The organism is Streptomyces sp. NPDC057939 (assembly GCF_042887545.1).
Taxonomy (GTDB): domain Bacteria; phylum Actinomycetota; class Actinomycetes; order Streptomycetales; family Streptomycetaceae; genus Streptomyces.
Genome location: NZ_JBHVPG010000006.1, coordinates 1 through 56,150, shown reverse-complemented (window position 1 = coordinate 56,150; position 56,150 = coordinate 1). Strand labels below are relative to the sequence as shown.

Here is a 56,150-nt window from a genome sequence, read left to right as displayed (position 1 = left end):
TGCGGGGCGTGCGAGGTGCGTGGGCGGTGTGCGTGGTGAGGGACGTGCGGGTCCTGCGGGTCGGGCCGGTAGCGGCCCCCGCCCGGGGTGGTGAGTGTCGTGCGGACCGCGCGGGTGCAGCGGGCCGGTCCGGGGGTCGGTCCGCGGGTCGTTCCGGCGGTCAGTGACCGTTGGACGACCGGCGGCGGCGCAGGGCGTACGCGGTGCCCGCCGAGGCGATCAGGAAGAGCCCCGCACCCGCGCCGAGTTCCAGCGGGTCCATCCCGGCGACGCTGCCGCCGAGCCCGCCCCGGACACCGAGGCTGGCACCGCCCGAGGCCGTGACGTTGCCCGAGACCGTGCCCGTCGTGGCGCGCGCGGCCGGTTCCGTGGTCGTGCGCGGCACGGGCGCGGTGGTGCGCGGAGGGACGGCGGCGGCCGTCGTGCGGGCCGGGGTCACCGCCGTGGTGCGCGGCGGGGACGCCGGCGTGGTGCGCGGCGGGGCCACCGCTGCCGCGGGGGAGGAGGCGGCCGGGGAGGAGGCCGCCGCGGAGGCCGAGGGGGAGGTGCTCGTACGGGAGCCCGTGGTCGAGCTGGTGGTGGGCGTGCTCGTCGCGCCCGCGATCGTCACGTCGGCGGAGCCGGTCTCACCGTTGCAGGTGAAGGAGACGGAGTACTGGGCTCCGCGGCGGGCGTCGCTGTCCACCGTGACGCGGACGGTCTGGCCGCGCGCGATGCTCACGGTGTCGAAGATCCCGGAGGACGCGGTGGCGAAGGCGGCGTCGCAGCCGGTGACGGAGAGCACCGTCCGTCCGCCGGGGGCGACCGTGGACGGGGTGATGGCGAAGCCGAACGAGGTGATGGGCGCCGCCTCCGCCGCGAGGGCGGCGGGCGCGGCGAGTGCGAGGACCGCGCCCGCGGCGCCGACGCTGAACAGGGTGGTGACGGAGCTGCGTATCGCACCCATGGCTGGTTCTCCGGATCCCCGAGGAGCAGCCGCGCAGCGTTTCCGCACGTGAGGGGTCATGCGCCTCGATGTCCGCCACGCTAGGTGCGGGCCCGGTGACCCGCGATCAGGAACGGGCGAATGGGGCATGGCGGTAGGCCGAACCGGGGACGGGCGGCCCGTCCCCGGTTTGCCGACGTCCGCCCCGGGCGCCCGTTCCTCCGGGCGCCCGGGGCGGCTTCAGTCCCCGAGTCCCAGATGTGGGAACTGTGCGAGGAACGGCTCGGCGGTCGCCGAGATGCCCCGCCCGAAGGGTGCGTCGAAGTCCCAGATCAGGAACAACAGGAAGGCGATCAGTGCGCTGAACAGGCCGGCGAGCAGCATTTCGCGGAACGACCGGCGGATCTGCAGGGTGAAGATCAACCCCACCGTCACGAGCGCCCCGGCGATCAGCCCGAACCACACCACCCCCGGCATGGTGGCGCCGGCGCTCTGCCCGCGTGAGTTGCGGGCGTCGTCCACCATGGCGGCCTGGTCGACCAGCGGCTGGTAGGCCTGTCCCTCGTGGTCGGTCTTCGGTTCGTAGTCCGTCACGTCCCGGCGGATGCGTTCCAGCAGTTCGTTGCCGCGGTCGGTCAGTTCGCCCTTCTCGGCCATCTCCTTCCACTCCGTGTCCACCACGTACGTCACGTACGCGTCGACGTCCGAGCGGATCTTCTTGCGCACCTCGGCCGGGTAGACCTCCGAGCGGACGCTGATCTCGTGCAGGGCCTGGGCCTCCTGGCGGACGTATTCCTGGGCGGCCCCTCTGCCTTCCCAGACGCCGGCGATGGCGAGACCGAGCACGATGGCGTAGATCACCCCGATCATCATCGTCATGTACTCGATGACGTCCGGGGTTTCGTTCGGATCGTCGTCCTCGCCGATCCTGCGGTGGTTGAAGAAGGCGATGGAAAGGACCACGGCGCACGCCGCGGCCATCGCGAGGGACAGGACGAGCCATTCCGACAAGATGACTCCCAATCGGTGATCACGGGGAAGGAAGAACCTGCGCACCGGTGGGCCCGGCGCGGTCGGCGCGGTCAGTGGGTTTCGCGCGGACGGTGGTTCCGAGCTGTCAGTGGGTTTCGGGCCGGCAGGGCCCGAACGGTCAGCGCGGGCGCAGCGCGACGATCGCGAGCACGGCCGGCGCCGCGGTCATGAGCGTGAAGGTGACCGGCGAAATATGACGTTCGGCCGGTTTGCGGGCCGGCGCGTGATAGCTGGGGCGCGCCACCGGCTTGGGGGCGGGTGACGGTGTCACCACCGGGGGCGGCGTCGGCTCCGGCGCGGGCTTCGGCGGCGGCGGAGCGGGAGCCTTGTACACCCGGGGTGGCGGCGGCGGGGCCGGCGCCGGCGGCTTCGGTACCGGTTCGGGGGCCGGCCTGGGCGGAGCGGGAGCAGGCGGGGGTGGTGGTGGCGGGGTGGGCTTCGGTGGCGGGGTCGGCTTGGGCTTCGGGGGAGGCGGGGTCGGGGTCGGGGTGGGCGTGGGCGTCGGGGTCGGGGTGGGGGTCGGCTTCGGTGGTGTCGGGGTCGGCTTGGGAGGGCACGGCGGGGGAGGCGGCGGGCAGTGGTGTCCACCGTGCCCTCCGTGATGTCCTCCGTGGTGCCCTCCGCCGTGATGGCCGCCGCGGTCCTTGCCGTGCCCCTTGCCGTGATGTCCGCCACCTCGACCGGCCGCGCTCCCGCCGCTGCCGGCGGCCGCGAACACCGTGAGGGACGCTCCGCCGTCGCCGGCGTCGATCGTCGCGTATGCGCTGCTATCGGCCACGGCCGGCGTGACGGCCAACGCCGCCCACAGCAGGACCGGGACCGCCAGCATGCGCCTGGCACAGGCTCTGTTCACCCGGGGAGCATGGGCCCGCGCGCGCCCGCGCACGTGGGGGACGGGCTTGGTTCGCCTGAACGGGCGGAGTTGGGACCAGAGAGGTTTGAGCCAGCCGGCGACCGTGTCTGATCGAGTGACGTTCAATTCCCAAAAGGTATTTGTCGGATTCCGAGCTGCCGCTGTCCGGACCCGTTCGAGCCTTTGGTGTGTGACCAAGAACGGACCGCCAATTTCCGCTTTTACTCGCTCCGTTGGGCAATGATCAGTACATTCGGCTCGGACAGGAGTCCGACCCCCGTCCCGCCCCCCGGACGGACACGACACGACTACGGCTTGGAGACCCCGATGGAGCGCCCCGCCTGGGCCCCGGCAGGCATCGACATATCGGTGCCGAGCGTGTCCCGCATCTACGATTACTACCTGGGCGGCTCCCACAATTTCGAGGTCGACCGCCAGGCGGCCCGCCGCGCCATGGAATTCATGCCGGGACTCCCCAAGGTCATGCAGGCCAACCGGGCATTCATGCGCCGTGCCGTCCGGCACGCCGTCGCCGAGGGCGTCACGCAGTTCCTGGACATCGGCTCCGGCATCCCGACCTTCGGCAACGTCCACGAGGTCGCCCACGCGGCGAGCACCGAGGCGAGCGTCGTCTACGTCGACCACGACCCGGTGGCCGTCGCGCACAGCCGGGCCGTCCTCGACGGCGACGAGCGCACCGGCGTCGTCGCCGCCGACCTGCGCAAGCCGCAGGAGATCCTCGCCGCGCCCGAGGTCGGCCGGCTGCTCGACCTGAACCGCCCCGTCGCGCTGCTGCTCGTCGCCGTCCTGCACTTCATCGAGGACGCGGACGAGCCGTACGCCGCCGTCGCCGAACTGCGCGACGCGCTGGCCCCGGGCAGCCTGCTCGTCCTCACGCACGCCTCGTACGAGGGGATCCCGCTCACCCAGGAGGTGGCGGGCGGCGTCGTCAACGTCTACCGGGACATCCGCAACCCCCTCGTCATGCGCACCAGGGAGCAGGTCGGCGGCTTCTTCGACGGTTTCGACCTGCTCGAACCCGGTCTCGTGTCCATGCCGGACTGGCGCCCGGATCGCACCGAGGCGCTCGCCGAGGGCGACGAGTCGGAGGACCCGTACGCCTTCTCGGGCTTCGGCGGCGTGGGACGCAAGGCGTGAGACTCCCCGCTCCCACACCGCCGCCCGCCTCCCCGGGCCGGGCCTTCCCGGAGGCCGTCGCCTTCGGGACGACCCCGGACCCGGCCGGCACCTCCGCGAAGCCCACCGGCCCCGGCCCGGGGCGGGAGCAGCTGCGTGAGCTGCGCAGCGGGCTGGAGGACCGGATCGCGCGCTTCGCGACCATCTGGGGGCGGGCGATCTTCCCCGTCACGGCCACTTCCCTGACCCGGCCTGAGTTCGAACAGCACCTCGTCCCGCTCACCCGCACCCTCACCGAGGCCCTGCACGCCCGGCCCTTCGACGCCGCCGTCGCCCAGCGGGTGGGCTCCGAACTCGTCGCCGTGCACTGCACGGACCCCGAAGCCCTGGCCGGCACCCTCGGGGTGGTCGAGTCGTACCTCGTGCTCTACTGCGGGCCCGACGGCTCCGGGACGGAAGGCACCGAGGAGTACCGCTCCCGTTGCGCCCGCCTCCAGCACGGCATCGCTGCCGGGTTCGCCCGCGCGCTGCGCGAACGGACCCTCAAGGAGCAGGAGGCCATCGCCCGCTCCGCGCTCACGGCCCGCAGCGACGCCCAGCAGGCCCTCCACGCCAGCGAGGAACGGTTCCGGGCGGTCTTCGAGGGGGCCGCCATCGGAATCGGCATCGCCGACCTGGAGGGCAACGTCCTTGAGGTCAACGACACCCTGCTGCAGATGTTCGGCGGCCTGGAGGGGCACGTCCGGGGCCGCAACGTCAGCGAATGGGGGCACCCCGACGACACCCCGCACGTGTGGCGCATGTACGGGGAGCTGGTGCGGGGGGAGCGGGAGCACTACCGGGTGGAGAAGCCGTACTACCGGCACGACGGCACCGTCCTGTGGACCAACCTGACGGTGTCCCTGCTGCGGGACACCGACGGCACCCCGCAGTACCAGCTGGCCCTGATGGAGGACACCACCGAACGCCGGCTGCTGAACCTGCGGCTGCGCTACGAGGCCACCCATGACGCGTTGACCGGACTGCCCAACCGGACCCTGTTCTTCGAACGGCTGGAGAAGGCCCTGAGCGGGGGCGGAGGAAACCGCTTCGGCCTGTGCTACCTCGACCTCGACGGATTCAAGGCGGTCAACGACAGCTTGGGCCACTCGGCGGGCGACCGGCTCCTGGTGGAGGTCGCCGACCGGCTGCAGAGCTGTGCGACGGGACCGGGCGAGGTGGTGGCCCGCCTGGGCGGCGACGAGTTCGTGGCCCTCACCACCGGCCCCGCCGCCGACAGCGAGGAGAAGGTGACGGACCTGGCGGTCCGGATCCTGTCCGCCCTGTCGACGCCGATCCGGCTGGAGGGCCGGGAGCTGACCGTGCGGGGCAGCATCGGCATCGTCGAGGGTCGGGCCGGGCAGCGGACCGCCGCAGAGGTGCTGCGCAGCGCCGACATCACCATGTACCGGGCCAAGGCGGCGGGCGGGAACCGCTTCGAGTTCGCCGACGCGGCGGCCGACGCGCGCGCCATCACCCGGCACGGCCTGACCAACGCGCTCCCCGCCGCACTGGAACGCGGTGAGTTCTTCATCGAGTACCAGCCACTGGTGCACATGCACGACAGCAGCGTGCGCGGTGCGGAGGCGCTGGTGCGCTGGTCGCACCCGCAGTACGGGGTCCTCGGCCCCGACCGGTTCATCCCGCTCGCGGAACGGACCGGCCTGATCGTGCCGCTCGGCCGTTGGGTCCTGGAGGAGTCCGTCCGCCAGGCCCGCAGCTGGCAGCTTCAGAACGGCGGCTCCGGTCTGCGCGTCAACGTCAACCTCTCCCCGACCCAGCTCCACCACCCCGGCCTGGTCGCCGACACGGTCCGGGTGCTTGAGGCCTCGGGCCTGGCTCCGGGCGCCCTGTGCCTGGAGGTCACCGAGTCGGCGTTGATAGGGGCCGACGACGAGCTCCTCGAACCGTTGCGGCGGCTCGCCGAGCTGGGCGTGGACATCGCCCTCGACGACTTCGGCACCGGCTACTCGAACCTCGCGAACCTGCGCCGCCTGCCCGTCAGCGTCCTGAAGCTCGACCGCTCCTTCACGCAGGGGATGCAGCAGCAGCCGGCCAACCCCGTCGACGTCAAGATCGTGGAGGGCATCGTCGCGCTGGCCCACAGCCTCGAACTCGCCGTGACGGTCGAGGGAGTGGAGACCGGGGTCCAGGCCGCCCAGCTCCGCGACCTCGGCTGCGACACGGCCCAGGGCTGGTACTACGCCCGCCCCGGCTCCCCGGACCGCATCCACACCCTGTCCCTCTCCGACGCGGTACCCACCCCCGGCTGATCGGCCCCGACTCCGGGCGGGGCGGCTCCTTTGGACGGACCTTGCCCCGAGGAGCCGAGGAGCCGAGGAGCCGAGGAGCCGAAGGTCCGAGGAGTCGAGGAGCCGAGCGGGAGCCGAGTGCGGCCGCCGGATGGGCGGCGAGGACGGCTGTCGCCGTGGTCGATCAGCTCAGACCCGCCTCCGTTCCCCGGCCCGGCTCGCGCACGGCCGTGAGCACCCGCTCCAGTCGTTCCGTCGTGTCGGCCAGCAGTTCGGCGGCCGCGGGCAGCCGTTCCGCCTCGTACCGGTCGAGGGCCTCCTCCCGGCCGGGTCCGGGAGGAGTGTCCAAGGCCGAGGTCAGCGCCCGGCCCAGGGCGGCCGCGTCCTGGATCCCGGTGTTCATGCCCAGCCCGCCGGCGATGGGATGGACGTGGCCCGCGTCCCCGGCGAGGAAGGCCCGCCCCTCCCGCAGCCGGGCGGCCATGCGGACGTTGACGGTCCATGCCGACATCCAGGTGGGGTCGGCCAGTTCGATGCCCGGCATCCCGGTGTGACGGTCGAACAGTCGCTGGAAGCTTTCGAGGGACGGCGGTATCGGCTCCCCGTGGGCGTCCCGCTCGCGCGAGGCCTGGAGCTGGAAGGAGTCGGTGCCCGGTATCGGGCAGAGCAGCATGGCACCGCCGTCCGAGGTGAACCACTGGTGCCAGTGGTCGCGGCTGAGACCCGGTGCGCTCACGTCCCCGAGGACCATCAACGCCTCCTCCTCGGTACTTCCCTCGAAGGGGATGCCGAGCAGTTTGCGCGTCGTGCTCCGGCCGCCGTCGCAGCTGGCGAGGTACCGGCTGCGGATGGCCGGGCCGACCTCCGGCCGCGCCGTCACCTCGTCCGCGTCCTGATGGATCTCGGTGATCCGGGTCCCGTACTCGACCTGCACGCCGAGCTCCGCGAGCCGCTCGCGCAACACCTCCTCGATCTGCCACTGGCCCATGAACAGGGCGTCGGTGAAGGGGGTGTCGCTGATGTGGGTTCCGTCGAAGTACTTGCGGAACACCAGGTTCGCGTTGCCGATGGCCGTCATCCGCGCGGCCACCCCCAGCGGTTGCAGGACGTCCAGGCTGTTCGTGTTCAGCGTCTTGCCCCGGGACTCGCGGTGCGGGCCGGGGCGCTGGTCCACGACGCGCACCTCAACGCCGTTGAGGGCCAGCCCGCAGGCCAGGGTGAGCCCGGTGGGGCCGGAGCCCACGATCAGTACGTCGGTCATCGGTGGTCCTCTCGTTGTCGCCGGGTTCCAGGAAAGCGCGTCGACGAAGAAAAAGCAACCCGGTAACGAAAGTGACTTGGTAATCATCCGGTGGTACCGTGTGGGCATGGAAAACACGACGGGTCTGCGCGAGAGCAAGAAGCTGCGCACGCGCCGCCAGCTGGCGGCCACGGCGCTGGAACTCTTCCTGGAACGGGGCTTCGATGCCGTGTCGGTGGCCGATGTCGCCGCCGCGGCGGAGGTCTCCAAGCCCACCCTCTTCCGGTACTTCCCCAGCAAGGAGGACCTCGTCCTCGACCGGTTCGCCGACCATCAGGACGAGGCGGCGCGGGTCGTGCGCGAACGGCCCGCCGGCCGGAGCCCGGTCGGGGCGATCCGCGACCACTTCGTGGCCGCGCTCGCCGAGCGGGACCCGATCACCGGGCTCTGCGACCACCCGAACGTCCTCGCCTTCCAGGGGCTCCTCTACTCCACCGCCGGCCTGAAGTCCCGGCTCACCCAATACACGGCCCGGGAGGTGGAGCTCCTCGCCGAGGCTCTGGAGGCGGAGTCCGTGGCGCCGCTCACGGCACGGCTGGCGGCCATGAACCTGGTGGCGGTGCGCCAGGAACTGGGCCGGGAGAACTGGAGCCGGATCGCCGCCGGCCGGAGCGCCGACGAGCTGTACCCGGACGCGGTGGCCGACGCCGAGCGGGCCTTCACCATGTTGGCCGACGGCCTCGACACCGCCTTGCCGATACGGCCGGCCTAGGGCGTGTTTTAGAAGTCCCGCCTGGCCCGCGGCGTCTGGCACCGCACCTCGCCGCGTTGTCGGGATCGCCCGAGTACGTCCAGTACGCGGGCGACCCTCCGCCTTGCGGGGCACGGCACCGGACGCCGCGGGCCACGCCCTCCGGGCGCCCGGCGCTACTTCCAAAACACCCCCTAGGTCGTCTCCTTCGGGCCTCGAACCGGCTTCGGTCTTCGGTGCGGTGGCAGCGTGCGATTCGCGCCCACCGGGCGTCACTCGGCGACACGCCCCGTCCGCGGACCGGGTGATCCGAAGGAAACGGTCCGGCAGCCCCGCCGTCGGGAAGTCGAAGGGTGGTGGCGCGGGGTCGGGTCAGGGGAGGAGGAGGCGTTTCAGTTCGCGGGCCGCGCGTGGGGGTGCTACGTCCGTGCGGTGGGCCAGTGCGATCGTGCGGCGCAAGGGGGAGCCGGCGAGGCGGGTGGCGCGCAGGCCCGGGCCGCCGTGTTCGACGACCATGGCCGGGACCACCGCGACACCGAGCCCGGCACGGACGAAGCCGAGGATCGCGTCCATCTCGCCGCCCTCCACGGTGAACGTCGGTTCGAAGCCCGCCGCCCGGCAGGCCCCCACGGTGAGGTCCCGCAGGTCGTAGCCGTGGCGGAACATCACCATCGGCTCGTCGCGCAGGTCGGCGATGGTCAGCTCGCCCCCGCCCGCCGGGGGAGGGAGCTCCGCCGAGGAGACCACCAGCAGGTCCTCGGTGAGCAGCTCCACGGTGGTCAGGGCGGGCGCCGACGGCGGCAGGGGCAGGGTGATCAGGGCCAGGTCCAGCAGCCCGCGCGCGAGTTCTCGTACGAGGTCCAGGGAGCCGCTCTCCTCGATCAGCAGCTCGATGCCGGGGTGCGCGGTGTGGAAGGCGCGCAACACGGCCGGCAGCATGCCCGTGCACACGCTCGGGGTGGCCCCCAGGCGGACCCGTCCGCGTCGCAGCTGCGCGAGCTCCTGCACCTCCAGCCGTGCCGTGTCCGCGTCGGCCAGGATCCGGCGCGCCAGTGGGAGCAGCGCCTCACCCGCGTCGGTGAGGGCGATGTTGCCCCGTACCCGGCTGAAGAGCTCGGCCCCCAGCTCTCGTTCCAAGGCCTTGATCTGCTGCGACAGGGAGGGCTGGGCGACGTGCTCCCGTTCGGCGGCCCGGGTGAAGTGCCGGGTCTCGGCGACGGCCACGAAGTACACGAGCTGCTGGAACTGCATGCCGCCAGACTAGCCCCGTCCATAGGCATTGCCTATCGCGATCAGCTCCACCATGTCTTGGACCTTTCAGGACTTAAGTCCTTACCGTCGACGTCATGGCTCTGGCAACGCGGACGGATCGACGGCCGTCCATCACGCGCACGCTCTGGGACTCCACCGTCGGCAAGAAGTCCGTGATGGCGGCATCGGGCCTGATCATGCTCGGCTACCTCGTCGTGCACATGCTCGGCAACCTCAAGATCTTCTTCGGGGCGGACGAGTTCAACGGGTACGCCCACTGGCTGCGCACCCTCGGGTCCCCCTTCCTGCACCACGAGTGGGCCCTGTGGATCGTCCGCGTCGTGCTCGTCGCCGCGGTCGTCGCCCACGCCGTCTGCGCCTACCAGCTCAGCCGACGCGACATCAAGGCGCGCCCGGTGAAGTACGCCCACAAGCGGCGCAGGGCGAGCTACGCCACCCGCACCATGCGCTGGGGCGGCGTGATCCTGGCCCTCTTCATCGTCTGGCACCTCCTCGACCTGACCACGCTCACGGTCAACGAGCGTGCCTGGGCCGGCCACCCGTACGAGAACGTGCTCGCCACCTTCTCCACCTGGTACGGCAACACGATCTACCTCGTCGCGATGGCCGCGCTCGGACTGCACGTCCGCCACGGCTTCTGGAGCGCCGCCCAGACCCTCGGCGCCGGCAACGCCCGGCGCGACCGGACCCTGAAGTTCCTGGCCAACGGCCTGGCCCTCGTCCTCTTCGCGGGCTTCGTGTCCGTCCCCGTCGCCGTCATGACCGGAGTGGTGAGCTGACCATGAGCGCACACGAGACCCCCGCGCAGACCGGGCCCCACGACCCCCACGCCCACCACGACCACCACGGCTCCGACGACCCCCACACGTCGTACGCGGACTACACCACCGGTGAGCCGATCGCCGACGCCAAGGCCCCCGAGGGTCCCATCGCCGAGCGCTGGGACCGGCGCCGCTTCGAGGCCAAGCTGGTCAACCCGGCGAACCGGCGCAAGCACCGGATCATCGTCGTCGGCACCGGACTGGCCGGCGGCGCGGCCGGCGCGACCCTCGCCGAGCAGGGTTACCACGTCGTCCAGTTCTGCTTCTCCGACTCCCCGCGCCGCGCGCACTCCATCGCCGCGCAGGGCGGGATCAACGCCGCGAAGAACTACCGCAACGACGGCGACTCCGTACACCGCCTCTTCTACGACACCGTCAAGGGCGGCGACTTCCGGGCCCGCGAGTCCAACGTGCACCGCCTCGCGCAGATCTCCGTCGAGATCATCGACCAGTGCGTGGCGCAGGGCGTTCCCTTCGCCCGCGAGTACGGTGGCCTCCTCGACACCCGCTCCTTCGGCGGCGTCCAGGTGTCCCGCACCTTCTACGCCCGCGGCCAGACCGGCCAGCAACTGCTGCTCGGCGCCTACCAGGCCCTGTCCCGGCAGATCGCCGCGGGCAACGTGGAGATGCACGCCCGCACCGAGATGCTGGACCTGATCACCGTGGACGGCGTCGCCCGCGGCATCGTGGCCCGCGACCTGATCACCGGGAAGGTCTCCACGCACTACGCGGACGCGGTGGTCCTGGCGAGCGGCGGCTACGGCAACGTCTTCTACCTGTCCACCAACGCCATGAACTCCAATGCGACGGCCATCTGGCGGGCGCACCGGCGCGGCGCCCACTTCGCCAACCCCTGCTTCACCCAGATCCACCCCACCTGCATCCCGCGCACCGGCGATCACCAGTCGAAGCTCACGCTGATGAGCGAGTCCCTGCGCAACGACGGCCGGATCTGGGTCCCCAAGGCCCACGGCGACACCCGTCCGGCCGCCGAGATCCCCGAGGCGGAGCGCGACTACTACCTGGAGCGGATCTACCCCTCCTTCGGCAACCTCGTCCCCCGCGACATCGCCTCCCGCGCCGCGAAGAACGTCTGCGACGAGGGCCGTGGCGTCGGACCGGGCGGCCAGGGCGTCTACCTGGACTTCGCCGACGCCATCCGCCGCATGGGCAAGGACAAGGTGGCGGAGAAGTACGGCAACCTCTTCGAGATGTACGAGCGGATCACGGCGGAGGACCCGTACGAGGTCCCCATGCGGATCTACCCGGCGGTCCACTACACGATGGGAGGCCTGTGGGTCGACTACGACCTCCAGACGACCGTCCCGGGCCTGTTCGCGATCGGCGAGGCCAACTTCTCCGACCACGGCGCCAACCGCCTCGGCGCCTCCGCCCTCATGCAGGGCCTCGGTGACGGCTACTTCGTGCTGCCGTCCACCATCAACGACTACCTGGCCCGTCACCCCCACCACGACGAGGTCGACGACGCCCATCCGGAGGCCGCCGCCGCGGTCCGCGAGACCCGTGACTGCCTCGCCAAGCTGCTCGCCGTCGACGGGGACCGCACTCCCGACTCCTTCCACCGCGAGATCGGTGAACTCATGTGGGAGTACTGCGGGATGGCGCGCACCGAGGAGGGACTGCGCAAGGCCCTCGCCCGGATCCCCGAGATCCGGGAGGAGTTCTGGCGACGCATCAAGGTCCCCGGCAGCGGCGAGGAGTTCAACCAGTCGCTGGAGAAGGCCAACCGGGTCGTCGACTACCTGGAGCTCGCCGAGCTGATGTGCCTCGACGCCCTCCACCGCGCCGAGTCCTGCGGCGGTCACTTCCGCGTCGAGTCCCAGACCCCGGACGGTGAAGCGGCGCGCCGCGACGAGGAGTTCGGCTACGCGGCCGCCTGGGAGTACCGGGGCACCGGAGCCGCACCCGTCCTGCACAAGGAAGACCTCGTCTTCGAGTACGTCCACCCCACACAGCGGAGCTACGCATGAAGCTCACCTTGCGCGTCTGGCGCCAGCGCAACGCCGGCGCCCCCGGCGCCATGGCCTCCTACGAGGTCGACGGCATCTCGAAGGACATGTCCTTCCTGGAGATGCTCGACACCCTCAACGAGGAACTCATCCTGCGCGGCGAGGACCCGGTCGCCTTCGACCACGACTGCCGCGAGGGCATCTGCGGCGCGTGCAGCCTCGTCATCAACGGCGACGCCCACGGCCCGGAGCGCACCACCACCTGCCAGCTCCACATGCGGTCCTTCGCCGACGGCGACACCATCGACGTCGAGCCGTGGCGGGCCTCCGCCTTCCCCGTGGTCAAGGACCTCGTCGTCGACCGCAGCGCCTTCGACCGGATCATCCAGGCCGGCGGGTACGTCACCGCGCCGACGGGTTCGGCCCCCGAGGCGCACGCCACCGCCGTGCCCAAGCCCGACGCCGACTTCGCCTTCGAGCACGCCGAGTGCATCGGCTGCGGAGCCTGCGTGGCGGCCTGCCCCAACGGGTCGGCGATGCTGTTCACCTCCGCCAAGGTCAACCACCTCAACGTGCTCCCGCAGGGCTCGCCCGAGCGCGAGACCCGGGTGCTGGACATGGTGGCCCGGATGGACGACGAGGGGTTCGGCGGGTGCACCCTGACCGGCGAGTGCGCCACGGCCTGCCCCAAGGGCATCCCGCTGCCGTCGATCGCCGCGATGAACAAGGAGTGGCTCCGCGCGGTCCGCAAGACCTGACCGCGCCTCCTGCCACCGGTCCGGGCCGAGTCGGTCCGGGCCGAGCCGAGCCAGGCCGGTCCGGGCCCCGCCGGGCCCCGCCGCCTCCCTCCCGCCCCCGTACGAGCGTCCGGACCCCCGTTCTGGGCCGATCGGCCGAGTCGATCGCCCGACCGGGCGCTCGTACGGGCCGTACGTCGCGCCGCGCCGCGGCCGGGCCGGGCAGGTCGGCGACAGTGGCCCCATGCCAGAAGCCCCCGCCGGGTCCGGCCCGCGCCGCCGCACCGTACTGGCCGCCGCCCTGGCCCCCCTCGCGGTGGCCGGTTGCTCAGGGCGGGAGGAACCGGTCCCGCCGGCTCCCGGCCCGCCCACCTCCGCGAAGGACGCCCTCGTGATGGTGATCCGGCACGCGGAGAAGCCGTACGCCGGGGACACCGGTGAGGACGACGAGGGCAACGAGGACCCCGGCTTCCTCGCGGTCCGCGGCCGGCGCCGCGCCGAGGAACTGCCCCGCCTCTTCGCACCTGCCCGCAGGGCCTCCCTGCCCCGCCCCGCCGCCCTGTTCGCGACGGGCGGTCCGGCGACCGCGCCCGCCCGCTGCCGGCAGACCCTGGAACCGCTGGCCGCCGCCCTGAGGACACCCGTACGTTCCCCGTTCGCGCTCGGCGCGGAAGAGCAACTGGCGCGGGCGGCGCTGGCCGCCCCGATGCCGGTGCTCATCTGCTGGGAGCACACCGGACTGCCCGCCCTGATCCGCGCCCTCGGCGCGCAGCACGTCATCGGTGTCCCCGCGACCTGGCCCGACCGCTACGACCTGGTCTGGGCGTTCACCCGCAGCCGCGGCGCCTGGTCCTTCCGCGAGCACCCGCAGCACCTGCTGCCGGGCGACGTGTAGGGCGCGCCCCGGGTCGTCCCCTTCGGATCCCGGGCGGCGCGAGCCGACAGGATCCGAGAGGGACGGCCTATCGGCCCAGGGCGCGGGCCAGGTAGGGGGCCGTCCGACCGGCGGGGCAGTCGGCCACCTCCGACGGGGTGCCCGCGGCGACGATCCGGCCGCCCTCCGTACCACCGCCGGGTCCCAGGTCGACGACCCAGTCGGAGCCCGCCACCACCTCCATGTCGTGTTCCACGACCACGACCGAGTGCCCGGCGTCCACGAGCCCGTGCAACTGCCGCAACAGCACCCGCACATCGGCCGGATGCAGTCCCGTCGTCGGCTCGTCCAACAGGTAGAGCGTGTGGTCGCGGCGCAGCCGCTGGAGTTCCGTGGCCAGTTTGATGCGCTGCGCCTCCCCGCCCGACAGTTCCGTCGCGGGCTGTCCCAGCCGCAGGTATCCCAGCCCGATGTCCTCCAGGGCGCGCAGGGCGCGCGCCGCGGCCGGCACCTCCGCGAAGAAGACGCCCGCCGACTCCACCGTCAGGCCCAGCACCTCGGCGATGTTCAGACCGTCGTGACGGACTTCCAGGGTCTCGGAGTTGTAGCGCGCGCCGGCGCACTCCGGGCACGGGGCGTACGTGCTGGGAAGGAACAGCAGCTCCACCGATACGAAGCCCTCGCCCTGGCAGTTCTCGCAACGACCGCCCGCCACGTTGAAGGAGAACCGCCCCGCCTTCCAGCCCCGCGCCCGCGCCACGGGAGCGGCGGTGAACAGCTTGCGCACCACGTCGAACAGGCCGGTGTACGTGGCCAGGTTGGACCGCGGCGTGCGTCCGATCGGCTTCTGGTCCACCTCCACCAGCCGCCGGACCGGGAAGTCCGGATCCGTCAGCCGCCCGGCCACGTGCTCGGCCAGCGCCCGGCCGACCAGCGTGGACTTCCCCGAACCGGACACCCCCGTCACCGCGGTGAGGACGCCGAGCGGGAACTCCGCGTCCACACCGCGGAGGTTGTGCCGGTCGACACCCGTCAGCCGCACGGTCCCGGTCGCCGCGCGCACCGGCCGGGCCCCGGCGGCCTCCCGGTCCGCGAACAGGTGCCGTGCCGTCGCCGATCCGGCCACGCCGGCCAGTTCCCGCGGCGGGCCGCTGTACAGCACCTGCCCGCCGTGTTCACCGGCGAGCGGGCCGACGTCCACCAGCCAGTCCGCGTGCCGCACCACGTCGAGGCTGTGCTCCACGACGAAGACGGTGTTCCCGGCGGCCTTGAGCCGGTCCAGCACGGTGAGCAGCGCCTCGGTGTCGGCCGGGTGCAGCCCCGCCGACGGCTCGTCCAGCACGTACACCACCCCGAACAGTCCCGACCGCAGTTGGGTCGCGAGCCGCAGTCGTTGGAGCTCGCCCGCCGACATCGAGGGCGCCGTCCGGTCCAGGCTCAGGTAACCGAGGCCGAGTTCGGTGATGGGCCCGATGCGGGAGCGCAGGTCCTCGGCGAGCACCCGGGCCGCCTCGTCCCGCAGGTCGGCGCCGGCCAGTACGCCGTCCAGCTCGGTCAGCGCCAGCGCGGCCAGTTCCGCGATCGTACGGCCCGCGAAGGTCACCGCCAGGGCCTCGGGCCGCAGTCGCCGGCCCGCGCACACCGGGCACGGCGCATCGGTGAGGAACTTCTCGGCGCGGGCCCGCAGGGTGGCGCTCTTCGTGTCGGAGAAGGTCCGCATCACATAGCGGTGCGCGCTCATGTACGTTCCCTGGTACGGGCGTTGGATCCGATCGGCGTCCCGCACCGGGTGCACCGTGACCACCGGCTGTTCCTCGGTGAACAGGATCCACTCGCGGTCCTCCGCCGACAGCTCCCGCCAGGGCGCGTCCACGTCGTACCCGAGCGCGTCCAGGATGTCCCGCAGGTTCTTGCCCTGCCACGCCCCGGGCCACGCGGCGACGGCCCCCTGACGGATCGACAGGCGGTCATCGGGTACGAGGAGTTCCGCGCTGGTGCGGTGGATCCGGCCGAGCCCGTGGCAGGAAGGACAGGCCCCGGCGGCGGTGTTGGGGGAGAAGGAGTCGGAGTCGAGTCGCTCCGCGCCCGGCGGATAGGTGCCGGCCCGCGAGTACAGCATCCGCAGGGAGTTCGACAGCAGGGTCACCGTCCCCACCGAGGAACGCGAGCCGGGAGAGGAACGCCGCTGCTCCAGCGAGACGGCGGGCGGCAGCCCGGTCACGGAGTCCACCTTCGGGGCGCCGATCTGGTGGATCAGCCGTCTCGCGTACGGGGCCACGGACTCGAAGTACCGGCGCTGCGCCTCCGCGTACAGGGTGCCGAAGGCCAGTGAGCTCTTCCCGGAGCCCGAGACGCCGGTGAAGACGGTCAGGGTGTCGCGCGGGATGTCCACGTCGACCCCGCGCAGGTTGTGCTCGCGGGCGCCCCGCACCCGCACGCAGGGGTCGGGGGCGTCCGGCGTCGTACGGGTGTCGGGATCGGGGGAGTGGTGCATTCGCCCCAGTTTAGAGGCCCGCGATCCGGGCCAGCCTCCCGAAGGAGTCCAGCAGGGCGGTCCGGTCGTGGGTGGAGGTCGTGACCAGCAGCTCGTCGGCGCCGGTGGTCTCGGCGACCCGGGCCAGCTCGGCGGCGACCTGCTCCTCCGTCCCGGCGATGTGCCCGGCCAGGGCGCCCTCGTACAGCTCCCGCTCCTTCGGGGTCATCTCCAGCGCCTCCACCTCCTCGGCGGGCCGCAGCGGAGGGAAGCTGCCGCGGGTGCGCGAGTGGGCCACGGCCCACGCCTCCGGGAGCAGGATCCGCCGCGCGGCCTCCTCGGTGGCCGCGACCGCGACCGTCCCGGAGACCACGACGTACGGCTCGTCGGCGAGGGCGGACGGCCGGAACTCCGCGCGGTAGCGCTCGACGGTCTCCACGAGCCGGTCACGGCCGCGCAGGTCGCCCGCCACCATCGGCAGCCCGGCCCGGGCCGCGATGCCGGCGCCCTCACCGGTGGCCAGCACGAAGGGCGGGATCCGCAGCCCCTCGGCCGGCCGGGCGTGCACCTCGGGGTGGGCCCGCTGGGTGCCGTCGATCCAGCCCAGCAGCTCGGCCAGCTGCTCCTCGAAGCGGTCGGCGTCGGCGGTGTCGCGGCCCAGGGCCCGACGGATCCCGTTGGTGAAGCCGACGGAACGGCCGAGGCCCATGTCGATCCGGCCCGGGAAGAGGGCCTCCAGGACCCCGAACTGCTCGGCGACCACCATCGGCTGGTGGTTGGGCAGCATGACCCCGCCGGTGCCGACCCGGATGCGACGGGTCGAGGCGGCCACGGCGGCCGCCAGGACGGTCGGCGCGGAGCCGGCCACCCCGGGCACGCTGTGGTGCTCGGACACCCAGAACCGGTGGTAGCCGAGCCGCTCCGCCGCGCGGGCCAGCTCCACGGTGTCGCGCAGGGCCTCGGGGGCGGGGTGCCCCTCGCGGGTGCGGGACCGGTCGAGTATCGAGATTCTTCGGATCACACAGGTCTCAACACCGTGCGACGGCCAGGATTCCCCGGCCCCGGGATCGCCCGGCCGCCGCCACCGACGAGGGCGTCCGTCGTGTCGGAGGGGCGGCTTAGGCTGCGGCCATGACCGAGAACGCGTCCCACCGCCCGCTTGCCGTCTTCGACCTCGACAACACCCTTGCCGACACCGCGCACCGGCAGCACTTCCTGGAGGGCCGGCCCCGGAACTGGAACGGGTTCTTCGGCGCGGCCCAGGCCGATCCGCCGCTCGCGCGGGGGGTTTCGCTGGCCGTGGAGAGCGCGACCGACTGCGAGGTGGTGTACCTGACCGGCCGCCCGGAGCGCTGCCGGGCCGACACCGTCGCCTGGCTCGCCCGGCACGGGCTGCCCGAGGGCCGGTTGTGGATGCGCGGGAACCAGGACCGTCGCCCGGCCCGGGTGACCAAGCTGGAGGTGCTCAAGCGGATCGCGCGCGGCCGTGAGGTGCGCATGCTGGTCGACGACGACGAGCTGGTCTGTCAGGCGGCGCGCGCGGCGGGCTTCCGGGTCGTCCTCGCGAACTGGGCGGCGGACGCGCCGGAGCTGAAGGCCGCGCAGGAGGGCGAGGGCCGTACCTGAACGGGTCCGCGCGTCCGCCGTGACCGGTGCGCGGGGCTCACTCCTCCTCGTCGAGGCGGAAGCCGACCTTCAGGCCGACCTGGTAGTGCGCCACCTCGCCGTTCTCGATGTGTCCGCGCATCTGCGTGACCTCGAACCAGTCGAGGTTGCGCAGGGTGCGGCCCGCGCGCGAAACGCCGTTCCGGATGGCCTGATCGATGCCCTCGGTGGAGGTGCCGACGATCTCGGTCACCCGGTACGTGTGGTTGGACATGGGTTCTCCCACCAGTCGTCGTGTTGCCTTGTTCCAAGGTGCCCCAGTAAGTGCTGGTCCGCGAACTTTGCGTGAACAATCCCGGGCGAAAGGCTCTTGACCCACCCATTGGTCTATGCCAATTTCAAGCCATCTGAGATCAATCTCCAGAAGGTGACCCCTTGAAGATGCGCTTCCTTGCCGTGTGCACCGCCCTCGCGGCCGCGACCGCCCTGACCGGATGCAGCCTGGTGGGCGGATCGGCCGAAGGGTCCGAGAAGGTGACCCTCTGGCTGATGAAGGGCAGCGCCTCGGAGGACTTCATCGCCAACTTCACCGCCGACTTCGAGAAGGGCCATCCGGGCATCGACCTGGAGGTGAAGATCCAGGAATGGACCGGGATCGGCGACAAGGTGAACGCCGTGCTCGCCGGCAAGGGCAAGGAGAGCGCCGACGTCATCGAGGTCGGCAACACCCAGGTCGCCCAGTACGTCGAGACCGGCGGCCTCTCCGAGCTGACCCTGGAAGGCCTGCGCGAATGGGGCAGCAAGGACTGGCTCAAGGGCCTCTCCGACCCGGGCAGCGTCAACGGCGCCCAGTACGGGGTCCCCTGGTACGCCGCGAACCGGGTGGTGATCTACAACAAGGACCTCTTCGCGAACGCCGGGGTCAAGGCCACCCCCAAGAACCGTCAGGAGTGGATCTCGGCCACCCAGAAGCTCGACAAGGGCGACCAGCAGGGCATCTACCTCGCCGGTCAGAACTGGTACGTCCTCGCCGGGTTCATCTGGGACGAGGGCGGCGAGCTCGCCGTCGAGACCAGCGGCCAGTGGGTCGGCGCCCTCGACGACGACAAGGCCCTCGCCGGGATGGACTTCTACAAGCAGCTCCAAGCGCTCGGCGACGGCCCCAAGGACGCGGACGAGGAGACGCCCCCCCAGGCCGACGTCTTCGCCCGCGGTCAGGTCGCCCAGATCATCGGGCCGCCCGGCCAGGCCGCCCAGATCGAAGCCGCCAACCCGGCGCTCAAGGGCAAGCTCGGCTTCTTCCCGATACCCGGCAAGACCTCCGAGAAGGCCGGCGCGGTCTTCACCGGCGGCTCCGACCTGATCATCCCCGAGCGGACGGGGAACCGCGCCCGCGCCGTGGACCTGATCACCGCCCTGGTCAGCGAGAAGTGGCAGACCGAACTCGCCCGCAGCATGAGCTACGTACCGAACAAGACCACCCTCGCGCACGTCGTCGAGGGCAACGACGGCGCCGCCAACATGGCTCCGGGCGCCGCCCAGGGCAGGGCCACCCCCAAGTCGGCCCGGTGGGCCGAGATCGAGGCCAAGAACCCGATCAAGCCGTACATGACGGCCGTGCTGGGCGGCCAGGACCCCAAGGAGGCGGCCAAGGTCGCCTCCGACACGATCAGTCAGGTGCTCAGCTCCGACCGCTGAGCACGCCGGGCGCGCCGGGCGCTGGGCGCCCGGCTGAGCACCGCCGGGCGTCGCAGCTGAGCGCCGGGTGCGCCGAGTGCGCCGAGTGCGCCGAGTTCAGCGTCCGCACATCCGGGGGCCGCTGAGCGGTCATGTCGAATCCAGCCGGTCACGGAAGAAGTAGAGGAGCCGGGTCCGCCCCCTGCGGCCCGGCACCCCGTGCCCGGATCAGGAGCAGCCATGACCATCGCCCCCCTGTCCCCGTCCCCCCTCGCACCCACCGTCGGCGCCCCCCGCTACACCGTTCGCCTCGCCCGCGACGAGGACGAGGTCCGCGCCGCCCAGCGGCTGCGCCACCTCGTCTTCGCGGGGGAGCTCGGTGCCCGCCTGGACGGGCCCGAGCCGGGCCTGGACTCCGACGCCTTCGACGCCTACTGCGACCACCTCCTCGTCCTCGACGAGGAGACCGAGGAGGTCGTCGGCACCTACCGGATGCTGCCCCCCGAACGCGCCGCCGTAGCGGGTCGCCTCTACTCCGAAGGCGAGTTCGACCTCTCGGCCCTCGCCCCGATCCGCCCCGACCTGGTCGAGGTCGGCCGCTCCTGCGTCCACCCCGACCACCGCAACGGCGCCGTCATCGCCCTCGTCTGGGCCGGCCTCGCCCGCTACATGGACCGCGCCGGCCACAACTGGCTCGCCGGCTGCTGCTCGGTCCCGCTCGCCGACGGCGGGGTGCTGGCCGCCGCGACCCGGGAGACCGTCCTCGCACGCAACCTCGCCCCCGAGGAGTACCGCGTCACCCCGCACCTGCCGTGGACCCCCGACGGCATCACCGCCCCCGGCCGGATGGAACTGCCGCCGCTGCTCCGCGGCTACCTCCGCCTCGGCGCCTGGGTCTGCGGCGAGCCGGCCCTCGACACCAACTTCGGCTGCGCCGACCTGTACGTCCTGCTCTCCCTGCGCCGGACCAACCCGCGCTACCTGAACCACTTCCTCTCGCTCGCCCCGGGCGCATGAGCGCCTGGCTGCCCACCGGGCCCTGCACCCCCGCCGCCTGCGCCGCCCACACCGGGCCGGTCGCGGGCGTGCCGCGCGCGGTCCTGCGGCTGGCCGCCGCCCTCGCCCTGATGCTGCTCGCCGTCCTGACCGCCCCGCCGGTACGACTGCTGCCCGCCGCCTCCCGACACGCCCTGGTCCGGGCCTGGGCGACGCTCCTGCTCCGGTCCCTGGGCGTACGGATCACCGTGCACGGGGCCCCCGGGCCGGACGGGGGCCGTCTGATCGTCGCCAACCACATCTCCTGGCTCGACATCCCGCTCGTCGCCGCCGTCCTGCCCTGCCGGATGCTCGCCAAGAGCGACATCCGCGGCTGGCCGGTGATCGGCGGGCTCGCCGCCCGGGGCGGCACCCTGTTCATCGAACGCGACCGGATCCGGGCCCTGCCCGCCACCGTCGACACCCTCACCCGGGTCCTGCTGGGCGGGGCCCGGGTCACCGTCTTCCCCGAGGGGTCCACCTGGTGCGGCCGCGCCCAGGGCCCGTTCCGGCGGGCCGCCTTCCAGTCGGCGCTGGACGCGCGGGTTCCCGTACAGCCCGTACGGATCGGGTACCGGCTGCCGGACGGGGCGCTCGCCGGGGCTCCCGCGTTCGTCGGGGACGACCCGCTGACCGCCTCCCTGTGGCGGATCGTTCGGGCCCGCGGGGTGCGGGCCGAGGTGTGGCTGCTGCCGCGGATCCCGCCGGGCCGGTACGCCGACCGCCGGGACCTCGCGGCCGCCGCCCGTCGGGCCGTGCTCGCGGAGGCGGAACGGCCGACGCGCGAGCCCGTCCTCCGCCACGCACCGGCCCTGCGGGGCGCGGAGGCGCGGCGGCCGGCCCCGGTGCCGCTCCCGCAGGGCCCAACCGCGTCGGCGGGCGCCGGGCCGGTGCGGCCGCGGCTGCCCGGGATCCCCGTACAGCCGCGGCCGTCCCACCGCTCACCCGGCCGCCCGCCCCACGGGACGGATCAGCCCGCGATGCCGTCCGCCACCGACAGGGACAGTGCGAACCGTCCCTCCGCGTCCGTCCACCACTGTGTCAACTCAAGCCCGGCCGCGGAGAGTTCCTTGCGCAGCCCCTCCTGACGGAACTTCGCCGACACCTCCGTCAGGATCTCCTCGCCCTCCTCGAACGGCACCACCAGGTCCAGGGCCCGGATCTTCACCGTCACCGCCGACCGGGCGCGCAGCCGCATCTCGATCCACTCCTGCTCCCGGTTCCACACCGCCACGTGCGCGAAGTCGGCGGTGTGGAAGTCCGCGCCCAGCTCCCGGTCGATCACGGCCAGGACGTTCTTGTTGAACTCCGCGGTCACCCCCCGGGCGTCGTCGTAGGCCGCGACCAGCGTGGCCTCGTCCTTCACCAGGTCCGTCCCCATCAGCAGCGCGTCCCCGGGCGACAGCATCGCCCGTACGGACGCCAGGAAACCGGCGCGCTCCGCAGGCCGCAGGTTCCCGATCGTCCCCCCGAGGAACACCACCAGCCGCGGGCCCTGCGCCCGCGGCAGCCGCAGGGGCCGCGTGAAGTCCGCCAGCAGCGCGTGCACCCGCAGCCCAGGGTGTTCCGCCATCAGGGAATCGGCCGCCCCGATCAGCGCGCTCTCGCTCACGTCCACCGGTACGTACGTCTCCAGCGCGGGCATCGCCTCGATCAGGTGCCGGGTCTTCTCGGAGGAACCGGAACCCAGCTCCACCAGCGTGCGCGCCCCGCTGGCCGAGGCGATCTCCTGGGCCCGCTCCAGCAGGATCTCCCGCTCCGCGCGCGTCGGGTAGTACTCGGGCAGGCGGGTGATCTCCTCGAACAGCTCACTGCCCCGGGCGTCGTAGAACCACTTGGGCGGCAGTTCCTTGGGGGAGGCGGTCAGCCCCCGCTGGACGTCGGTGCGCAGCGCCGACTCGGCGGCGTGCTCGTCGAGGGTCCGGGTCAACTGGAAGTCGCTCACGGGGTGGTCTCCTTGAGTGGGGTCAGGGCGACCCTCGTGCGGGTGGCGGTCAGCAGGGTCCGGTCGGGCACTTCGCACCACCGGGGATCGTCGTCGTACGGCTCGGACGCCACGACGGTGCGGCCGCCCGGCGGATCGGACAGGTACCAGAGGGAGTCGCCCCAGGCCGTCGCCGCGATGGTCGTACCGTCGGTCAGCAGCAGGTTCAGTCGGGAGCCCGGCGCCGCGCAGGACACCTCACGGACCGCCTCTGCGAGGGCCGTGCCCGGGTCGTCGCCCTGCCGCAGCCGGTGCAGGACCAGCGCCCACAGCAGCGCCGAGTCGGTGCGCGCGGCCAGCTGGAGCAGTTCCCGGGGCGGCAGCCCCGCGGCCAACGCGGCCACGGAGTCCGGATGGTCCCGGACGGCGCCGTTGTGACTGAACAGCCAGGGACCCGAGGCGAACGGGGCCGCCGCGGCCTCCCCGTCCGCACCCGCGAGCGTCGCGTCGCGGACGGCGGCCAGCACCGCGCCGCTGCGCACGACGCGGGTCAGGTCGGCGAAGGTCAGGTCGCCCCAGACGGGCCCGGCCCGTCGGTAGCGCGCCGGCACGGGATCGCCCGGCGCGTACCAGCCGACGCCGAACCCGTCGGCGTTGACCGTGCCGTACCGCTGCCGACGCGGCTCCCACGACTGCCGTACGAGGGAGTGCTCCGGCTCGTCGAGTATCCGCCCCAGGGGCACCTCCGGCCCCAGATAGGCGAGATGGCGGCACATCAGACGTCCCTCGCGGTCCGGAAGCCGGAGAAGATCTGTCGGCGCACCGGCAGGTCCCAGTTGCGGAAGGTGCCCCGGCAGGCGACCGCGTCGACGGCGAAGGATCCTCCGCGCAGCACCTTGTGCTCGGGGCCGAAGAACACCTCCGAGTACTCCCGGTAGGGGAAGGCGCTGAAGCCCGGGTACGGCAGGAAGTCCGAGGAGGTCCACTCCCACACGTCGCCGATCAACTGGCGCACCCCGAGCGGGGATTCACCGGCCGGGTAGGAGCCGGCCGGGGCCGGGCGGAGGTGGCGCTGGCCCAGGTTGGCGTGTGCGGGCGTCGGATCCGCGTCCCCCCACGGATAGCGGCGGGACCGCCCGGTGGCCGGGTCGTGCCGGGCGGCCTTCTCCCACTCGGCCTCGGTGGGCAGTCGGCGCCCCGCCCAGCGGGCGTAGGCGTCCGCCTCGTACCAGCTGACGTGCAGAACCGGTTCGTCGCCGGGAACGGGCTCGGTCACCCCGAACCGGCGGCGCAGCCACTGCTCCCCCTCCCGCCGCCAGAACAGCGGGGCCCCGATGTCGTGCGAGCGGATCTGCTCCCAGCCCTCGGGGGCCCACCAGCGGGACTCCCGGTAGCCGCCGTCCGCGATGAAGGCCTGGTACGCGGCGTTGGTCACCGGCGCCGTGTCGATCAGGAAGGCCGACGCGTCGCGGACGTGCGCGGGGCGTTCGTTGTCCAGCGACCAGGGCTCGGTGGAGGTCCCCATGGTGAACGGGCCCGCCGGTACGAGGACTTCGGCCGCGACCGGGGGCGGGCCGTGCGGGGCGTCCGGCTCCGGGGCGGTCAGCACCGGGGCGCCCGCTCTGAGTTGATGGGTGATCAACATGGTCTCGTCGTGCTGCTGTTCGTGCTGGGCGATCATCCCGAAGACGTATCCGTCGGCCAGCAGCCCGGTGCCCTCGAAGGGGACGTGCTCCAGCAGGTCGAAGACGCGCCCGCGCACCTCGGCCGCGTACCGGCGGGCCTCGTCCGGACCGAGCAGCGGCAGTTTCGGTCGTTCGGAGCGGGGGTGCTCGAAGGCGTCGTACAGCGGGTCGATCTCCGGACGCAGGGACTCGCGCCCGGCCGCGTTGCGCAGCAGCCAGAGTTCCTCCATGTTCCCGATGTGCGCCAGGTCCCACACGAGCGGCGACATCAGGGGCGAGTGCTGGGCGGTCAGGTCCCGGTCGTCCACGGGGTCGGTCAGCGCGGCGGTACGCGACCGCGCGGCGGTCAGGGCGGCCACGGCGCGCTCGCGCAGGGCCTCGGGGTCGGCGCTCCGGTGCGGGCTGTCGATGCTCATGTGCGGTGTCCCTTCCCGGCGGGCTGCCACAGGTCGTCCTCCTCGGCCTCGTCGGCCGGGCAGCGGCCGCGCAGGACGTAGCGTTCGGTGAAGGCCCCGACCGTGTCGCGCACGTGGGTGCTCGCGCCGAGGCGCGGCAGCGCCTCGCGGGCCGCCAGGAAGCACGCGGAGGCGGCCCACCGCAGGTCGGGGTCGGCGAGCCCCTCACGGGCGGCGGTCCGCCACAGGGGGTTGCGCGGGGCGGCCCGGCCGCCGTAGGCGTCGGCCAGCGACTTGGCCACCCGGTACGCCGTCTCGGCCGCCTCCGGGTCGTCGAAGAGCGCGTGCACGACGGCCGCCGGCACCAACCAGCCGTCGTCGCCGGGCTGCGCGTCGATCATCCTCAGCTCCAGGTGGCCGCGCGGCCGGACCGGCGGGAAGAGGGTGCTGAGGTGGTACTCCAGGTCCTGCGCGGTCGGCGGTCGCAACCCGCCGGGACCACTGCCGCGGCGTGCGTCGGTGGGGACGTCGCCGCGCAGCCAGTCCCGGAAGGTCAGCGCGCCGGGCACCTGCCACGGCCCGTCGTCCGCGGACCGTACGCACATCACCCCGGTGTCCAGGGCGTGCCGGGTCCAACCGGCCCGGGGCTCGGCGTCCAGGGGCGGGGCCAGGGAGCGCCGGGTGTCGATGTCGTGCCAGATGCCCTGCCGGGCGCACCGCCAGCCCCGGTACGGGCCCTCGCGCGCGGGAGAGTTGGCGAAGGCGGCGACCAGTACCGCGCCCAGCAGGTGGGCCAGCCGCCAGCGGCGGCCGTACCCGAGAGGTCCGGGCTCCTCGTGGCCGGCGTCCACGCAGACCTGGACGGAGGCGGAGGAGCACATCATGGCGCGGCCGGCCGGGCCGGTGCGGTCGAAGTAGGTTTCCATCGCGTCGTAGCGCGGGCTGTGCAGCAGCCGCCGCAGGGGGCGGCGCGGGTCCTGACCGAGGCCCCGCAGGACCAGCCCCGAGGCGTCCAGGGCGGCGCGTACGGCGGTGAGGTCTTCCTGGAGGTCGTCCACGCAGTCGGTGAGGGAGGCGGCGGGCTCCGAGCTGAGTTCCAGCTGCCCGCCGGGCTCGACCGTGACCCGCGAGTGGAGGGACAGGGCGTGTGCGGCCTCGTGGGCGGCGGCCAGTCGGTCGGGCGGCACCGGCAGCCACGGCCGTTCGGCGTCCAGCACGAGCCATTCCAGCTCGGCGCCGATGAGGCGGGGCGGGCCGGTCTTGAAACATATGCCGTGCACCAGCTCCTCGGCGGTGGCCTCGGTGAGGGGGGCGTGGTCGAAGTCCTGGGCGAACGGATCGGGCGGGATTTCCGGCATCACCGTTTCCTCGTCTCCTGTCGTCGGCCTTGATGTCACCCGTGCCTACCCGTCCTCGGGACACAAATTCCTTTGCTTTGCCCCGGGCGGCGCCCGAAGCTTGCGGCGTGAGCAGTAGATTGCGCGAGATCGCGCGGGAGAACGCGCTGATCGTGGCGGCCGGTGCGTACCGGACGCGGTCCGGGCGGCAGGTTTCCCTCGCCGCCGCCGTGGCGGAAGCCAAAGCAGGAACCACGATATACGGCCCAAACCGGGTCATTCCAGACGAAGGACCCGTCGGTGGGGGAGCCCGCACCGTCATCGAGGTCACGGGGGAGAGCAGTACGGTCGCCGCCCGCCGCCTCGCCACCGGGGGCGCGCGAGTCGCCCCGGTGGCGGTCCTGAACTTCGCCTCGGCCCGCAATCCCGGGGGCGGCTACGTACGCGGGGCCAAGGCGCAGGAGGAAGCACTGTGCCGCGCCTCGGCGCTCCACGAGACCCTGTTGGAGGCGCCGGAGTACTACGAGGTCCACCGCGCGGCCGAGAGCACCTTCTACACCGACCGGGTGATTCACTCGCCCGGTGTCCCCGTGTTCCGCGACGACCGGGGCGGCCTGCTGGAGACGCCCTTCCGGGCGGGCTTCCTCACCTCCCCGGCCCCCAACGCCGGCACGATCCGCCGACAGGAACCGGAACGCGCCGCCGAGATCCCGGCCGCGCTCGCCCGGCGGGCGGAGCTGGTCCTGGAGGTCGCCGCGCTGCACGGATACCGGGGCCTGGTCCTCGGCGCCTGGGGCTGCGGGGTCTTCCGGAACGACCCGGCCCAGGTCGCGGAGGCCTTCCGGGCCCTGCTCGCCGGACGCTTCGCCGGGACGTTCGAGCACGTCGTGTTCGGAGTGCTCGACCGGGACCCCGCGCCCCGCGAAGCCTTCGCCCGCGCCTTCGCGACGCCGCCGACGCACTGACCCGGGAGGCGCGGGCCCGGGGGACGCGCGTCTCCCGGGCCCGCCACGGCCCCGAGCGCCCCGCGTCCCCCGGGCCCGCCACCGACCCCCGTGCGCGAGGGGTGCCGTCACTGCCAGCCGTAGCGCTCCCGCAGCCGCTCCACGACCAGCTCGAACCGGCCCCGGTCCAGCGCGCACGCCTCGCGCCGCATCCCCGACTCGTGCACCCGCAGCACCCGGTCCAGGTCCACCCAGGAATCGCGCCCCGCGGAGTCCCAGGGCCCCGAGCCGATCGGCACCCACTCCCGGTCGGCGTCGTGCCGCTTGCTGGACAGCTGGACGGCGAGCAGGGTCCGCCCGCCCGCCTCCCGGGCGACGACCAGGACGGGGCGGTCCTTGCCCCGGCCGTCGTTCTCCTCGTAGGGAACCCAGGTCCACACGATCTCCCCCGGGTCCGGATCCCCGTCCCGGTCGGGCGCGTACTCGGTGCGCACCGGCCCCGTTGCGCGCGGATCCGCCTCCGTGGTGGCGGTGACCCCGTCCCGCCCGGGCTGCTCGACGTGACTGTTGCCGTGATGCGAAAGTGCCGTCATTCGGGCGAGATTACTGGCCCCGGCGGCCCGCCCGGGCGCGCGCCCCGCACCGTACCCGGTCCGTGCCCGACCGGATCCGCCCGGTCACCGGGACGCGGGGCGGGGCCCCACCGCACCCGGGCGAGGCGGAGTCGCCCTCCCCGTCCCCCCAACGGGCGACGGCCCGACCCGGGGAGGGCGCCCGGGTCCCGGACCCGGCTCAGAGGGTCGGCCAGTGCGCCGACCAGTCCTCCGCCGCCTCCAACTGCGCGGCCAGGGAGAGCAACCGCGGTTCCGCGTCCGCCGGACCCAGCAACTGGGCCCCGATCGGCAGCCCGTCCGGGGTGAAGCCCGCCGGGACGCTCACCCCGGGCCAGCCCAGCACGTTCCACGTCCAGGCGTACGGGCAGGCGGCGATCATCGCCCGGTCCGTGGCCATGGCCCCCATGCCGGCCAGGGCGCCGATCCGCAGCGGGGGAGCGGCGGTGGTCGGCGTCAGCACCACGTCGAAGCGGCCGAAGATCTCCCCGACCCGGCGGCGCAGCGCCACCTCGGCCCACCGGGAGAACCGCAGCACGGGCCCGCCCAGCAGCCGCCCCGTGCGCACCGCCTCGTGCGTACGCGGATCCAGCAGCGCGGGATCGGGCACCCGGGCCGCCAGCTCCCGTACGCCCACCGTCGCGCGGGGCACGAACGTCAACCCGATGAGGCCGTAGCGGGGGTCCTCGGGGACCACCTCGTGGCCCAGCTCCTCCAGCCGTCCGGCCAGCCGCTCCACCGCCGAACGCACCACCGGGTCAAGTGACTTGGGCGTCGCGGTGAAGGCCGTCCCGTAGGACAGGGCGATCCGCAGCCGCCCCGGCGCCCGCAGTGCGGCCTGCGCCGCGGGGATGCGCGCGGGCCGGTGCAGATCGCCCGGATCGGAGCCGCTCGCCGCGTCCAACAGCAGCGCGGCGTCCGCGACCGTACGGGCCAGCACGCCGTTGACGGTGAGCCCGTGGAAGGACTCGGGCGCGGGCCAGGTGGAGATCCGCCCGCGCTGGGGCTTCACCCCCACCAAATGGGTCCAGGCCGCCGGGATCCGTACCGAACCCGCCCCGTCCGAACCGAGCGCGGCGGGCACCAGGCCCGCGGCCACGGCCGCCGCGGAGCCGCCCGAGGAGCCGCCGGGCGTGTGGAGCGGGTTCCACGGGTTGCGCGTCGCGCCGAAGGCGTGGCCCTCGGTGAACGGCCACTGGCCCAGCTCCGGCGTCTGCGTCTTGCCGACGATCACCGCCCCCGCCGCGCGCAGCCGCCGGACGGCCTCGCTGTCGGCGCGCTGCGCGGGGAAGTCCCCGGCGCAGCCGAAGGCGGTCGGTTCGCCCGCCACGTCCATGTCGTCCTTGACCGCCACCGGAACGCCCAGCAGCGGCAGCCGCTCCCCCCGGGCGAGGCGCCGGTCCGCGGCCTCCGCCTCGGCGAGCGCCGCTTCGGCGCGCACGATCCGGAAGGCGTTGAGCGAGGGCTGCGCGGCGGCGATCCGGGCCAGACACCCCTCGGTCAACTCCCTTGACGTGACGGTGCCTTCGATGAGCGCCACCGTCATGTCCCGCAGTCCCGGGGCGAGCCCGGTCCCGGGCGGCCGCGACGTTCCGGGCGACCCCACCACATCCAACGAACCTGCCACCGGACCTCCCCCTACCCGTCAGTAGCAAGACGGTAGCGGGCCGGACGCCCGGCCGGACAGCCCCGGGCGCGCCTATATCCAGCCCTCCAGCGAGGCCATGAACCCCTCGAAGTCGTCGCGGTGGATGGTGTGTCCGGCCCCGGCGACCGAACGGACCTCGAAGCCGCGTTCCGCCAGCAGCGCGGCCCGCTCCGGCGGGATCAGGAAACTGGGGTCGGCGAGCTGCACGAGGGAGGGCACCGCCGGGGCGGCCGGCAGCAGGTCCCGGCCGAGGAGCGGGGCGAGGCCCAGTGCGGTGGCCTCGTCCCACACGGCCAGGGTCGCCGCCTCGACGTCCACGTCCGCCTCCTCCCAGCGCGGGTTCATCGCCCGGATCCGCTCCCTGGGCGCCGACTTGAATCCGGCGAGCACCTCGGGGCCGAAGCCCGGTTCGGGGCTCGCCAGGTGCCACGCCGGGTCCGAGTACACCGCGCGGCGCGGCTCCAGGCGGTCCACGGCGAGCGCCAGGGTCAGGCCGCCGAGCGAGTGGCCGATGGCCAGTTCCGCGCCGCGGGGGAGCGTCTCGACGACGTCGTCCGCGAAGAGTTCGGGGCCGTACGGACCGCGTCCGCTGGCGCCGTGGCCGCGCAGGTCGACGGCGATGACGCGGTATCCCCGGTCGGCGAGGGCGGGTCCGACCCGGCGCCAGGTGCGGTGGTCGGCCATGATGCCGTGGATGAGGACGGCGAGGCGGTCGCCCTCGCCCCAGGTGTGGGTGTGCAGTCGCACGGTGGTGCCCTTCGACGTGGTGACGGGAAGTCGGTGACGGGGTGACGGGTGGCGCGGGAGGCCGGGGGAGCGGTCGGGGTCAGCGGACGCCGCGGATCGGCCGTACGGCCAGGGCCCCCGCGACGGCCAGCACCGCCGCGACGACGAACAGCGCCGTGTACCCGCCGGTCAGCGAGACGACGACCGAGGCGACGAAGGGCGCCACGATCTGCGGCCCCGCGTTGGCGATGTTGAGCACGCCCATGTCACGGGCGGCGTCCTCCGCCTTGGGCAGGACCATCGTGACGAGCGCCGTGTCCACCGCCATGTAGCAGCCGAACGCGAGCCCGTTGACCACGGCGAACACCAACATCGCCGACCAGCTCGCCGACACGGCCGGGATCACCAGGGCGACCGCCGACAGCGCCGCGGAGGCCCCGACGAACAGCTTGCGCCGGTCGAAGCGGTCCGACAGGTAGCCGCCCAGGACGGTGGAGACGACCATCGCGACGCTCGTCACGGGCATGAGCACCGCCACCGCCGCCCCCGGCTCCAGCCCGTCCGGCAGCACGGTGTGGTCCTGGAGGATGTACAGCTGGTACCCGCTCACCGCGAAGTAGCCGAGCACCAGCAGGGCCCGCCCGATGAACGCCCACCGGAAGTCGTGGTCGCGCAACGCACCGGCGAACGCGGCCAGTTGGCTCCGGACGGGCATCGGGGCACGCGCGGGGAGCCGCTGCTCGCGGCCGCACGCGGTGAACAGGACGGCGGCCGCCGCCACCATCGCGCCGAACACCAGGTAGCCGGTGCGGTGGTCGTCGGAGTAGGCCGCGCCCACCAGCGCGCCGAGGGTGGATCCGAAGGGCAGCCCGAGGCCGACGGCCGCCGAGGCCTTGCCGCGGGCGGTCGTCGGCACCCGGTCGGGCACGACCGAGGTGATCGCCGCCTGGTAGACGTTCATGACGGCCTGGCCGAGGCACCAGGCGATGGTGATGAGCAGGATCGTGTCGGCGAGACCGAGCAGGTACATCGCGGGCACGGCGGCGAGCCCGCCTCCCAGGATCCACGGATCGCGCCGCCCGCTGCGGTCCGAGAGGGCGCCCGCGACCGGGTTGAAGACCGTCGCGAAGATGGCGGAGACCCCCGCGATCAGGCCGAAGTTGGCGACCTTGTTCGCCGGATCGACCTGTTCGACCTGGAGCGCGAGCAGGATGCCGGCTACGCCGATGTAGAGCGCGTACATCGCGGTGTTGCCGAGGAGCAGCAGCGGGAGCAGACCGCGGCCGGGCGGCGGCGCGGTCCCGGGGCGGGGTGGCGCGTCGGAGGCGGAGGCGGCGGCTCCGGGAGCGGTGGGGGCGGCGCCGGAGTCGGGGGAGGAAAGGGCCACGGTGCCCTCCTGGGCAGGGGATCCGATACGAGGTGAGGGGTGCGCGCCGCCCCGTCGCGACGGCGGGGGTGCGACGGAGCACGACGGGACGGCGGCACGGTCGGACACGTGCGACGCCGTGCTCCCGGGGGGAGCGCGACGGGTGGGTTACACGTGTCAATGAATCGTGTAACCACTGTGTAGCATCCGTTTCAGGCCATCCGCCAGCCCCCGGGCACAACAGGTCTGGAAAGATGCGACGGCAATGTCCCAGTCATCGAAATCGCCGAACGTGCCGACCAGCGCGGACGTCGCCCGCCTCGCGGGCGTCTCGCGCGCGACGGTCTCGTACGTGCTCAACAACGCGGCGGCCGTGCGCATCAGCGAGCCGACCCGTCGCAAGGTCCGCGAGGCCGCCGAGGAACTCGGCTACGTACCCCACGCCGCCGCGCGCAGCCTGCGGGCCGGCCACACCCGGATCGTGCTGCTGCCCACCTCCCACGTGCCGGTCGGCCCGCTCTACAGTGCCTTCCTCAACGAGCTCCAGTGGGCGCTGCGCCGACTGGACTACACCGTGGTCCAGTACGGCAGCCTCGGCCTGAACGGGGACGAGGCCGCCCGCGCCTGGGCCGAGCTGCGCCCCGTCGCCGTGATCTCCCTCGGGGAGATCGCCCTGTCCCCGCACAACGTCGCCACCCTCAAGCGGGCCGGTGCCCGCGCGGTCATCACCCTGGGGCCCGCCGGCGTGCCCGGCGCGCACGCGCTCGTCATGGACCAGGCGGAGATCGGGGCCCGCGCCGCCGCTCACCTCGTGGAGCGCGGCCGTCGCCGCATCGGGGTGGTCGTCCCACGGGAGGCGGGGCTGGAGCTGTTCTCCGGACCCCGACTGGCCGGTGCCCGCTCCGTCGCGGGAGCGGAGGTCGAGGAGGTGCCGCTGGCCCACACCGAGGAGTCGGCGGCGGAACTCGCCGCCCGCTGGAGCTCGCTCGGGCTCGACGCGGTCTTCGCCTACAACGACGAGTACGCGATGCTGCTGATGCGCGCGCTCCAGGACGCGGGCCTGCGGATCCCCGAGGACGTGGCGGTCATGGGCGCCGACGACCTCCTCATCGGCCGACTCCTGCGACCCCGGCTGAGCACCGTACGGCTGGAGATGCCGACCGGGGACCACCTGGCCTCCCTGGTGGACCGGGCGGTGCGTGAACCGTCGGAGATCACCGAACGGCACGACCTGATGGCGGCCCTGGTGGTGTCCCGCGAGTCGACCTGAGGCCCGGGCGGGCCCGCCCGGCGCGCGGCGGGCCCCGGGTGGAAGGGCCCGCCCGGTGCCCCGCGGCTTCCGGGTGGCCGTTGACAGGCGGTGACGGCCGGGCGGAGACTGCGGGCGCGCCCCACCGGGCGTGCCCGGCGGTGTGCCCGGTGCCGAAACCGGCTCCGACGCGCCGCCGCCCGTACGGATCCGCCCAGGAGAGACCCCATGAGCATCCGCACCGTCCGCGACGTGTACGTCGTCGACGCCGTCCGCACCCCGATCGGCAAGTTCGGCGGGGCACTCGCCGGAGTCCGGCCGGACGACCTGGCCGCCCATGTGGTCCGCGCGCTGGTGGACCGTACGCCGGAACTCGACCCGGCCCGCATCGACGACGTGGTCTTCGGCGACGCCAACGGTGCCGGTGAGGACAACCGGGACGTGGCCCGCATGGCGGTGCTGCTCGCCGGACTGCCCGTCACCGTCCCGGGGGTCACCGTCAACCGGCTCTGCGGGTCCGGTCTGGAGGCCGTCGTCCAGGCGGCCCGCGCCATCGCGCTCGGTGACGCCTCCGTCGCCATCGCGGGCGGCGTCGAGTCGATGAGCCGCGCCCCCTGGGTGGTGCAGAAGCCCGAGCGGGCCTTCCCCGCGGGGCACCAGCAGATGTGGTCCACCACCCTCGGCTGGCGGATGACCAACCCCCGCATGCCGGCCGAGTGGACGGGCTCGCTCGGCGAGGGCGCCGAACTCGTCGCCGAGAAGCACGGCATCACCCGCGAGGAGCAGGACGCCTTCGCGCTGCGGAGCCACCACAAGGCGGCCGCCGCCTGGGCCGCCGGACTGTACGACGACGAGGTCGTCCCGTACGCCGGTGTGGACCTCGCGCGCGACGAGTGCATCCGCGAGGGCTCCACCCCGCAGGCCCTCGCCCGCCTGAAGCCCGCGTTCCGGACGGACGGCTCCGGTACGGTCACGGCCGCGAACGCCTCCCCGCTCAACGACGGCGCCGCCGCGCTGCTGCTGACCGACGAGGCCGGACTGGCCGCCACCGGCCGCGAGCCGCTGGCCCGGATCAGCGCGAGCGCCGTCACCGGGATCGAGCCCCAGCTCTTCGGCCTCGGCCCGGTCGATGCCGTGGCACGGGCCCTCGGCAAGGCGGGCCGTTCGCTCACCGACCTGACGGCCTTCGAGCTCAACGAGGCCTTCGCCGCCCAGGCGTTGGGCTGCCTCGCGGCCTGGCCCGAGCTGGACCCGGAGGTGGTCAACCCGCGCGGCGGGGCCATCGCCATCGGCCACCCGCTCGGCGCCTCCGGAGCCCGGCTGGCCGGCTCGGTGGCCCACCAACTGGCGGCCGCGGGCTCGGGTACGGGCATGGCGGCGCTGTGCATCGGCGTCGGGCAGGGCATCGCGCTCGTCCTGGAGAGGTGAGCCCCGCCCCACCGCGTGACGGTCGATCATTTCCAGACATGACAGCCGGTCAACTGCCCAATAACTGAACAGAAGTGGTGTCTCCGGTCTGGCACGATGGCGCGTGCTGCCGCCCCTCGCCCCGCACCATCCCCTTCCGGAGGCCCCGCGTGACGCCGCTCCTCGACCCGACGCTCTGGCAGGACGGACCCACCCTCACCGGCGGCACGGCCCCGGTCGTCGAACCAGCGACCGGGCGCACCCTCGCCACGCTCGACCTCGCGGCCCCCGCCGACGTGGCCGAGGCCGCGGTACGGGCCGGGGCCGCGCAGCGGGACTGGGGGCGGGCCACCCACCCGGAGCGGGCCGCCGTGCTGCGCCGCGCCGGTGACCTGTTCGCGGCGCACGCCGACGAACTGCGGGAATGGCTGGTCCGGGAGTCGGGATCCATCCCCGGGAAGGCCGACTTCGAACTGCACGTCGCCGCCCAGGAGTGCTACGAGGCCGCCGCCCTCGCCTCCCGGCCGACGGGGCAGGTGCTGGCCGGTGAAGCACCCCGACTCTCCTTCACCCGCCGGGTTCCGGCAGGCGTCGTCGGGGTCATAGCGCCCTTCAACGCCCCGCTGATCCTGTCGATCCGCTCCGTGGCGCCGGCCCTCGCGCTCGGCAACGCGGTCCTGCTCAAGCCGGACCGCCGCACCGCCGTCTGCGGCGGCCTCGCCCTGGCCGCCGTCCTGACCGCCGCCGGACTGCCGGCCGGGCTGCTCCAGGTGCTGCCCGGTGGGGCGGAGACGGGGGCGGCGGTGGTGGCCGACCCGCGCGTGCGCGTGGTGTCCTTCACCGGCTCCACCGCGGCGGGCCGCACGGTCGGCGAGCTGGCCGGGCGCCACCTCAAGCGCGCACACCTGGAACTGGGCGGGAACTCGGCGCTCGTGGTCCTCGCCGACGCGGACGTCGAGGCCGCCGTCGCGCAGGCCTCCTGGGGTTCCTTCTTCCACCAGGGGCAGGTCTGCATGACCACGGGCCGGCACCTCGTCCACGCCTCCCTCTACGACGAGTACGTCGAGCGGCTCGCCGCGCGGGCCGAGGCGCTGGCCGTGGGGGACCCGTACCGCGAGCCGGTCCACCTCGGCCCGCTGCTCGACCGGGCGCAGTTGGAGCGGGTCCACGGGTTGGTCGAGGCCAGCATCGGACAGGGCGCCAAGCTCGTCGCCGGAGGCACCCACCGGGACCTCTTCTACCGGCCCACGGTGCTGGCCGGGGTGGCCGACGACACGCCCGCCTACGCGCAGGAGGTCTTCGGGCCGGTGGCGCCCGTACGGTCCTTCGTGACCGAGGACGAGGCAGTCGAGCTGGCCTCGGCCGGCCCCTACGGGCTCTCGCTGGGCATCGTCACCCGCGACGCGGCGCACGGCCTGGAGCTGGCCGAACGGATCCCGACCGGCATCGCGCACATCAACGACCAGACCGTGAACGACGAGGCCGTGGCCCCCTTCGGCGGTGTCGGGGCCTCGGGTACGGGCGCCCGGTTCGGCGGCGAGGCGAACCTCGACGCCTTCACCGAACTCCGCTGGACGACGCTCCGCACCAGCCCGCCCGGCCACCCGTTCTAGGGATCCGGTCACTCGTTCCAGGGATACGGGGCCGACGCGGAATTCGACGGGTGGGCCGGTCGTTCACACAGGACACGCACCAAACAGGAGGTCTGGACCCGTGGCTACAGTCGAGCTCACCAAGGAGAACTTCGACCGGACGGTCAGCGAGAACCCGTTCGTGCTGATCGACTTCTGGGCGGGCTGGTGCCGGCCCTGCCTCCAGTTCGCCCCGGTGTACGAGAAGGCCGCGGAGGCCCATCCCGACCTGGTCTTCGCCAAGGTGGACACCGAGGCCCAGCAGGAGCTGGCCGCGGCCTTCCAGATCACCTCCATCCCCACCCTGATGATCGTGCGGGACCAGGTGGCGATCTTCGCGCAGCCCGGCGCCCTGCCGGAAGCGGCGCTGACCGACCTCATCGCACAGGCCCGCGCCCTCGACATGGACGAGGTCAAGGCGAAGATCGCCGAGTCCGGGCAGGGCGACGGGCCGGCGCCCGAGCGGCCCCGGTCCGACGAAGGCCCCGGCACGCCGCAGTCCTGACCTTGCCGCCCGGGGCCCGGGCGCTGCGGAGACACTGGTCCCCATGACTGAAGCGATGGAATACGACGTCGTGGTGCTCGGCGGGGGACCGGCCGGGGAGAACATCGTCGACCGGGCCCGGGCCGCCGGGTTGAGTACGGCGCTCGTGGAGGGCGAGCTCGTCGGCGGGGAGTGTTCGTACTGGGCCTGCGTGCCCAGCAAGGCCCTGCTCCGGCCGGCGCTGGCGCGCGCCGAGGCCCGTCGCGTGCCGGGGCTGGCGGGCTCGGTGGCGGGTCCGCTCGACGCGGAGGCGGTGTTCGCGCACCGCGACCACTGGACCGGCAACTGGAACGATGACGGCCAGGTCGACTGGATCGACTCCACCGGCGCCGACCTCTACCGGGGACACGGCCGGCTCTACGGCATCCGTAAGGTGGCCGTGAGCAGCCCGGAGGGGGAGCACCACATCCTGTCCGCCCGGCACGCGGTGGTCGTGGCCACCGGGACCCGGGCCGTGATCCCGGACGTTCCCGGACTGGCCGAGGCCCGGCCGTGGACCAGTCGCGAGGCCACCTCCGCACGGCGGGTGCCGGGCCGGCTGCTGATCATGGGCGGCTCGGTCGTGGCCACCGAGATGGCCACCGCCCATCAGGCCCTCGGCTCGCGCGTGACACTGCTGGTGAGGGGGTCCGGACTGCTGCCGCGGATGGAACCCTTCGCGGGGGAGTTGGTCGCCGAGTCGCTGCGGGAGGCCGGCGCGGTGGTCCGTACCGGCGTGTCGGTCGAGGCGGTGGAGCGTGAAAGCTCGACCGGACCGGTCACGGTGGTGTTGGCGGGCGGGGAGCGGTTGGAGGGCGACGAACTGCTCGTGGCGACGGGCCGGGCCCCGCAGACCGAGGACATCGGACTGGACACCGTGGGCCTGACCCCCGGCGACTGGATCGGGGTGGACGAGAGCTGCCGGGTGCCCGGCAGCGACTGGCTCTACGCCGTCGGCGACGTGAACCACCGGGCGCTCCTCACCCACCAGGGCAAGTACCAGGCCCGGATCGCGGGCGCGGCCATCGCCGCCCGCGCGGCCGGGACCGACGCCGTCGACACCTCCCGCTGGGGTGCCCACGCCGCCACGGCCGATGTGGAGGCCGTGCCGCAGGCCGTGTTCACCGACCCGGAGGCGGCCGCCGTCGGGTTGACCCTGGCCGAGGCGGAGCGGGCGGGCCACCGCGTGCGGGCCGTCGACTACGACCTGGGGAAGGTCTCCGGCGCGGGCCTCTACGCCGAGGGGTACCGCGGGCGGGCCCGGATGGTGGTCGACCTCGACCGGGAGGTGCTCCTCGGGGTCACCTTCGTGGGTGCGGGCGCCGCCGAACTCGTCCACGCGGCCACCATCGCCGTGGTGGGTGAGGTGCCCATCGACCGGCTGTGGCACGCGGTTCCGGCGTTCCCCACCATCAGCGAGGTCTGGCTGCGGCTGCTGGAGGCCCATCGGGGATAGCGGGGTCGGCGGCCGTCGGCGGCCGTCGGCGGGCGGGGCGCGCGGGCGGGAGGGAGCGGGATCGGCCATGGGAACGGGAATCGGCCAGAGCAGGGCCAACGGGTTCAGGCTCGATCGGTCTTAGGTTAGCCTTACCTAAGTCGATCAAGTCCGTCCCTGGAAAGGCGTTCTGCCATGCGCGTTGCCCACCTGCCCCGCAAGACCGTCCGGCTCGCCGCCCGCGCCGCGTTCGCCGCGACCGCCGCCGTGGCGCTCGCCCTCGGCACGGCCGGCGCCGCCAACGCCGCGACCTCGACCCGTACGGTGACGGACGGCGGGGCGACCTACGACCTGAGCGTCACCGCCCCCGCCGCGGCCGCCACCGGCGGCCAGAACGTCACCGTCACCGGCAGCGGGTTCAATACCGCCAAGGGCATCTACGTGGGCCTCTGCGCGGTGGACGGCGCACCCGGCCAGTACAAGCCCACCCCCTGCCTCGGCGGTTCGGACCAGGCGGGCACCACCGGCGCCTCCCACTGGATCAACAACACCTTCGGCGGCACCCTGCCGAACACCTCCAAGTTCGGCCCCGGCGGCACCTTCAGCGTCACCATCCACGTCAAGGCCGACCTCGGCAACGGGAACATCTGCGGCGAGACCGTCGAGTGCGCCGTCGTCACCCGCGCGGACCACTTCAACTCCACCAACCGCAAGTACGACGTCCACGTCCCGGTGACCTTCAACTAGCCGGTCGATCGGCCCAGCCCCGGACCAGCGGTCACGTCGACGAGGAAGCCATGACACCCCAGCACCCCACCACCCCCGCCCGGGCGGGCGCGGCCTCCGCCGCCCTCGCGCTCGTCCTCGTCTCGGCCGCCCCGGCGGCCACCGCGGGTCCGGCCGCCGACGGACCCGGCCGGACCGTACTGGTCTCGGGCGGACAGCGGTTGACCGTTTCCGCCGCGTCCGGTCTGGATCCGCTCGGCCGGACCGTACGCGTCACCGGAGCGGGCTACGACGGCGCGAAGGGCATCTACGTCGCCTTCTGCAAGGACAACGGGGACAACCGGGTACCCGCCCCCTGCGTCGGGGGCGCCGACACGACCGGCGGTTCCAAGGCCTCGCAGTGGATCGTGCCCCGGGGCGACGCGCACGCGGGGGAGCTGGGGGTCCCGTACGCCGAAGGCGGTGGCTTCGACGTGGAGTTGAGGCTGACGGCGAAGAACGACGGGCTCGACTGCACACAGGTGGCGTGCTCCGTCGTCACCCGGGTCGACCACCGGGGCGCCGGCGACCGCTCCCAGGACGTACGGGTTCCCATCGCCTTCCGGGGCCAGGACCCGGTGGATCCCGGAGGTGAGGGCGTCGACGTACCGCAGGGCACCGTCGCCCATCGGGCGACGGCGGAGTTCACCACCGCGGGCAAACCGCGCGACCTGATGTTCCACCCCGACTCCCGCAAGCTGTACGTCGGTTCGGACGATCTCCCCGACACCGCCGACGTCAACGAGAGCGGACTGCACGTCCTCGACCCGGCCGACGGCAAGGTGCGCAGCACCGTCAACCAGGCGCCCGGGGCCAACGGCACGCCGGGTCGGCGGGCGGTCCGTCAACTCATCGCCCCGCTCCCCGGGGACGGGGTGGTCTTCTCCTACCCGCTGCGCGGCATCGGCACCGCCAAGGACGGCGACACCGTCGCGGCCGGCGCGTGGGTTGCGGGCGGAGCCGTCACCGACACCGGACCGGGCATCGCCCCGGGCACCGTGTTCGTCGCGCAGGGCCCCGTACTGTCCGAGGTCGACGTCGCCACCGCCGCGGTGAAACGCGGCATCACGCTGGAGGGCGGCGACGGCTTCGCCGTGGACCCGGTGCGCAAGGCCATCTGGTTCCCCGACGCGGGCAACGGGCGGATGTACCGGATCGACGCCACCACCCTCCAGGTCACCGCCACCGTCGAACTCCCCGCCGGCGAGGACTACGTCGGGTTCACCGAGGTGGACCCCGAAACGGGCGCGGTCTGGATCGGCATCGGTACCTCGGTCGTCGTCCACGACGCGACGGGCAAGCGCCTGCGCGTACTGACCGGCGACGACCTGCCCCGGGCGGCGAGGTTCGACCCCGTCACGCACGAGGCGTACGTCGTCCGGCAGGACCCGGGAGACACCTCCCAACCCGGCAGCGACAACAACGGCAGCTTGAGCGCGTACCGCACCACCGACTTCGCGGAGGCGATGAAACCGGTCGTGCTCCCCGGCAACCAGGGCCAGTTGGGGTTCGCCTCCCTGGCGGTCGAACCCGGCGGCGCGACGGTCTTCGTCTCGAACCCCGCCGAGGGCCGCATCACCCGGCTGCAACGTTCCGTCTCACCGAAGGTGACGCAGGGCCCCACGGACCAGACCGTCACGGAGGGGACCCGGGCCGTGTTGACCGCGCGGGCCGACGGGACGCCGACGCCCACCGTCACCTGGCAGGTCAGCGCCGACGGGGGCCGGACCTGGAAGGCGGTCGAGGGTGCGAACGCCCCGGTGCACTCCTTCACGGCCCGCGCCTCCGACGACGGCCACCGCTTCCGCGCCGAGTTCCACAACGAGGCGGGCACCAGCCGCACCACACCGGTCACCCTCACGGTCGGCCCGCCCGGTACCACCACGGGCGGCGGCTCCGGCAACACGGGTACGAGCGACGGCGCGACGGGGGGTGCGGGCGGTACGGGCGGCAGCGCCGGCGACACCACGGCCGGTGCTACGGCCGGTGCCACGGGCGGCGGTTCCGGCACGGCAGGCAGCACCACCGGCGACGGTACGTCGGGTGCATCCGGCACGTCGGGCGCCTCCGGCGCGGCCGGTTCGGGCGGTTCGGGCGGCGCTGCGGGATCCGGCGGTGCGGTCGGCTCCGGCGGCCCGTCCGGTTCCGGCGGCACGGTCGGCGGTACGGGCACCACCACGGGCGGTGGCGCGCTCGCCTCCACCGGTACCGCGGTCGCGACCCTCGCCGGGGGCGCGGTGGCCCTCACCGCCGCCGGCTGGGTCCTGGTGCGCCGCAAGCGGGCGGGCCACCCGGCCTGAGCTGCGCGCGGAGATCCGGGGGAGGTCGACTGCCGCCACGGTAGGGCCTGTTGAATGGGACGCACGAGCAGCCTCCGGCGGCCCCATGACCAACGGCCGCGGCGAACGAAGGAGTCACCCCCGTGATCGTGATCGCCCACCTCAGCGACGTCCACCTCGACGGCGGACCGCGCGCCGCCGACCGCACCCGCGCCGTCATGGAGTACCTGGACGCCCTGCCGCACGACCTCGACGCGGTGCTGGTGAGCGGGGACATAGCCGACACCGGCAAGCCCTCCGAGTACGAGGAGGCCCGCGCGCTGCTCGCCTCCAGGCACCCGACGGTCATCTGTCCCGGCAACCACGACGAGCGCGTCGCCTACCGCCGGGTCATGCTGGGGGAGGAGCAGCCGTCCGAGCTGCCGGTCGAGCAGGTGCTGCGCGGCGACGGGTTCGTCCTGGCCGTGTGCGACTCCTCCGTACCCGGCGAGGACCACGGGTTCCTGACGGAGCGGACCCTGACCTGGCTGGACGGCGTACTCGCGGACACCCCGCAGGACGTACCGGTCCTGGTGGCGTTCCACCACCCGCCGGTGCCGCTGCACACGCCGTACGTGGACGGGATCCGGCAGTTCGGCGAGGAACGTCTCGCGGAGTTGGCCGGCCGCCACCCGCACCTGCGTGCCTTCCTGTGCGGGCACGCGCACACCGCGGCCGCGACGACCTTCGCGGGCCTGCCGCTGCTCGTGGCGCCCGGAGTGGTGTCCACCCTCCGGCTCCCGTGGGAGACCGCGACGGGGCCCGATCACCACGTCCACCTCGACGAGCCGCCCGCCGTCGCCTTCCACGTGCTGGGCGACGACGGACGGCTGACGACCCACTACCGGGTGGTCACCGGCCGTCGGTAGCTGCTGCCGTCCCGGGTCCGGGTGAGCCGTCCCGAGGTGATGAGGTACCGCCGGAGCGCCGAGCAGTCCTCGTGCACGGTGCGCAGCGCCTCGTTGACCTCGGGCTCGGTGTAGTCGCGGTCCTGCGCGAACAGGGTCTCGGCGAGGTGGGCGAGCAACTGCTCGCGCCTGGCCGCCTTGCGCGGGATCGCGAGCAGCCGTCCGCCGGAGAAGAGGTCCTCCACACCGCGCGCCTGCCGGACGGCGGGGGCGGAAGCGGGGGTGGAGGCGGTCCCGGCGGAATCTTGATGCTCGGTGCTCTGTGACATGTCAGCGAGCTTTGCCCGTTCCCCTCTCCGGAGCAACGCAATTTCCTCCGGGGAGGGTCGGGTACGGAAGGCGATCCGATCAGGGACCGACGGTGATCTGCTGGGCCGGGTTCGTGGTGTCGGAGACCTTGTAGACGGCGTTGAAGGTGGAGGTGGTCGCGCTCGTCGGGCAGCCGAAGCCGCCCGTGACCGTGACCGGAACGGTGGCGTTGACGAAGGTCAGGCTGGGCGGCGCGCCGTTCGTCCAGGTGCCGTTGACCGCGGCCGGGGCCGTCGGCGCCGTGGTCACGACGCAGTTGGCCAGGCCGGTCGTGGTGACGACGAGCCCGCCGACCGGAACGTTCAGCGTCGCGGTGATCGGGGAACCGTGCTGCATCGACACCGACCAGGCGCCGCTGGTGGTGACCGTCGGGGTCACGCCCCAGACACTGGAGGTACAGGAGCTGTACGTCGGCGGGGTGATGGGCGAGGAGACCGGCCCGGCCGGGTTCTGGTTGCCGGGGGCGGCCGGCACCGTACCGGTGGACACGGAGACCGTGCAGGTCACCGTGACCGAACCGGCCTTGAGGGTGGCCTTCCCGCTGAGGGTGGCCTTGAAGGCGTGCCCGGCCGGGGTGACGGTGGTCGATCCGGCCAGCGGTAACGGACTGGCGGTGGCGGTGGCCGAGGCCACCGTCAGGGCGGCCGCGGCCGCCATCCCGAGGGCGAGCGCGGTGCGCGTACGGCTCATGACTGAGCTCCTTGGGGATCGTGGTGCGGGCTGGGAGCGGGGGGTGCGTCCGTCGGCCCGGGGGCGGCGGAGCCCCCGGAGCGACGGGTCGCGGACGGCTGCCAGGCGAACATCAGGCCGCCGCCGATGATGCCGAGAAGGGTGCCGATCAGGAACCCGCCGAGGTTCGACAGGACCAGCGCGGCGGTGGCGATGAGCGTGGTGAGCACCCCGGCGAGTGAGCGTTGCCGGGGGGAGAACCAGGCGGTGAGCCCGAGGACGATCATGACGATCCCCATCAGGACGGACGGAATGCCCGCCACCCCCTGCTGGAGCATGATGTTCAGCGGTGCCAGGGGCAGGACGCAGATCCACGCTCCGGCCAGGACGGCGAAGAGCCCGCCCCAGAACGGCCGGCCGCGCCGCCACCGCCGCCAGCGGCTCAGAAGCATTCCTTCTTGCCCTTGCTGACGCTCATGTTCAGCCCGGACAGCTTGAACGTTCCTGCATTGGTCGCCCAGGCCGTCTGCTGGAGACCGGTGATGCTCACCGTGTCCGCCTGCTGGGCGAACAGGTCCTGCATGCCCTGTGCCTCCGCGGGGCCCTTGTCCAGGGTGGAGGCGTCGCGGCCGATCTCGATGTTCGTGAAGACCGCGTCACCCGAGAGCTGCGTCGCGTCGACGAACAGGTTGGTCGCCTCGACCGGCTTCTTCTGCCCGGCGGTCAGGTTGAGCGAGATGTCGCCGATCATCGGAAGGGTCGTGACCACCGACTGGCACAGGCTGTTCAACTTCGCCTCCCTGATGGCGGTGACCGCCACCGGGATCAGTTCCTGACGGGCGTTGACGTCGACGCTGCCGTACTGCGCGAAGCCCTCGCCCTCCAGGCTCTTCGCCGACACCTTGAACTGCTGCCCCGACACCGCGAAGGACGCGGCGAGCGCCCCTTGCGCGAGGGCGATCCCGAGTCCCGCCGTCACGGCCACGGCGGGCACGGTCAACAGGGCGAACCGGCGCCAACGCACCCGCCCCTCGGTCCCGCTCGCGTCGCTCGTTCCGTCCCCGCCGTGCGTGCCGGGGGGCTCGGACAAGTTCGGTGAATCCGCCATGAGATCGTCCCTTATCTCGGCTGTGCACCTTTGTTACCGACGAGTTGAATGTAAGAGTGCCAATGGTGGTTGGCAAGGTTGTGCGAGTGCACCTTTTGAGCCGACTCCTACTGCTCCGTACGCAGCAGTTCGGCGACCTCCGCCTCCACCCGACGGGCCATCGCCCGGGCGAACTCTGCGGCCACGACCTCGCCGGCCACCGGCCGCAACGCGGCCACCGCCTCCCGGACGTGATCCAACTGGGTGGCCGAAAGTGGTTCCAGGCCTTCCGCACCGATCACATGCCGCCGGAAAAGTCCGACGAAGCGGTCCGCGAGCGCGTCCGCCTGGATCTGGACGAAGTCCCCCGCGTCCAGGATCTCCCCCAGCGGAACCCCCTGCCGCACCAGCGCCAGCGTCGCCTCCAGCAACCGCCGGTTCGGATACGTCACCCGGTCCCCGTCGACCCGTACGTAACCCAAATCGGCCGCCCGCCGCGTGTGTTCGGCGGTCGCCTCCGGGCCGAACAGCTCGCGCAACTCGGCCCGGGTCATCGTCACCGGCTCCTCGTGCACCCAGTCCCGGGTCATCTCCCGCTCCAGCCCGAGGAGTTGGGACAGGCCGTCGCCCTGCTCCCAGGCGGTCAACAGCTCACCGATGCCGTTCACCGTGTACCCGCGCCCCAACAGGTCGCTGATCAGCCGCAGCCGGGTCAGGTGATCGTCGGAGTACCAGGCGATCCGCCCCTCCCGGCGCGGCGGAGGCAGCAACCCGCGCTCCTGGTAGTAGCGCAGGTTGCGCACCTTCACACCGGCCGCGCGGGCCACGTCCTCCCGGCGGTAGCGCCGCCCCGCTTCCCCGTCCGCGGCCATGCCCTCGACCGTTCCCTCGACCGTTCCGTCCGTCTGCACCTGGCTGCTCACGCGGCAGAGTGTAGGACGTACCGGCAGGTCACATGGGGCGCGTCCGCTCCTCGCGCTTGATCGCCCGCAACACCACGAACTTCGGCTCGCTCGCGGCGACTTCGCTGTTCCCGAAGAGCCGGCGCAGATGGGTGTGGTAGCCCATGTGACGGTTGGCCACCACCCACAGCTCACCGCCGGGCCGCAGCACCTTGCGCGACTGCGCGAACATGCGCAGCGCCGTCGCGTCCGTCGTGGCCTGGTGCGAGTGGAAGGGCGGGTTGCACAGCACCAGGTCCACGGAACCGGGCGGCAGCATCGAGACCCCGTCACCGACCAGGAACTCCGCCGTGCGCCGACCGGCCGGCACGTTGGCCTCGTACGTGGCCCGCGCGGAGGCGACCGCCTGGTACGACTCGTCCGTGAAGACGATCTCCGCGTCCGGGTCGGCGACCGCGACCGCCGTACCGACGACGCCGTTGCCGCAGCCCAGGTCCACGACCCGGGCCCCGTCCGTGTTCGTCGGGATGCTCTGCAGGAAGAAGCGGGTACCGATGTCCAGCCGGTCCGCGCAGAAGATCCCCGCGTGGTTGACGACCTTCAGGCCCGCGCCCGAGCCGCCGTCCTCGTCCACGGTGTACGTCAGCGGCCACGGACCGGGGGTGGTGGGCCGCGCCGCGCCCGGATTCCCCGGCGTGCAGAAGATCAGGCGCGCCTTCTTCTCCGCGAGGGAGGTCTTCGTCGGGCCGAGGATCTTCTCGAAGAGGCGCAGCGTCGAGGTGTGGATCTCCTTGACCATGCCGGCGCCCACGACCACGGTGCCCGCGTGCACGTGCGGAGCGACCCGGTACAGCTGGTCCTCCAGCAGCGCCAGGCTCTTCGGCACCCGCACGAGCAGGACGTCGATCCGCTCCGGTGGCGCGTCCTGCGTGGTCAGCAGGGACACCGTCGCCTTGGACGTGCCGATCCCGGCCCGGTCCAGGTTCGCCTCGGTGGCGGCCCGGGTCAGCGAGGAATCGGTGATCTGCGTCGGACGGTACGAGGCCAGGGCCGTCGTCAGGGTTCCCCAGCGGTCACCGAGGACGGTGATCTGCCCGGCACCGGCCAGGTCCACGGGGCCCCGCTCGCCGGTACCGCCGTCGAGATGACGCAGCAGGTACTCGTCGGCGGCGTCCCAGGCCTGGAGCCGGTCGCGCGGATCCGCGGGGAAGCGGGTGAGTTCGTAGGAGCCGAAGGGCGTGGTCAGGCGATTCATATGGAACCCAGGCTATCCGAGTCGGCCGCCCGGCCCCGCACACGCGGGGCCGGAGGGACCGCACGACTCGCAGAACACGCCCGCCGCCGCCCGTTTTCCCAGGCCGGAGCGGGTCCGCCGGAACGCCCGTACGGGCACGGACCGGCGGGGGGCCCGGGCGGCTGCCCGGCGGCCCGGCAGGGCGCGGCCGGACACGTCACCCGGGCCGACCGGGCCCACTCGGCCCACCGGGCTTGATCGCCCTACCGGGCCTGATCGCCCGACTGGGCCTACTCGGGGAAATCGCCCGCCATGGCCGCCGCGATCCGCAGGTGCGGGGCGGCCTCGGCGGCCCGGCCCTGACGCTGCAGCGTGCGCCCGAGCAGCAGCTGCGCGTAGTCCTCGACCGGCCAGCGCTCCAGGATCGCGCGCAGCTCCCGCTCCGCGCGCGACAGCTGGGCGGAGTGGTAGTAGGCCCGGGCCAGCAGCAGGCGCGGAGCCAGCTGCTCCGGCGCCTCGTCGGCGACCGTGACCAGGACGCGCGCGGCCGTCGCGTACTCCTTCGCCTCGAAGAACAGCCCGGCGCGCTCCCAGCGCTCCGCCGCGGTGCCGTGCTCGTGGTATGCCGTCGGCGCGTTCATCGCGTCCCTTCCGATCGCTCCCGGTGGGGTGTCGGTCCGTCCAACACGCCTTCCTGTCGGAACATTCCAGGCAAAGGACCGGCGACTCCAGCCCGGTGCGGCACTAAGTTGTCCGACATGAGCAATCTCGATCGCCAGCCAGCTCTCTCCGCCTGCGGCGGCCGCGGTTTCGTCGTCGCCGAACCGGTACGCGAGCTCCTCAGCCCCCGCACCGTCAAACTCGGCGAGTCCACCGAGGTCCGCCGCCTCCTGCCGAACCTGGGCCGCCGCATGGTGGGCGCCTGGTGCTTCGTCGACCACTACGGTCCGGACGACATCGCGGACGAGCCCGGCATGCAGGTCGCACCGCACCCCCACTCGGGGCTGCAGACCGTGAGCTGGCTGCACGACGGGGAGGTCCTGCACCGCGACAGCGAAGGCAGCCTCGCCACGATCCGCCCCCGCGAGCTGGGCCTGATGACCTCCGGCCGCGGCATCAGCCACTCGGAGGAGAGCCCCCGCCCGCACGCCCGCCTCCTGCACGGCGCCCAACTGTGGGTGGCCCTGCCGGACGCACACCGCGACGTGGCCCCCCACTTCCAGCACCACTCCGAACTCCCGCAGGTCACGGCCCCCGGCCTGACCGCCACGGTGATCCTGGGCAGCCTGGACGGTGCGACCTCGCCCGGTACGGCGTACACCCCCATCGTCGGCGCCGACCTCACCCTCGCCGGCGGCACCGAGACCCGGCTGCCCCTCGACCCGGACTTCGAGTACGCGGTCCTGTCGATGTCCGGCGAAGCCCACGTGGACGGCGTCCCCGTCCTTCCGGGCGCCATGCTCTACCTCGGCTGCGGCCGCACCGAACTCCCCCTCCGCGCAACCTCGGACGCCGGCCTGATGCTGCTGGGCGGCGAACCGTTCGAGGAGGAGATCGTCATGTTCTGGAACTGGATCGGGCGCAGCAACGAGGAGATCGTCCAGTTCCGCGAGGACTGGACGAACGGCACCCGCTACGGCGAGGTGAAGGGCTACGACGGCCCCCCGATCCCGGCGCCGCAGCTGCCGCCGGTACCGCTGAAGGCGCGCGGGAGGGTGCGCTGAGCTGTGCTTCTGTGCAGTAGGTCGATCAGTCGACATCGGCCGGGGAGAGGCCGCGTCCCGTACGGGGATCGTGCCGGCGGGGCATGCGGCGGGGGATCCGGGAGGTCCTTCGTCGACCGTGCCCCGAAGGTGGGCCGGATTGGGATATTCGGAGTACTGACGACATGTCGTGATTGATAATCAGATATAAGTACGCATACAACGTTCCTCGCAGCTCGAACAGGGATACTCCCTGACCGGGTCGTTCGAGGAGGATCCATGCAGCACTTCGCCGTCCGCGGGAATCCGCGTGTGGGGAGCGTCCGGGGGTACGTGTCGAAGCACGGCGTTCGGAAAGCGTCGTGCACGGTACTCGCTGCCGCAGCCGTTCTGACGCCGTCCGTCGCCCTGGCGGCTCCTGCCGCACCCGGCACGTACGCATACGTCGCCAACACGGGCCAGGACAAGGTCCGGGTGTTCGACACCGCCACCAACGCCCTCGTGACGAGCATCGACACCGGAGCGTTCAGCGGGCCCCTGCAGGTCGCCGCCACCCGAAACGGCAAGAAGGTCTACGTGACGGAGCGGGACTCGGGCGCCGTGTCGGCGATCGACGCTCTCACCAACACCGTGGTGGCCGAAATCCCCACGGGGAACGGCACTCCGGAGAGCGTGGCCATCTCGCCGGACGACAGCCGCGCCTATGTGACCGTCGAGGGGAACGGACTGGCCAACCGCGTCGTGGCGATCAACACCGCCACCAATGCCGTCGTGGGCACCCTGGAGACGGGGTCGGACACGCTCCCGAACGGGCTGGCGGTATCCCCGAACGGGAAGCGCCTCTACGTCGCCTACCGGGGCGCAGGCGTGGTGGCAGTGATCGACTCCGCCACCATGACGCTCATCACGACCGTGGACGTCGGACCGAGCGGACCCCGGAAGGTGGCCATCTCGCCGAGCGGCGCACGTGTCTACGTCACCGAGAACACCTCGGGCGAGGTATCGGTCATCGACACCGCCACCAACACGGTCGTGGTCCCGATTCCGGTCAACCAGGGGCTGGACGGCGTGGAGGTCTCGCTGGACGGGAAGCGCGTCTACGTCGCCGACCGGAACAACGCCCGGGTGGCGGTCATCGATGCCGCCACGAACAGCGTCGTCACTTCGATCCCCACCTCCGGGGATCCCGCAGAAATGTCGGTTTCCCCCACCGGAGCCCGGCTGTACGTCAGCCACCCCAACGGCGCGCACGCGGTGTCCGTCATCGACCTCGCCACCAACTCCGTCTCCGCGACCATCGACAGTCCCGAAGGCGCGCTCATCGGAATCGACCTGGGCTCGGTGCCGGGGACGGCAAAGGTGTCCTGCCCGGCCGGCAGCGTGCTGACGGGCGGCGGCTTCGGATCCACCGGTCCCGCACAGGACCAGTTCGTCAGCAGGCCGGTACCCGGCACCAACGACTGGGAGGTGAACGGGCAGAACAGGACGCGGGACGACGTCACCCTCACCCCGTATGCCGTCTGTGCCACGCCATGACGGCCTCGCGACGACCCGAAGGCAGCCGCCGACCGCCCACGGGTCCCGGGTCCACTTCCAGCGGACGATGATCAGGAGCAAGTGCATGCCGTCTGAAAGCACAGCAGCAACGCGGCGGAGCGGTCCGCCGCGCCGGACCGGATGGGTCGCAGGAGCCTTTGTCTCGATCGCCCTCACGGGTGCCGGTTTCGCGGCGCCCGCAGCCGCCGCCACCCCGCAGGACCCGTCGGACGCGCGGTACCTGACGGTGGATCCGCCTCCGCAGCACTACCAGTGCGCCGAGGGGCGGCCATGGGACGAGTCGTGCGAGCCCCACCCCGGAGAGCCTCCGTTTCCTCCCGGACCTCCCGGACCTCCCGGACCCGCCGGACCCGCCGGACCGGCCGGACCGGCCGGAGCCCCCGGCCCTTCGGGAGCCCAGGGCGCTCCGGGGGTCCCCGGCCCGGCCGGCACCCCGGGATCAGCCGGGCCCGCCGGACCCCAGGGAGCAGCCGGACCTGCGGGCCCTGCTGGTCCTCCCGGACGCGTTTCCACCCTCGTGATCACGGGCCTGCCCGTTTTGATCCCCGCGGCCCCGTAGCGGCACCGAGTCCCGCGCGGGTTGCCGCACCGCACGGCCGGCACGACCACGTGCTGCCGGCCGTGCGGCGCACCCGGCGGCACGAAACCACGGGCGGGAGCGACTTCGGCGACGGGCACACGGAGCGGTTGCTGCGGACGGTCGCGGGGTTGGGGGCCACGACCGTACCGCACCGTGACGTGTGCCGTCGGCGCCGTGCGTGTCAGCGGCGCAGAGAGCCCAGCAGGCCTTCCCACGGGCCCTCCCGGAGGTACGTCGAGGTCTTGGCCCGGCCCAGGACCCGGAGTCGTCACCGGTGGTCGCCGTGTCGCGGAGGCTCACACCCGGCCGGCGCTGACGACGGCCGGCGCCGGCCCGGCAAAGCCCAGTCCGTAGGGTGAGGGTCCGGCGGGTGACGGGTTCGCGGTCCGGTCGCCGCCGCTTCTCAGGGGCCCTTGTTGAGTTCCGCGACGATCGAGGCGGGTGTGTGTCCGCTGCCGTCGGACAGGCGGTGGAAGTCGACGGAGACGAAGTTCGGAGTGCGGCCGCCGCTTGCGGTCCGGCACTGCTCCGCGATGCGGTTCCTGAGCTTGGCCCCGTTGTCCAGGGACGCGGTGAGGACCGTGGGCACGTTGCGGTGGTGGCTCATCGTGAACAGCCGCCGGAATCCGGGTTCCTGCCGGTCCAGGGGCACGTCGGGCCAGCGGGTGACGCACGCGACGTCGTCGCCCAGGTCGCCGAGGCTCCAGTAGTTGCTCACGGTCCAGGACCTGTCGTACATGACGCCCAAGTGCTCGCGGTCGGACCGGTCCGAGAAGATGATCAGGCGCTTGCCGGTGGTGACGAGATCGGCCACCTTCGGCCAGCCCTGCTGCCGTACGCCCCACTCGTCGGGCCGGAACAGCAGCGGGTCGATCCCGCGGACCTTGCCGAGTGACTGCCCGAGTTGCTCGGCGCTGACGTAGTCCTCGAGGAAGACGGTCACCACCTCCTGCGGATGGGAGGCCAGGAAATCGACCACCGTCTGCATGGTGCCGTGGAAGGACTGCCTCGGGAGCGCGTACGTGATTCCGGCGAAGGTCTTGCATTCGCCGTGGCACAGGTGGACGTCGCTCGGGTAGCAGTCGCTGCCGAAGCTGATGACGCACAACCAGGTGCTGCGCTCGTACCAGTGCGTGTCCAGGCTCAGGGCGCGGACACCACCCTCGAGCTGCGCGCGCACCGACTCGGACTGGTTCACCGAACTCCAGCGCGAGTCCTCGTAGTTGGTGAAGGAGTTGTGGGTGGTCAGGAAGGAGGCCTCGTCGAGGCGGCGGTCGCCCCAGCGGGCGGCGGCCTCGCCCGCCGCCCGCTGCGGGGCGGGCGAGAGGGATGGAGGGGCCGTGGCCGCGACGGCGCCCGGTGCGCAGAGGAGGGCCAGAAGGAAGAGGCACACCAAGAGGGGGAGCCTTCTTCTTCGCGCCGATGAGGTGCCGGGACGCCGGAGGGGCGCGCCGCCCTTGCGAGACGTGTCCATGTCAAACATGGCCGGGAGGGTACCGTGCCCGGCGAGTACACGCCTCCCCTCGGACGGCATCGGCCGAATCCGGCCGCCGTGCGGCCTGCGGCACGGGCGACCACCCTCGTCCAGTTCCGCGAGGACCGGACGAACGGCACCCGCCACGGCGAGGTGAAGGGCTACGAAGGCCCCCGGCCCTCGCCCCGCAACTCCCGCCGGTGCCGCTGAAGGCGCGGGAGCGGGTGCGCTGACCTGCACTTCTGCGCCCGGAGCGGGTGAGCGACATCGTGTCAGGGCCGAGAGCAGGGCTCTCGGCCCTGACAGGAATCCGTCCAGGGCCTGCGGGAGCAGTTCCTCGTCCACCGGGTCCCGCGCCGCGCGGTCGCGGTTCTACCGACTCCGGGCGCTCACCGGACCCTCCCGTCCGGCCAGCAGGCCGCGGGACGCCAGCTCCGGAGTGACGCCCTCGCCGAACCAGTACGCCTCCTCCAGGTGCGGATAGCCGGAGAGCACGAAGTGTTCGATCCCGAGCCCGTGGTACTCCTCGATCCTGTCCGCCACGTCCGCGTGGCTGCCGACCAGGGCCGTTCCCGCTCCGCCGCGGACCAGGCCGACGCCCGCCCAGAGGTTCGGCGAGATCTCCAGCTTGTCCCGCGTACCGCCGTGCAGCGCCAGCATCCGTTGCTGCCCGACGGACTCGCTGACCCCCAGCAGTGACTGGGCGGTGGCGATGTCCGCGTCGGAGAGGTCCCCGAGCAGCCGATCGGCCGCGCCCCAGGCCTCCTTCGCCGAATCCCGCGAGATCGTGTGCAGCCGGATCCCGAAGCGCACCGTGCGTCCCCGCTCCTCGGCCAGGCCGCGGATCCAGTCGATCTTCTCCTTCACCTCCTGGGGCCGCTCGCCCCAGGTCAGGTACACGTCCGCGTGCTCGGCGGCGACCGGTCCGGCCGCGGCCGACGACCCACCGAAGAAGATCTCCGGCAGCGGGTCCGGCGGCAGCGCCGTCAGCCCGCCGTCGACCTGGTAGTGCTCGCCGCGGAAGTCGTACGGCTTGCCGCCCCACACGCCGCGGACGACCGACAGGAACTCGGCGGTGCGTTCGTAGCGGCGGTCGTGGTCGAGGTGGTCGCCGAACCGCCGCTGCTCGGCGGAGTCCCCGCCCGTGACCACGTTCAGCAGCAGCCGTCCCCGCGTGATCCGCTGGTACGTCGCCGCCATCTGCGCGGCGAGAGTGGGGGAGATGACCCCCGGCCGGAAGGCGACCAGGAACTTCAGCCGCTCCGTGTGCTGGGACAGGGCGACCGTGGTCAGCCAGGCGTCCTCGCACCAGGTGCCCGTCGGGGTCAGCACCGCCTCGAAGCCGAGCCGCTCGGCCGCCTTGGCGATCTGCGCGAGGTACTCGATGTCGGGCGCGCGGACCCCGGTCGTAGTGGTGTTGTGGGCGTAGGCGTGCCGGTCCACGAGCGTGCGGCCGTCGCCGCCGGTGGGCAGGAACCAGTGCAGTCGGACGGTCATCAGGAGTCCTTCCCGTACGTGCGCGGGGCGGTGGTGGAGGGCGGCAGGTCACGGTTGAAGCGGGTGTCCACGAAGTCCTTGAAGACGACCTTGCCGGGGATCAGCTTCAGTTCGGTGAAGGTGTCGGCGATCTTCTGCTCGGAGGCCACGGCCGCGTCGTCGACGGCCACCGTCACCCGCGTGCCGTTGCTGCGCCTGACGGCGTCGAGGGCAACCTCGTACGGCAGTCCGGTCTCCTTCGACCACACCTTCGCCCACTCCTCCGGGTGCTTGAACACCCAGTCCTGGGCGCGCTGGAGGCGCTGGAGGAAGTCGCCGATGGCCTTGCTCTTGGTCCCGTCCTCCAGTGCGGAGGGCGCCGCGACCTGGAAGCCGAGCCCGTTGACGACACCCTCGCCGCTGGTCAGCACCCGGGCGCCGGAGCGCAGCACCTGCGAGGTGTACGGGTCCCACACCGCCCAGGCGTCGACCTTTCCGCTGTTGAACGCCGCGAGCGCGTCCGCCGGCTGGAGCAGGGTGATCTGCACGTCGGAGGGGGTCAGGCCGGCGGCCCCGAGGCTCGCGATGAGCTGGAAGTGCGCCGAACTGCCCTGCGCGACAGCGATCTTCTTGCCGCGCAGTTCCGCGGGGGACTTCAGCGCGGAGTCCTTGGGCACCAGGATCGCCTCGCCGGTCGAGGAGCTGTGCGTGGCGCCCACGACGACGATCTTCGACTTGGCGGCGGCCGCGAAGACGGGCGGGGTGTTGCCCACGCTGCCCACGTCCACGGCCTTGGCGTTGATCGCCTCCAGCATCGGCGGCCCCGAGGTGAAGGTGGACCACTTGACCGTGTAGTCCAGGTTCTCCAACTCACCGGCCGCGCGCAGCAGCGACTCCGAGCCGCCCTTCTGGTCCCCGACGTTCAGCGTGACCTTGGCCCCGCCGGCCTTCGCGCTCTCCTGACCCGCCGGCTTCGATTCGTCGCTGCCGGAGTTGCTGCCCCCGCAGGCGGACAGCGCCAGGGAGAGCGGGATCAGGGCGGCCAGGAGGGGGATGGTGGTGCGTCTCATGTCGGATCTCTTCGATCTCTCGTACGGGCGGGCGGACGGAAGCGGGAGGAGAGGGGCGGAACGGGGAACGGGACTCAGTGGACGCCGAGTTCGGCCAGGAGCCGGGTGCGCAGTTCCGCGAAGGTCGGGTCACCGGCGGCACGGGGCCGCTCCAGGGGCACCCTGACGTCGTAGGCGACGCGGCCCTCGTCCATGACGAGGATCCGGTCGGCCAACAGGACGGCCTCGTCCACGTCGTGCGTGACCAGGAGCACCGCGCAACCGCGCCGCTGCCACAGCTCGGAGACCAGCAGCTGCGCCTTGATCCTGGTGAGCGCGTCGAGCGCGCCGAACGGCTCGTCCAGCAGGAGCAGGTCGGGCTCGCGGACCAGCGCCCGGGCCAGGGAGGCCCGCTGCGCTTCGCCGCCCGACAGGGTCTTCGGCCAGGCGTCGACGCGGTGCTCCAGTCCCACCTCGGCCAACGCCTTCTCGGCGCGGTCCCGTTCGGGACGGCCGGGCAGCCCGAGCAGGACGTTGCGCCACACCCGTTTCCACGGCATCAGTCGGGGCGCCTGGAAGGCCACGGCCCGCCGCTCGGGCACGAGGACCTCGCCGGAGATCTCCCGGTCCAGGCCGGCCAGGATCCGCAGCAGGGTCGACTTGCCGCAGCCGCTGCGTCCGAGGAGGACGGTGAACTCGCCCGCGGCCAGGCTCAGGTCGAGTCCGTCGATGACGGCGCGGCCGTCGAAGGAGCGGGTCAGTCCGGTGACCCGTACGGCGGTCTGCGGGATCACTGCCCCGTGAACGTCGGTCGCCATTGCAGCAGCAGCCTTTCGAGAGCGCGGACGACGAGGTCGGCGGTCAGGCCGAGGAGGGCGTAGACCGCGAGGCAGACGACGATCACGTCCGTACGGAAGAACTCGCGCGCCTGGTTCATCAGGAACCCGATGCCGGCGTCGGCGTTGATGGACTCCCCGAAGACCAGGGCCAGCCAGGCGGTCGCGAGGGAGTAGCGCAGACCCGTCATGAACCCGGGCAGCGCGCCGGGCAGCACCACGTGGCGGACGAGCCCCCAGCGACCGAGGCCCAAGGCGCCGCCGGCTTCGATGAGTTGCTGGTCGACTCCGCGGATGCCCGCGTAGACGTTCAGGTAGAGATGGAAGGCCGTCCCGAGGGCGATCAGTGCGACCTTCGGCGCCTCGCCGATGCCCATCCAGATGATGAAGAGCGGGATGAGACCGACCCAGGGGACCGTGCGCAGCATCTGCACGCTCGCGTCGATCAGGTCCTCGCCGAGCCGGGACAGTCCGGACAGCAGCGCCAGAGTGGTGCCCGCGGCCCCGCCGATCAACAGGCCGATGGCGACGCGCTGGAGGGAGATCCACATCGCGGAGGGCAGGGTGCCGTCGCCGATCAGGTCCGCTCCGGCGGAGGCGATGGTGGCCGGCGGTGCGAGGGTGTCGGGGGACAGGATCCCGAAGGTGCTGGTCAGCTGCCACATCGCGAGGAGCAGGAGCGGCCCGACGGTCCGCCGCAGCCAGCGGGGCGGCGACCCGCGGCGCGCCGAAACCGGCACGACGGGGACGAGGGCGGGGGGCGGATCGACAGCGACGGATACCGTTTTGGCAGATATGTCGGGCGGTGCGTGGTCGAGGCTCATCGAGGCTCCACGGAGGGGGGTACGGAGGGCGGGCCGAACGGGGCCCGGGCGGGGTGCGGCGAAGGCGGCGGGGGTGTGGCGGACGCGTGTCCGCGGCCCTGTGCGCGCGGGGTCCCGTCGCCCGCACCGCGGCGACGCGGTGCCCCGTGGCGCGGAGCTACGGGACGGGTGGGGCGGGGGAGTTCAGGGGGTGCGGCGGTCGGGCGCGGAGCGCTCGCGGCGCGTGGGGGAAGGGGGCGTCAGCAGCCGCGGCGACACGCGGCGGAGGCCACCCGCAGCAGGTCGATGTGACCGCGCGTGGTGAGCATGGCTGAACGCAACATGCGGCCGAAGGTAGCCACGGGGCGGGACACCGGTCAATGGTGTCTCAATCATTGGACGGTACGTCTCCGCCATTGGGACACCGGACGACGTCGGGCCCCGCCGGGCGTCCGAACGCCCGCCCGCACGGCGGTGGTCGGTGCCGCGCGGGCGGAGCCACCGGGACTCGGATCGGGCGGATCGCGCGATCCGGGCCGCCAGTCGCTCGGGTGCGGTGGAGGTTCGACCACCGGTGTGGCGAGCGGGTCCTCCCCGGCGTCGGGCATGGGGTCGCGGTGGATCCCGAAGGTGATGTCGAGGCTCTTGTGGCCCCTCCAGGAGGGATCACCCGCCCGGCAGGCCGAGCACCCGCCCGGCAGGCCGAGCGGGCGCCCGGCGGTCCCTTCCGCAGCGGGCCCGGGGTACCCGGTAGGGTGACGGGCTCTTGGGGAGCCGTGGGCGCCACCTCCCGGGCCTGTCGGGCTGCGGGGTTACTTGGCGCCGAGGCCGGCGTCGGAGACCTCGGGCTTGCCGGTGGCCTTGAGGACCTTGTTGAGGAGCGTCAGGTCGTAGATGCCGGCGAGG

At 72.9% G+C, this 56,150-nt stretch carries 51 protein-coding genes; 22 read left to right on the top strand and 29 right to left on the bottom strand.

Annotated elements, in window-relative coordinates; translation table 11 throughout:
* Positions 1–160: 160 nt before the first annotated feature.
* The 3 genes from ACFVS6_RS09405 to ACFVS6_RS09395 form a co-directional block, all read right to left on the bottom strand.
* On the bottom strand, positions 161–946 hold the full coding sequence (locus ACFVS6_RS09405; RefSeq protein WP_389702158.1) for a hypothetical protein: 786 nt from the start codon (positions 944–946) through the stop codon (positions 161–163).
* Between the two features lie 219 nt (positions 947–1,165).
* Complete coding sequence (locus ACFVS6_RS09400) at positions 1,166–1,936, bottom strand: hypothetical protein (RefSeq protein ID WP_389702156.1); 771 nt, start codon at positions 1,934–1,936, stop codon at positions 1,166–1,168.
* Positions 1,937–2,075: 139 nt separating this feature from the next.
* On the bottom strand, positions 2,076–2,231 hold the full coding sequence (locus tag ACFVS6_RS09395; RefSeq protein ID WP_389702154.1) for a hypothetical protein: 156 nt from the start codon (positions 2,229–2,231) through the stop codon (positions 2,076–2,078).
* A 906-nt stretch (positions 2,232–3,137) separates the two neighbouring features.
* Here ACFVS6_RS09395 and ACFVS6_RS09390 point away from each other — a divergent pair.
* Complete coding sequence (locus ACFVS6_RS09390) at positions 3,138–3,968, top strand: SAM-dependent methyltransferase (RefSeq protein WP_389702152.1); 831 nt, start codon at positions 3,138–3,140, stop codon at positions 3,966–3,968.
* 131 nt (positions 3,969–4,099) lie between these two features.
* Positions 4,100–6,259 (top strand): putative bifunctional diguanylate cyclase/phosphodiesterase, encoded by a 2,160-nt coding sequence (locus tag ACFVS6_RS09385; RefSeq protein WP_389702493.1) that lies wholly within the window; start codon positions 4,100–4,102, stop codon positions 6,257–6,259.
* A gap of 163 nt (positions 6,260–6,422) precedes the next feature.
* Here ACFVS6_RS09385 and ACFVS6_RS09380 read toward each other — a convergent pair whose 3' ends face one another.
* Positions 6,423–7,499 (bottom strand): FAD-dependent monooxygenase, encoded by a 1,077-nt coding sequence (locus tag ACFVS6_RS09380; protein ID WP_389702150.1) that lies wholly within the window; start codon positions 7,497–7,499, stop codon positions 6,423–6,425.
* 106 nt (positions 7,500–7,605) lie between these two features.
* Between ACFVS6_RS09380 and ACFVS6_RS09375 the strand changes: the two genes are divergently transcribed.
* Positions 7,606–8,250 (top strand): TetR/AcrR family transcriptional regulator, encoded by a 645-nt coding sequence (locus ACFVS6_RS09375; RefSeq protein WP_389702148.1) that lies wholly within the window; start codon positions 7,606–7,608, stop codon positions 8,248–8,250.
* 351 nt (positions 8,251–8,601) lie between these two features.
* Here ACFVS6_RS09375 and ACFVS6_RS09370 read toward each other — a convergent pair whose 3' ends face one another.
* Positions 8,602–9,480 carry a LysR family transcriptional regulator gene (locus ACFVS6_RS09370; RefSeq protein WP_389702146.1) on the bottom strand — a complete coding sequence of 293 codons (879 nt, stop codon included), beginning with the start codon at positions 9,478–9,480 and terminating at the stop codon, positions 8,602–8,604.
* A 95-nt stretch (positions 9,481–9,575) separates the two neighbouring features.
* Between ACFVS6_RS09370 and ACFVS6_RS09365 the strand changes: the two genes are divergently transcribed.
* From ACFVS6_RS09365 to ACFVS6_RS09350, 4 genes are all read left to right on the top strand, one after another.
* Positions 9,576–10,280: a succinate dehydrogenase gene (locus tag ACFVS6_RS09365; protein ID WP_389702144.1), complete on the top strand. Its 705-nt coding sequence runs from the start codon at positions 9,576–9,578 to the stop codon at positions 10,278–10,280.
* A 2-nt stretch (positions 10,281–10,282) separates the two neighbouring features.
* Positions 10,283–12,313 carry a fumarate reductase/succinate dehydrogenase flavoprotein subunit gene (locus ACFVS6_RS09360; protein ID WP_389702142.1) on the top strand — a complete coding sequence of 677 codons (2,031 nt, stop codon included), beginning with the start codon at positions 10,283–10,285 and terminating at the stop codon, positions 12,311–12,313.
* Positions 12,310–13,050, top strand: a complete 741-nt coding sequence (locus ACFVS6_RS09355; RefSeq protein ID WP_389702140.1) for a succinate dehydrogenase/fumarate reductase iron-sulfur subunit — start codon at positions 12,310–12,312, stop codon at positions 13,048–13,050. Before ACFVS6_RS09360 ends, ACFVS6_RS09355 begins: the two co-directional genes overlap by 4 nt.
* A 223-nt stretch (positions 13,051–13,273) precedes the next feature.
* Positions 13,274–13,924, top strand: a complete 651-nt coding sequence (locus tag ACFVS6_RS09350; RefSeq protein ID WP_389702138.1) for a hypothetical protein — start codon at positions 13,274–13,276, stop codon at positions 13,922–13,924.
* A 67-nt stretch (positions 13,925–13,991) separates the two neighbouring features.
* Here ACFVS6_RS09350 and ACFVS6_RS09345 read toward each other — a convergent pair whose 3' ends face one another.
* Both ACFVS6_RS09345 and ACFVS6_RS09340 read right to left on the bottom strand, forming a co-directional pair.
* Positions 13,992–16,397 (bottom strand): ABC transporter, encoded by a 2,406-nt coding sequence (locus tag ACFVS6_RS09345; RefSeq protein WP_389702136.1) that lies wholly within the window; start codon positions 16,395–16,397, stop codon positions 13,992–13,994.
* 10 nt (positions 16,398–16,407) lie between these two features.
* Positions 16,408–17,397, bottom strand: coding sequence for an LLM class flavin-dependent oxidoreductase (locus tag ACFVS6_RS09340; protein ID WP_389702134.1), 990 nt, complete (start codon positions 17,395–17,397; stop codon positions 16,408–16,410).
* Between the two features lie 110 nt (positions 17,398–17,507).
* On the opposite strand from ACFVS6_RS09340, the gene ACFVS6_RS09335 reads away from it, so the two are divergent.
* Positions 17,508–18,002, top strand: coding sequence for a hypothetical protein (locus ACFVS6_RS09335; RefSeq protein WP_389702132.1), 495 nt, complete (start codon positions 17,508–17,510; stop codon positions 18,000–18,002).
* 37 nt (positions 18,003–18,039) lie between these two features.
* On the opposite strand, the gene ACFVS6_RS09330 is transcribed toward ACFVS6_RS09335, so the two are convergent.
* Entirely contained in the window at positions 18,040–18,255 is a 216-nt protein-coding gene (locus tag ACFVS6_RS09330; protein WP_389702131.1) for a dodecin, read from the bottom strand.
* A gap of 161 nt (positions 18,256–18,416) precedes the next feature.
* Here ACFVS6_RS09330 and ACFVS6_RS09325 point away from each other — a divergent pair, with 161 nt between their 5' ends.
* From ACFVS6_RS09325 to ACFVS6_RS09315, 3 genes are all read left to right on the top strand, one after another.
* Positions 18,417–19,679, top strand: coding sequence for an extracellular solute-binding protein (locus ACFVS6_RS09325; RefSeq protein ID WP_389702129.1), 1,263 nt, complete (start codon positions 18,417–18,419; stop codon positions 19,677–19,679).
* Positions 19,680–19,898: 219 nt separating this feature from the next.
* Positions 19,899–20,675 carry a GNAT family N-acetyltransferase gene (locus ACFVS6_RS09320; RefSeq protein ID WP_389702127.1) on the top strand — a complete coding sequence of 259 codons (777 nt, stop codon included), beginning with the start codon at positions 19,899–19,901 and terminating at the stop codon, positions 20,673–20,675.
* Complete coding sequence (locus tag ACFVS6_RS09315; RefSeq protein ID WP_389702125.1) at positions 20,672–21,781, top strand: 1-acyl-sn-glycerol-3-phosphate acyltransferase; 1,110 nt, start codon at positions 20,672–20,674, stop codon at positions 21,779–21,781. Before ACFVS6_RS09320 ends, ACFVS6_RS09315 begins: the two co-directional genes overlap by 4 nt.
* On the opposite strand, the gene egtD is transcribed toward ACFVS6_RS09315, so the two are convergent.
* From egtD to egtA, 4 genes are read right to left on the bottom strand one after another with little or no spacing between them, the layout of a single operon-like run.
* Positions 21,664–22,638 carry an L-histidine N(alpha)-methyltransferase gene (egtD, locus tag ACFVS6_RS09310; RefSeq protein WP_389702123.1) on the bottom strand — a complete coding sequence of 325 codons (975 nt, stop codon included), beginning with the start codon at positions 22,636–22,638 and terminating at the stop codon, positions 21,664–21,666. The two genes, ACFVS6_RS09315 and egtD, sit on opposite strands and share 118 nt — an antisense overlap.
* The gene (gene egtC, locus ACFVS6_RS09305; protein ID WP_389702121.1) at positions 22,635–23,393 is read right to left on the bottom strand and encodes an ergothioneine biosynthesis protein EgtC; all 759 of its coding nucleotides are present in this window, start codon (positions 23,391–23,393) and stop codon (positions 22,635–22,637) included. Before egtC ends, egtD begins: the two co-directional genes overlap by 4 nt.
* Entirely contained in the window at positions 23,393–24,718 is a 1,326-nt protein-coding gene (egtB, locus tag ACFVS6_RS09300) for an ergothioneine biosynthesis protein EgtB (protein ID WP_389702119.1), read from the bottom strand. The genes egtC and egtB overlap by 1 nt, the downstream gene beginning before the upstream one ends.
* On the bottom strand, positions 24,715–26,055 hold the full coding sequence (gene egtA, locus ACFVS6_RS09295; protein ID WP_389702117.1) for an ergothioneine biosynthesis glutamate--cysteine ligase EgtA: 1,341 nt from the start codon (positions 26,053–26,055) through the stop codon (positions 24,715–24,717). The genes egtB and egtA overlap by 4 nt, the downstream gene beginning before the upstream one ends.
* A gap of 107 nt (positions 26,056–26,162) precedes the next feature.
* On the opposite strand from egtA, the gene ACFVS6_RS09290 reads away from it, so the two are divergent.
* Entirely contained in the window at positions 26,163–26,999 is an 837-nt protein-coding gene (locus ACFVS6_RS09290; protein WP_389702116.1) for a TIGR02452 family protein, read from the top strand.
* Positions 27,000–27,106: 107 nt separating this feature from the next.
* On the opposite strand, the gene ACFVS6_RS09285 is transcribed toward ACFVS6_RS09290, so the two are convergent.
* The 4 genes from ACFVS6_RS09285 to ACFVS6_RS09270 form a co-directional block, all read right to left on the bottom strand.
* Positions 27,107–27,571, bottom strand: a complete 465-nt coding sequence (locus ACFVS6_RS09285) for a type II toxin-antitoxin system PemK/MazF family toxin (protein ID WP_389702114.1) — start codon at positions 27,569–27,571, stop codon at positions 27,107–27,109.
* Between the two features lie 199 nt (positions 27,572–27,770).
* A complete protein-coding gene (locus tag ACFVS6_RS09280; RefSeq protein WP_389702492.1) occupies positions 27,771–29,195 on the bottom strand; it encodes an amidase in 1,425 nt (474 codons plus the stop codon).
* 93 nt (positions 29,196–29,288) lie between these two features.
* Positions 29,289–29,984 carry an alpha/beta fold hydrolase gene (locus ACFVS6_RS09275; RefSeq protein WP_389702113.1) on the bottom strand — a complete coding sequence of 232 codons (696 nt, stop codon included), beginning with the start codon at positions 29,982–29,984 and terminating at the stop codon, positions 29,289–29,291.
* 79 nt (positions 29,985–30,063) lie between these two features.
* The gene (locus ACFVS6_RS09270) at positions 30,064–31,350 is read right to left on the bottom strand and encodes an MFS transporter (RefSeq protein ID WP_389702111.1); all 1,287 of its coding nucleotides are present in this window, start codon (positions 31,348–31,350) and stop codon (positions 30,064–30,066) included.
* A 244-nt stretch (positions 31,351–31,594) separates the two neighbouring features.
* Between ACFVS6_RS09270 and ACFVS6_RS09265 the strand changes: the two genes are divergently transcribed.
* The 8 genes from ACFVS6_RS09265 to ACFVS6_RS09230 all read left to right on the top strand — a co-directional run bounded on the left by ACFVS6_RS09265 (position 31,595) and on the right by ACFVS6_RS09230 (position 41,526).
* A complete protein-coding gene (locus ACFVS6_RS09265; protein ID WP_389702110.1) occupies positions 31,595–32,599 on the top strand; it encodes a LacI family DNA-binding transcriptional regulator in 1,005 nt (334 codons plus the stop codon).
* Positions 32,600–32,806: 207 nt separating this feature from the next.
* The gene (locus tag ACFVS6_RS09260) at positions 32,807–34,006 is read left to right on the top strand and encodes a thiolase family protein (protein ID WP_389702109.1); all 1,200 of its coding nucleotides are present in this window, start codon (positions 32,807–32,809) and stop codon (positions 34,004–34,006) included.
* A gap of 149 nt (positions 34,007–34,155) precedes the next feature.
* Positions 34,156–35,598 (top strand): aldehyde dehydrogenase family protein, encoded by a 1,443-nt coding sequence (locus tag ACFVS6_RS09255; protein ID WP_389702107.1) that lies wholly within the window; start codon positions 34,156–34,158, stop codon positions 35,596–35,598.
* Between the two features lie 100 nt (positions 35,599–35,698).
* Positions 35,699–36,121, top strand: a complete 423-nt coding sequence (locus ACFVS6_RS09250; protein WP_389702105.1) for a thioredoxin family protein — start codon at positions 35,699–35,701, stop codon at positions 36,119–36,121.
* A 43-nt stretch (positions 36,122–36,164) separates the two neighbouring features.
* Positions 36,165–37,595 carry a dihydrolipoyl dehydrogenase family protein gene (locus ACFVS6_RS09245; protein ID WP_389702104.1) on the top strand — a complete coding sequence of 477 codons (1,431 nt, stop codon included), beginning with the start codon at positions 36,165–36,167 and terminating at the stop codon, positions 37,593–37,595.
* A 174-nt stretch (positions 37,596–37,769) separates the two neighbouring features.
* On the top strand, positions 37,770–38,321 hold the full coding sequence (locus tag ACFVS6_RS09240) for a hypothetical protein (protein ID WP_389702103.1): 552 nt from the start codon (positions 37,770–37,772) through the stop codon (positions 38,319–38,321).
* A 50-nt stretch (positions 38,322–38,371) separates the two neighbouring features.
* Positions 38,372–40,639, top strand: coding sequence for a hypothetical protein (locus tag ACFVS6_RS09235; RefSeq protein ID WP_389702101.1), 2,268 nt, complete (start codon positions 38,372–38,374; stop codon positions 40,637–40,639).
* A gap of 122 nt (positions 40,640–40,761) precedes the next feature.
* Positions 40,762–41,526 carry a metallophosphoesterase gene (locus ACFVS6_RS09230; RefSeq protein WP_389702100.1) on the top strand — a complete coding sequence of 255 codons (765 nt, stop codon included), beginning with the start codon at positions 40,762–40,764 and terminating at the stop codon, positions 41,524–41,526.
* Here the strand turns inward: ACFVS6_RS09230 and ACFVS6_RS09225 are convergent.
* The 7 genes from ACFVS6_RS09225 to ACFVS6_RS09195 form a co-directional block, all read right to left on the bottom strand.
* Positions 41,499–41,834 carry a DUF2087 domain-containing protein gene (locus ACFVS6_RS09225; RefSeq protein WP_389702098.1) on the bottom strand — a complete coding sequence of 112 codons (336 nt, stop codon included), beginning with the start codon at positions 41,832–41,834 and terminating at the stop codon, positions 41,499–41,501. The two genes, ACFVS6_RS09230 and ACFVS6_RS09225, sit on opposite strands and share 28 nt — an antisense overlap.
* Before the next feature lie 79 nt (positions 41,835–41,913).
* A complete protein-coding gene (locus ACFVS6_RS09220) occupies positions 41,914–42,564 on the bottom strand; it encodes a hypothetical protein (RefSeq protein ID WP_389702097.1) in 651 nt (216 codons plus the stop codon).
* Positions 42,561–42,995, bottom strand: a complete 435-nt coding sequence (locus ACFVS6_RS09215) for a DUF6114 domain-containing protein (protein ID WP_389702095.1) — start codon at positions 42,993–42,995, stop codon at positions 42,561–42,563. The genes ACFVS6_RS09220 and ACFVS6_RS09215 overlap by 4 nt, the downstream gene beginning before the upstream one ends.
* Positions 42,986–43,543, bottom strand: coding sequence for a DUF6230 family protein (locus tag ACFVS6_RS09210; RefSeq protein WP_389702491.1), 558 nt, complete (start codon positions 43,541–43,543; stop codon positions 42,986–42,988). The genes ACFVS6_RS09215 and ACFVS6_RS09210 overlap by 10 nt, the downstream gene beginning before the upstream one ends.
* Before the next feature lie 215 nt (positions 43,544–43,758).
* On the bottom strand, positions 43,759–44,553 hold the full coding sequence (locus ACFVS6_RS09205) for a MerR family transcriptional regulator (protein WP_389702093.1): 795 nt from the start codon (positions 44,551–44,553) through the stop codon (positions 43,759–43,761).
* Between the two features lie 28 nt (positions 44,554–44,581).
* Positions 44,582–45,787, bottom strand: coding sequence for a methyltransferase (locus tag ACFVS6_RS09200; RefSeq protein WP_389702091.1), 1,206 nt, complete (start codon positions 45,785–45,787; stop codon positions 44,582–44,584).
* A 269-nt stretch (positions 45,788–46,056) separates the two neighbouring features.
* Positions 46,057–46,407: a tetratricopeptide repeat protein gene (locus ACFVS6_RS09195; protein WP_281207038.1), complete on the bottom strand. Its 351-nt coding sequence runs from the start codon at positions 46,405–46,407 to the stop codon at positions 46,057–46,059.
* A gap of 117 nt (positions 46,408–46,524) precedes the next feature.
* Between ACFVS6_RS09195 and ACFVS6_RS09190 the strand changes: the two genes are divergently transcribed.
* Positions 46,525–47,490, top strand: coding sequence for a pirin family protein (locus ACFVS6_RS09190; protein WP_389702089.1), 966 nt, complete (start codon positions 46,525–46,527; stop codon positions 47,488–47,490).
* Positions 47,491–47,748: 258 nt separating this feature from the next.
* Positions 47,749–49,005 carry a beta-propeller fold lactonase family protein gene (locus tag ACFVS6_RS09185; RefSeq protein WP_389702087.1) on the top strand — a complete coding sequence of 419 codons (1,257 nt, stop codon included), beginning with the start codon at positions 47,749–47,751 and terminating at the stop codon, positions 49,003–49,005.
* Positions 49,006–50,009: 1,004 nt separating this feature from the next.
* On the opposite strand, the gene ACFVS6_RS09180 is transcribed toward ACFVS6_RS09185, so the two are convergent.
* The 6 genes from ACFVS6_RS09180 to ACFVS6_RS09155 form a co-directional block, all read right to left on the bottom strand.
* The gene (locus tag ACFVS6_RS09180) at positions 50,010–51,089 is read right to left on the bottom strand and encodes a PI-PLC domain-containing protein (protein WP_389702086.1); all 1,080 of its coding nucleotides are present in this window, start codon (positions 51,087–51,089) and stop codon (positions 50,010–50,012) included.
* A 363-nt stretch (positions 51,090–51,452) separates the two neighbouring features.
* On the bottom strand, positions 51,453–52,577 hold the full coding sequence (locus ACFVS6_RS09175; RefSeq protein WP_389702084.1) for an LLM class flavin-dependent oxidoreductase: 1,125 nt from the start codon (positions 52,575–52,577) through the stop codon (positions 51,453–51,455).
* On the bottom strand, positions 52,577–53,626 hold the full coding sequence (locus tag ACFVS6_RS09170) for an ABC transporter substrate-binding protein (protein ID WP_389702082.1): 1,050 nt from the start codon (positions 53,624–53,626) through the stop codon (positions 52,577–52,579). The genes ACFVS6_RS09175 and ACFVS6_RS09170 overlap by 1 nt, the downstream gene beginning before the upstream one ends.
* A 74-nt stretch (positions 53,627–53,700) precedes the next feature.
* On the bottom strand, positions 53,701–54,423 hold the full coding sequence (locus ACFVS6_RS09165; RefSeq protein WP_389702081.1) for an ABC transporter ATP-binding protein: 723 nt from the start codon (positions 54,421–54,423) through the stop codon (positions 53,701–53,703).
* The gene (locus tag ACFVS6_RS09160) at positions 54,396–55,265 is read right to left on the bottom strand and encodes an ABC transporter permease (RefSeq protein ID WP_389702080.1); all 870 of its coding nucleotides are present in this window, start codon (positions 55,263–55,265) and stop codon (positions 54,396–54,398) included. The genes ACFVS6_RS09165 and ACFVS6_RS09160 overlap by 28 nt, the downstream gene beginning before the upstream one ends.
* Positions 55,266–55,504: 239 nt before the next feature.
* Positions 55,505–55,573, bottom strand: a complete 69-nt coding sequence (locus tag ACFVS6_RS09155; RefSeq protein WP_351286961.1) for a putative leader peptide — start codon at positions 55,571–55,573, stop codon at positions 55,505–55,507.
* Positions 55,574–56,150 lie beyond the last annotated feature (577 nt).

Bases quoted from the DNA above. Each gene is read 5' to 3' on its own strand.
- ACFVS6_RS09405 (WP_389702158.1), bottom strand. From the start codon at position 946: ATGGGTGCGATACGCAGCTCCGTCACCACCCTGTTCAGCGTCGGCGCC.
- ACFVS6_RS09390 (WP_389702152.1), top strand. From the start codon at position 3,138: ATGGAGCGCCCCGCCTGGGCCCCGGCAGGCATCGACATATCGGTGCCG.
- ACFVS6_RS09380 (WP_389702150.1), bottom strand. From the start codon at position 7,499: ATGACCGACGTACTGATCGTGGGCTCCGGCCCCACCGGGCTCACCCTG.
- ACFVS6_RS09375 (WP_389702148.1), top strand. From the start codon at position 7,606: ATGGAAAACACGACGGGTCTGCGCGAGAGCAAGAAGCTGCGCACGCGC.
- ACFVS6_RS09370 (WP_389702146.1), bottom strand. From the start codon at position 9,480: ATGCAGTTCCAGCAGCTCGTGTACTTCGTGGCCGTCGCCGAGACCCGG.
- ACFVS6_RS09365 (WP_389702144.1), top strand. From the start codon at position 9,576: ATGGCTCTGGCAACGCGGACGGATCGACGGCCGTCCATCACGCGCACG.
- ACFVS6_RS09360 (WP_389702142.1), top strand. From the start codon at position 10,283: ATGAGCGCACACGAGACCCCCGCGCAGACCGGGCCCCACGACCCCCAC.
- ACFVS6_RS09355 (WP_389702140.1), top strand. From the start codon at position 12,310: ATGAAGCTCACCTTGCGCGTCTGGCGCCAGCGCAACGCCGGCGCCCCC.
- ACFVS6_RS09350 (WP_389702138.1), top strand. From the start codon at position 13,274: ATGCCAGAAGCCCCCGCCGGGTCCGGCCCGCGCCGCCGCACCGTACTG.
- ACFVS6_RS09345 (WP_389702136.1), bottom strand. From the start codon at position 16,397: ATGCACCACTCCCCCGATCCCGACACCCGTACGACGCCGGACGCCCCC.
- ACFVS6_RS09335 (WP_389702132.1), top strand. From the start codon at position 17,508: ATGACCGAGAACGCGTCCCACCGCCCGCTTGCCGTCTTCGACCTCGAC.
- ACFVS6_RS09330 (WP_389702131.1), bottom strand. From the start codon at position 18,255: ATGTCCAACCACACGTACCGGGTGACCGAGATCGTCGGCACCTCCACC.
- ACFVS6_RS09320 (WP_389702127.1), top strand. From the start codon at position 19,899: ATGACCATCGCCCCCCTGTCCCCGTCCCCCCTCGCACCCACCGTCGGC.
- ACFVS6_RS09315 (WP_389702125.1), top strand. From the start codon at position 20,672: ATGAGCGCCTGGCTGCCCACCGGGCCCTGCACCCCCGCCGCCTGCGCC.
- egtC (WP_389702121.1), bottom strand. From the start codon at position 23,393: ATGTGCCGCCATCTCGCCTATCTGGGGCCGGAGGTGCCCCTGGGGCGG.
- egtB (WP_389702119.1), bottom strand. From the start codon at position 24,718: ATGAGCATCGACAGCCCGCACCGGAGCGCCGACCCCGAGGCCCTGCGC.
- egtA (WP_389702117.1), bottom strand. From the start codon at position 26,055: ATGCCGGAAATCCCGCCCGATCCGTTCGCCCAGGACTTCGACCACGCC.
- ACFVS6_RS09285 (WP_389702114.1), bottom strand. From the start codon at position 27,571: ATGACGGCACTTTCGCATCACGGCAACAGTCACGTCGAGCAGCCCGGG.
- ACFVS6_RS09265 (WP_389702110.1), top strand. From the start codon at position 31,595: ATGTCCCAGTCATCGAAATCGCCGAACGTGCCGACCAGCGCGGACGTC.
- ACFVS6_RS09260 (WP_389702109.1), top strand. From the start codon at position 32,807: ATGAGCATCCGCACCGTCCGCGACGTGTACGTCGTCGACGCCGTCCGC.
- ACFVS6_RS09245 (WP_389702104.1), top strand. From the start codon at position 36,165: ATGACTGAAGCGATGGAATACGACGTCGTGGTGCTCGGCGGGGGACCG.
- ACFVS6_RS09240 (WP_389702103.1), top strand. From the start codon at position 37,770: ATGCGCGTTGCCCACCTGCCCCGCAAGACCGTCCGGCTCGCCGCCCGC.
- ACFVS6_RS09235 (WP_389702101.1), top strand. From the start codon at position 38,372: ATGACACCCCAGCACCCCACCACCCCCGCCCGGGCGGGCGCGGCCTCC.
- ACFVS6_RS09225 (WP_389702098.1), bottom strand. From the start codon at position 41,834: ATGTCACAGAGCACCGAGCATCAAGATTCCGCCGGGACCGCCTCCACC.
- ACFVS6_RS09220 (WP_389702097.1), bottom strand. From the start codon at position 42,564: ATGAGCCGTACGCGCACCGCGCTCGCCCTCGGGATGGCGGCCGCGGCC.
- ACFVS6_RS09215 (WP_389702095.1), bottom strand. From the start codon at position 42,995: ATGCTTCTGAGCCGCTGGCGGCGGTGGCGGCGCGGCCGGCCGTTCTGG.
- ACFVS6_RS09200 (WP_389702091.1), bottom strand. From the start codon at position 45,787: ATGAATCGCCTGACCACGCCCTTCGGCTCCTACGAACTCACCCGCTTC.
- ACFVS6_RS09195 (WP_281207038.1), bottom strand. From the start codon at position 46,407: ATGAACGCGCCGACGGCATACCACGAGCACGGCACCGCGGCGGAGCGC.
- ACFVS6_RS09190 (WP_389702089.1), top strand. From the start codon at position 46,525: ATGAGCAATCTCGATCGCCAGCCAGCTCTCTCCGCCTGCGGCGGCCGC.
- ACFVS6_RS09185 (WP_389702087.1), top strand. From the start codon at position 47,749: ATGCAGCACTTCGCCGTCCGCGGGAATCCGCGTGTGGGGAGCGTCCGG.
- ACFVS6_RS09180 (WP_389702086.1), bottom strand. From the start codon at position 51,089: ATGTTTGACATGGACACGTCTCGCAAGGGCGGCGCGCCCCTCCGGCGT.
- ACFVS6_RS09175 (WP_389702084.1), bottom strand. From the start codon at position 52,577: ATGACCGTCCGACTGCACTGGTTCCTGCCCACCGGCGGCGACGGCCGC.
- ACFVS6_RS09170 (WP_389702082.1), bottom strand. From the start codon at position 53,626: ATGAGACGCACCACCATCCCCCTCCTGGCCGCCCTGATCCCGCTCTCC.
- ACFVS6_RS09165 (WP_389702081.1), bottom strand. From the start codon at position 54,423: ATGGCGACCGACGTTCACGGGGCAGTGATCCCGCAGACCGCCGTACGG.
- ACFVS6_RS09160 (WP_389702080.1), bottom strand. From the start codon at position 55,265: ATGAGCCTCGACCACGCACCGCCCGACATATCTGCCAAAACGGTATCC.